This is a genomic window from Microcoleus sp. Pol10D4 (assembly GCF_036701555.1).
GTDB lineage: Bacteria > Cyanobacteriota > Cyanobacteriia > Cyanobacteriales > Microcoleaceae > Microcoleus.
In genome coordinates this window covers 1-57,671 of the sequence record NZ_JAUBRA010000037.1, presented here as the reverse complement: position 1 = coordinate 57,671, position 57,671 = coordinate 1, and the positions used below count along the sequence as shown (strand labels likewise).

General features: G+C 44.4%; 49 protein-coding genes (1 of these 49 running past the window's edge). 19 read left to right on the top strand and 30 right to left on the bottom strand.

From position 1 onward, the window contains the following. The 6 genes from QUA36_RS18600 to QUA36_RS18575 form a co-directional block, all read right to left on the bottom strand. A protein-coding gene (locus QUA36_RS18600) for a phosphomannomutase/phosphoglucomutase (RefSeq protein ID WP_333454178.1) crosses the window boundary here: on the bottom strand, positions 1 to 1,243 show its 5' portion. Its footprint begins 284 nt before the window's first position; only the first 1,243 of its 1,527 coding nucleotides appear in the window; the start codon lies at positions 1,241 to 1,243; its stop codon lies beyond the left edge, outside the window. Between the two features lie 332 nt (positions 1,244 to 1,575). Further along, the gene (locus QUA36_RS18595; RefSeq protein WP_333458680.1) at positions 1,576 to 2,481 is read right to left on the bottom strand and encodes a D-hexose-6-phosphate mutarotase; all 906 of its coding nucleotides are present in this window, start codon (positions 2,479 to 2,481) and stop codon (positions 1,576 to 1,578) included. Between the two features lie 335 nt (positions 2,482 to 2,816). Continuing rightward, positions 2,817 to 3,071 (bottom strand): hypothetical protein, encoded by a 255-nt coding sequence (locus tag QUA36_RS18590; protein WP_333458679.1) that lies wholly within the window; start codon positions 3,069 to 3,071, stop codon positions 2,817 to 2,819. Between the two features lie 288 nt (positions 3,072 to 3,359). Next, positions 3,360 to 4,421 carry an NADH:flavin oxidoreductase/NADH oxidase gene (locus tag QUA36_RS18585; protein ID WP_333458678.1) on the bottom strand — a complete coding sequence of 354 codons (1,062 nt, stop codon included), beginning with the start codon at positions 4,419 to 4,421 and terminating at the stop codon, positions 3,360 to 3,362. 35 nt (positions 4,422 to 4,456) lie between these two features. Continuing rightward, complete coding sequence (locus QUA36_RS18580; RefSeq protein ID WP_333458677.1) at positions 4,457 to 4,807, bottom strand: glutathione S-transferase domain-containing protein; 351 nt, start codon at positions 4,805 to 4,807, stop codon at positions 4,457 to 4,459. Between the two features lie 176 nt (positions 4,808 to 4,983). Further along, positions 4,984 to 6,078 (bottom strand): acyltransferase, encoded by a 1,095-nt coding sequence (locus QUA36_RS18575; RefSeq protein ID WP_333458676.1) that lies wholly within the window; start codon positions 6,076 to 6,078, stop codon positions 4,984 to 4,986. Between the two features lie 118 nt (positions 6,079 to 6,196). On the opposite strand from QUA36_RS18575, the gene QUA36_RS18570 reads away from it, so the two are divergent. Both QUA36_RS18570 and QUA36_RS18565 read left to right on the top strand, forming a co-directional pair. Continuing rightward, positions 6,197 to 8,512 (top strand): cation:proton antiporter domain-containing protein, encoded by a 2,316-nt coding sequence (locus tag QUA36_RS18570; protein ID WP_333458675.1) that lies wholly within the window; start codon positions 6,197 to 6,199, stop codon positions 8,510 to 8,512. Further along, entirely contained in the window at positions 8,490 to 8,813 is a 324-nt protein-coding gene (locus QUA36_RS18565; RefSeq protein ID WP_333458674.1) for a hypothetical protein, read from the top strand. Before QUA36_RS18570 ends, QUA36_RS18565 begins: the two co-directional genes overlap by 23 nt. Here the strand turns inward: QUA36_RS18565 and QUA36_RS18560 are convergent. Then, on the bottom strand, positions 8,754 to 8,966 hold the full coding sequence (locus tag QUA36_RS18560; RefSeq protein WP_333167467.1) for an Hfq-related RNA-binding protein: 213 nt from the start codon (positions 8,964 to 8,966) through the stop codon (positions 8,754 to 8,756). The genes QUA36_RS18565 and QUA36_RS18560 overlap by 60 nt on opposite strands. Before the next feature lie 312 nt (positions 8,967 to 9,278). On the opposite strand from QUA36_RS18560, the gene dapF reads away from it, so the two are divergent. After that, on the top strand, positions 9,279 to 10,121 hold the full coding sequence (gene dapF / locus QUA36_RS18555; RefSeq protein WP_333458673.1) for a diaminopimelate epimerase: 843 nt from the start codon (positions 9,279 to 9,281) through the stop codon (positions 10,119 to 10,121). Positions 10,122 to 10,364: 243 nt separating this feature from the next. Beyond that, on the top strand, positions 10,365 to 11,507 hold the full coding sequence (locus QUA36_RS18550) for a hypothetical protein (protein WP_333458672.1): 1,143 nt from the start codon (positions 10,365 to 10,367) through the stop codon (positions 11,505 to 11,507). A gap of 79 nt (positions 11,508 to 11,586) precedes the next feature. Here QUA36_RS18550 and QUA36_RS18545 read toward each other — a convergent pair whose 3' ends face one another. The 5 genes from QUA36_RS18545 to QUA36_RS18525 all read right to left on the bottom strand — a co-directional run bounded on the left by QUA36_RS18545 (position 11,587) and on the right by QUA36_RS18525 (position 18,588). Next, a complete protein-coding gene (locus QUA36_RS18545) occupies positions 11,587 to 12,867 on the bottom strand; it encodes a hypothetical protein (protein WP_333458671.1) in 1,281 nt (426 codons plus the stop codon). 15 nt (positions 12,868 to 12,882) lie between these two features. Further along, the gene (locus QUA36_RS18540) at positions 12,883 to 13,383 is read right to left on the bottom strand and encodes a hypothetical protein (protein ID WP_333458670.1); all 501 of its coding nucleotides are present in this window, start codon (positions 13,381 to 13,383) and stop codon (positions 12,883 to 12,885) included. 38 nt (positions 13,384 to 13,421) lie between these two features. Continuing rightward, a complete protein-coding gene (locus tag QUA36_RS18535; protein ID WP_333458669.1) occupies positions 13,422 to 15,761 on the bottom strand; it encodes a dynamin family protein in 2,340 nt (779 codons plus the stop codon). Positions 15,762 to 16,158: 397 nt separating this feature from the next. Further along, positions 16,159 to 17,343, bottom strand: coding sequence for an aspartate aminotransferase (locus QUA36_RS18530; RefSeq protein WP_190739684.1), 1,185 nt, complete (start codon positions 17,341 to 17,343; stop codon positions 16,159 to 16,161). A 99-nt stretch (positions 17,344 to 17,442) separates the two neighbouring features. After that, the gene (locus tag QUA36_RS18525; RefSeq protein ID WP_333458668.1) at positions 17,443 to 18,588 is read right to left on the bottom strand and encodes an iron-containing alcohol dehydrogenase family protein; all 1,146 of its coding nucleotides are present in this window, start codon (positions 18,586 to 18,588) and stop codon (positions 17,443 to 17,445) included. Between the two features lie 201 nt (positions 18,589 to 18,789). On the opposite strand from QUA36_RS18525, the gene QUA36_RS18520 reads away from it, so the two are divergent. Continuing rightward, positions 18,790 to 19,233 carry a DUF29 domain-containing protein gene (locus QUA36_RS18520; protein ID WP_333368156.1) on the top strand — a complete coding sequence of 148 codons (444 nt, stop codon included), beginning with the start codon at positions 18,790 to 18,792 and terminating at the stop codon, positions 19,231 to 19,233. Here QUA36_RS18520 and QUA36_RS18515 read toward each other — a convergent pair. Both QUA36_RS18515 and QUA36_RS18510 read right to left on the bottom strand, forming a co-directional pair. Beyond that, complete coding sequence (locus QUA36_RS18515) at positions 19,170 to 19,568, bottom strand: hypothetical protein (protein ID WP_333368153.1); 399 nt, start codon at positions 19,566 to 19,568, stop codon at positions 19,170 to 19,172. The genes QUA36_RS18520 and QUA36_RS18515 overlap by 64 nt on opposite strands. Positions 19,569 to 19,673: 105 nt before the next feature. Continuing rightward, positions 19,674 to 21,740: a WD40 domain-containing protein gene (locus QUA36_RS18510; RefSeq protein ID WP_333458667.1), complete on the bottom strand. Its 2,067-nt coding sequence runs from the start codon at positions 21,738 to 21,740 to the stop codon at positions 19,674 to 19,676. A gap of 309 nt (positions 21,741 to 22,049) precedes the next feature. Between QUA36_RS18510 and QUA36_RS18505 the strand changes: the two genes are divergently transcribed. Then, entirely contained in the window at positions 22,050 to 22,694 is a 645-nt protein-coding gene (locus QUA36_RS18505; RefSeq protein WP_333458666.1) for a peptidase M15, read from the top strand. On the opposite strand, the gene QUA36_RS18500 is transcribed toward QUA36_RS18505, so the two are convergent. Both QUA36_RS18500 and QUA36_RS18495 read right to left on the bottom strand, forming a co-directional pair. Beyond that, positions 22,695 to 24,380 carry a DNA repair helicase XPB gene (locus QUA36_RS18500; protein ID WP_333458665.1) on the bottom strand — a complete coding sequence of 562 codons (1,686 nt, stop codon included), beginning with the start codon at positions 24,378 to 24,380 and terminating at the stop codon, positions 22,695 to 22,697. It lies immediately after the preceding gene. Positions 24,381 to 24,517: 137 nt separating this feature from the next. Further along, positions 24,518 to 26,383: a hypothetical protein gene (locus tag QUA36_RS18495; RefSeq protein ID WP_333458664.1), complete on the bottom strand. Its 1,866-nt coding sequence runs from the start codon at positions 26,381 to 26,383 to the stop codon at positions 24,518 to 24,520. 374 nt (positions 26,384 to 26,757) lie between these two features. Between QUA36_RS18495 and QUA36_RS18490 the strand changes: the two genes are divergently transcribed. The 5 genes from QUA36_RS18490 (at position 26,758) to QUA36_RS18470 (ending at position 33,273) form a co-directional block, all read left to right on the top strand. Then, positions 26,758 to 28,182: an aspartate ammonia-lyase gene (locus tag QUA36_RS18490; protein WP_333458663.1), complete on the top strand. Its 1,425-nt coding sequence runs from the start codon at positions 26,758 to 26,760 to the stop codon at positions 28,180 to 28,182. Positions 28,183 to 28,355: 173 nt separating this feature from the next. Beyond that, positions 28,356 to 28,682: a hypothetical protein gene (locus QUA36_RS18485; protein WP_333167491.1), complete on the top strand. Its 327-nt coding sequence runs from the start codon at positions 28,356 to 28,358 to the stop codon at positions 28,680 to 28,682. 125 nt (positions 28,683 to 28,807) lie between these two features. After that, positions 28,808 to 29,767, top strand: a complete 960-nt coding sequence (locus tag QUA36_RS18480; RefSeq protein WP_333368132.1) for a DUF362 domain-containing protein — start codon at positions 28,808 to 28,810, stop codon at positions 29,765 to 29,767. Between the two features lie 581 nt (positions 29,768 to 30,348). Continuing rightward, entirely contained in the window at positions 30,349 to 31,608 is a 1,260-nt protein-coding gene (locus QUA36_RS18475) for a glycosyltransferase (protein ID WP_333458662.1), read from the top strand. A gap of 669 nt (positions 31,609 to 32,277) precedes the next feature. After that, on the top strand, positions 32,278 to 33,273 hold the full coding sequence (locus QUA36_RS18470) for a class I SAM-dependent methyltransferase (RefSeq protein WP_333458661.1): 996 nt from the start codon (positions 32,278 to 32,280) through the stop codon (positions 33,271 to 33,273). Positions 33,274 to 33,747: 474 nt separating this feature from the next. On the opposite strand, the gene QUA36_RS18465 is transcribed toward QUA36_RS18470, so the two are convergent. From QUA36_RS18465 to QUA36_RS18425, 9 genes are all read right to left on the bottom strand, one after another. Beyond that, a complete protein-coding gene (locus QUA36_RS18465; protein ID WP_333211143.1) occupies positions 33,748 to 34,554 on the bottom strand; it encodes a WecB/TagA/CpsF family glycosyltransferase in 807 nt (268 codons plus the stop codon). Between the two features lie 117 nt (positions 34,555 to 34,671). Beyond that, positions 34,672 to 35,754, bottom strand: a complete 1,083-nt coding sequence (locus QUA36_RS18460; RefSeq protein ID WP_333458660.1) for an NAD-dependent epimerase/dehydratase family protein — start codon at positions 35,752 to 35,754, stop codon at positions 34,672 to 34,674. A 59-nt stretch (positions 35,755 to 35,813) separates the two neighbouring features. After that, entirely contained in the window at positions 35,814 to 37,043 is a 1,230-nt protein-coding gene (locus QUA36_RS18455) for a glycosyltransferase (RefSeq protein WP_333458659.1), read from the bottom strand. A gap of 99 nt (positions 37,044 to 37,142) precedes the next feature. Continuing rightward, complete coding sequence (locus QUA36_RS18450; protein ID WP_333458658.1) at positions 37,143 to 38,303, bottom strand: glycosyltransferase family 4 protein; 1,161 nt, start codon at positions 38,301 to 38,303, stop codon at positions 37,143 to 37,145. A gap of 1 nt (position 38,304) precedes the next feature. After that, positions 38,305 to 39,213 (bottom strand): glycosyltransferase family 2 protein, encoded by a 909-nt coding sequence (locus QUA36_RS18445; protein WP_333458657.1) that lies wholly within the window; start codon positions 39,211 to 39,213, stop codon positions 38,305 to 38,307. A gap of 62 nt (positions 39,214 to 39,275) precedes the next feature. Further along, on the bottom strand, positions 39,276 to 40,529 hold the full coding sequence (locus tag QUA36_RS18440; protein WP_333458656.1) for a glycosyltransferase family 4 protein: 1,254 nt from the start codon (positions 40,527 to 40,529) through the stop codon (positions 39,276 to 39,278). Positions 40,530 to 40,553: 24 nt separating this feature from the next. After that, the gene (locus QUA36_RS18435; protein WP_333458655.1) at positions 40,554 to 41,495 is read right to left on the bottom strand and encodes a glycosyltransferase family 2 protein; all 942 of its coding nucleotides are present in this window, start codon (positions 41,493 to 41,495) and stop codon (positions 40,554 to 40,556) included. 10 nt (positions 41,496 to 41,505) lie between these two features. Next, positions 41,506 to 42,732, bottom strand: coding sequence for a hypothetical protein (locus QUA36_RS18430; protein WP_333458654.1), 1,227 nt, complete (start codon positions 42,730 to 42,732; stop codon positions 41,506 to 41,508). Next, positions 42,729 to 44,066: a flippase gene (locus tag QUA36_RS18425; protein WP_333458653.1), complete on the bottom strand. Its 1,338-nt coding sequence runs from the start codon at positions 44,064 to 44,066 to the stop codon at positions 42,729 to 42,731. Before QUA36_RS18425 ends, QUA36_RS18430 begins: the two co-directional genes overlap by 4 nt. 446 nt (positions 44,067 to 44,512) lie before the next feature. Between QUA36_RS18425 and QUA36_RS18420 the strand changes: the two genes are divergently transcribed. Both QUA36_RS18420 and QUA36_RS18415 read left to right on the top strand, forming a co-directional pair. Next, positions 44,513 to 45,436, top strand: coding sequence for a glycosyltransferase family 2 protein (locus QUA36_RS18420; protein WP_333458652.1), 924 nt, complete (start codon positions 44,513 to 44,515; stop codon positions 45,434 to 45,436). 70 nt (positions 45,437 to 45,506) lie between these two features. Beyond that, on the top strand, positions 45,507 to 46,469 hold the full coding sequence (locus QUA36_RS18415) for a polysaccharide pyruvyl transferase family protein (RefSeq protein ID WP_333458651.1): 963 nt from the start codon (positions 45,507 to 45,509) through the stop codon (positions 46,467 to 46,469). A 468-nt stretch (positions 46,470 to 46,937) separates the two neighbouring features. Here the strand turns inward: QUA36_RS18415 and QUA36_RS18410 are convergent, their stop codons facing one another. From QUA36_RS18410 to plsX, 5 genes are all read right to left on the bottom strand, one after another. Further along, positions 46,938 to 47,444, bottom strand: coding sequence for a substrate-binding domain-containing protein (locus QUA36_RS18410; RefSeq protein WP_333458650.1), 507 nt, complete (start codon positions 47,442 to 47,444; stop codon positions 46,938 to 46,940). 10 nt (positions 47,445 to 47,454) lie between these two features. Then, positions 47,455 to 48,168 (bottom strand): PspA/IM30 family protein, encoded by a 714-nt coding sequence (locus tag QUA36_RS18405; RefSeq protein WP_333166336.1) that lies wholly within the window; start codon positions 48,166 to 48,168, stop codon positions 47,455 to 47,457. Between the two features lie 407 nt (positions 48,169 to 48,575). Next, entirely contained in the window at positions 48,576 to 49,457 is an 882-nt protein-coding gene (gene fabD / locus QUA36_RS18400) for an ACP S-malonyltransferase (RefSeq protein WP_333373147.1), read from the bottom strand. A 402-nt stretch (positions 49,458 to 49,859) separates the two neighbouring features. After that, positions 49,860 to 50,861 (bottom strand): beta-ketoacyl-ACP synthase III, encoded by a 1,002-nt coding sequence (locus tag QUA36_RS18395; protein WP_333458649.1) that lies wholly within the window; start codon positions 50,859 to 50,861, stop codon positions 49,860 to 49,862. Between the two features lie 164 nt (positions 50,862 to 51,025). Further along, a complete protein-coding gene (gene plsX / locus QUA36_RS18390; protein WP_333458684.1) occupies positions 51,026 to 52,075 on the bottom strand; it encodes a phosphate acyltransferase PlsX in 1,050 nt (349 codons plus the stop codon). A gap of 358 nt (positions 52,076 to 52,433) precedes the next feature. Between plsX and QUA36_RS18385 the strand changes: the two genes are divergently transcribed. The 6 genes from QUA36_RS18385 (at position 52,434) to QUA36_RS18360 (ending at position 57,505) form a co-directional block, all read left to right on the top strand. Further along, the gene (locus QUA36_RS18385; RefSeq protein WP_333458648.1) at positions 52,434 to 53,768 is read left to right on the top strand and encodes a D-alanyl-D-alanine carboxypeptidase; all 1,335 of its coding nucleotides are present in this window, start codon (positions 52,434 to 52,436) and stop codon (positions 53,766 to 53,768) included. An 81-nt stretch (positions 53,769 to 53,849) separates the two neighbouring features. Beyond that, on the top strand, positions 53,850 to 54,134 hold the full coding sequence (rpsP, locus tag QUA36_RS18380) for a 30S ribosomal protein S16 (protein WP_333166328.1): 285 nt from the start codon (positions 53,850 to 53,852) through the stop codon (positions 54,132 to 54,134). Then, positions 54,106 to 54,594 (top strand): KH domain-containing protein, encoded by a 489-nt coding sequence (locus QUA36_RS18375; RefSeq protein ID WP_333085049.1) that lies wholly within the window; start codon positions 54,106 to 54,108, stop codon positions 54,592 to 54,594. Before rpsP ends, QUA36_RS18375 begins: the two co-directional genes overlap by 29 nt. Positions 54,595 to 54,964: 370 nt before the next feature. Then, the gene (locus QUA36_RS18370; RefSeq protein ID WP_333455619.1) at positions 54,965 to 55,918 is read left to right on the top strand and encodes a PhoH family protein; all 954 of its coding nucleotides are present in this window, start codon (positions 54,965 to 54,967) and stop codon (positions 55,916 to 55,918) included. A gap of 150 nt (positions 55,919 to 56,068) precedes the next feature. Beyond that, complete coding sequence (locus QUA36_RS18365; RefSeq protein WP_333458647.1) at positions 56,069 to 56,473, top strand: ChuX/HutX family heme-like substrate-binding protein; 405 nt, start codon at positions 56,069 to 56,071, stop codon at positions 56,471 to 56,473. 255 nt (positions 56,474 to 56,728) lie between these two features. Next, positions 56,729 to 57,505, top strand: coding sequence for a DUF6816 family protein (locus tag QUA36_RS18360; protein ID WP_333458646.1), 777 nt, complete (start codon positions 56,729 to 56,731; stop codon positions 57,503 to 57,505). Positions 57,506 to 57,671 lie beyond the last annotated feature (166 nt).

Genomic DNA, 57,671 nt, shown 5'->3' with positions numbered 1-57,671 from the left:
CCACACCCATTTTAATCCGAAACTCGGCACTTTCTTCAGGCTCTTTTAAATTCGCAATTAAATCTGGCAAAGATTGATTTGCTAGCTTTGACTTAGCCAATTCAATCAATAATTTGCTGACCAAATAAGCGCCATCATCCAGAAAATAATTTTCTTTCAAAGCTCCATGTCCAGAGGTTTCAATCGCCAGCCATGATTCCTGTCCGGCTTCATTGAGGCGAATCGACTCGTCAATCACATTTTTGTAGCCGCGTTTAAAGCGATGGTGAATCCCTTTTAAATCTTGTTCGATAAATTGTGTCAAGCCATCGGAGGTGATAGAATCGGTAACAATGGTAGAGCCTGGGTGTTCTTGTAATACGATCGCAGAAATCAAGGCAATTAAGCGATTGCGATTGAGTTCCTTGCCAACTTGATCGACGGCAGCACTGCGATCGACATCGGTATCAAAAATAATCCCAAAATCAGCTTTATGTTCAATTACCGCTTGACAAATTGACTGCATTGCCTGTTTATCTTCGGGATTTGGCACATGATTGGGGAAAGTACCATCTGGTTCTAAAAACTGGCTGCCCGTGGTGTCTGCACCTAAAGGTTTTAAGACTTTATCAACATAAAAACCGCCAGCACCATTGCCCGCATCCACAACAATTTTTAATCCTGTCAGCGGCTTCTCAAAATTATCTGGATGATTGACTGCTTCCCGGATTTTTGTGACAAATTGGTTAGCATAAACAGAGATAAAATCATGCTTTGTAATCTTACCGGGCGAGGCTGCTGGCTGAAAGTTATTGCTTTGAGCTAGTGCTAAGATATCTGTAATATCCTGTTTTTGTAACCCACCTTTGGCGGTGAAAAACTTTAAGCCATTTCGATTAAATGGCAAATGGCTAGCAGTGAGCATAATCGCGCCGTCGCAATCAAAACCAGGGGTAATGGTACTCATAAACATGGCGGGGGTTGATGCCATATCAAAGTCGTACACAGTTGCACCAACTGAGGCGATTCCCTCCATGACTGCTTGCATTAAGGTTGGCCCTGATAGGCGACTGTCACGCCCGATCGCGATCGTTAATTCTGCCGCTGGTTTGTTGACTTTTTGCACCAGCCAACTGACAAATGATTTACCTAAAATTGTCGCAATTTCGGGCGTTAGGTTGACTTTTTCATTGGGAACGCCTTCGAGGGCGATACCGCGAATGTCTGAGCCATTTTGAAGTTTTGTCCAGTTGAAGTTTTGCATAATAATTGATGGTAAGTAAAAAGATCGGAGTCGGCGTTTGAAACCGATCATACAAACTTTGGTCTGCGGCTAGACAGTTCGACTCAGCTTCGCCGAACGTCTTTCGCGGACTAAGAAATAAACAGAGGAGAAATTTTGGATTTGGTATTATTAGTCATTAGGGTGACAGAGTTTTTCAATTCAAGCAGCTAATCGGCATTTAAGTTGTATTTAAAGAAACAATCCCAGTCTTGTGGGTGGGATTTAATCAACGCCCAAAATATCCACTTGAAATGTTGAACCGCTTACTGAGAATTTTTGCCCTATCACCGCTAAAATTAAGCTCTAATTCCTTAGTCGCGTTCAACGCTGTAAATTGCCTGCAAGCGGAACTCACCATGAGCGGGAACTTCCACAATATCTGTAGCTGCATTTGTCGTTTCTACGCAGAGTAAACGCTGATAATCTGCATCATCAAGGTCGGCCATATTTGCAGAAATTGTCACCCAAGGATTCCACACTACGACGGATTTACTACCCGATGATTTAATGCGAATCCGACGATTGAGGGCGCTATCGTCAATGACTAATTCATTGGTGACATCAAGATAAATGCGATCGACTTCACCTGTTACTACCACTGCACCCACTTGAGTTTTTTCGACACCACTATCAGCTTTATCAAGATACTGGCTATTTTCTAAGCCTAAAACCTGCACGCGGTTGATATCGCCCACTTGAAAATAGGTGTGGAAAGCTTGGGTGAGGGGAAATGCTTTGTCGCCTAGATTACGGGTGATTAATTCTACAGTGAGGCTGGTGCCGATCGTAATCTCGATCGCCAGTTCAAAGGCTTGGGGCCAAATTGCTCTAGTTTCATCGGTATCCTTGAGTCCGAGAGTGACTTTGGTGGCGCCGTCTGGAGTTGTAGCGGTTTCTAGCACATTCCAGAGGCGATTCCGCACAAATCCATGACTCGGACGCCCCAAGGCTTCGGGATCTGGGCCAAACCAGGGCCAACAGATTGGTATACCGCCTTTGATGGCTTTCCCTTCGGCGTAGTAGGCTTTTTCGCTGACGAACATCAAGTCTGTGGCTTCGGTGGCTGGTTGAAAGGAGAGCACTTGACCGGAATACACAGAAATTAAGGCTTTGGCTTGACCGTTGTCGATGTGAATCATGGGGAAACCACCGTTTCCGGTGGCGAAGGTGAGGTGTCCGGCTATGCCGTAGTCTGTGTTTAATTGGTCAATACTCATCAGAAATATGGGTTTGAAACCCCGTCCTTTTAGGACGGCTTTACATTGGATGGGGGGGGAGGAATTCTCCCCCGATGAATGCTTGTTACCGCCTTGGATATACTAACGACGTTCGACGTTTTGTATTCGCCTTTAACCCGGACAGTTACGGATCGAGTGCTTTCTACCTGTACGCATAACAAGTGGCGGTAAGCCCGTGTGTGTATATCCCTTCGCCACTGACTATCCGAGAGGTTACAGACTAGGGAGGCATCCAGTAACATCGTTCGGTGTACCACCACCAGATAATTCAGTTTGTCTCAAAGACGCAGGCTAGACACTGTTTTAGTCTCAAATTAAGAAGGTGGTGAGTCTTCCTCTTTCAAGCCCCATGCCTTTAGGCTGGGGTTAGTGACGCTGTTGGCTTGGTGAATTGCTTTACAATTATCCGATATTATGGTGGCTAGATTGATTAGATTGTTGGGTTGGAGGGGGGAAGGTGCGATCGACACAACGATGCCGTCAGAGAAACCGATGGCGAGTCCCAACACATCGCGAGGGGATGTGCGATCGAACCCACCCACGCAACTTGCTGAGTTATTCGTAATCAAGCTAATGCAGCAGTTCATCAAAAGACGGTGCAGGCGCAAAACTCCGCATCTCTTCGAGGGTGATTTCAGGTGACAATTGCCACAAATGCGCCTAAAACAGGGCAAAGAGCACTATCCGACTCACTGCATCCGCTAGCGTTCGCATCGAATCACGTCACGGCGATGGGAACGTGCCTTGTACTTGAGGCCGCATCAAAAAAGCCTTTATTGAGCGACTGGTTTACAGAAACACTAAAAAAGTGATTCCTAGTGGATTTGTGTAAAACCGACGATCGCAAATCCGCTTAATTACCAAGCGCGATCGTATTGAATTGGAGCAGGCACCGATTGACGTAGTTGCTTCGCAGCCCGCATCGGCCAATAAGGATCGCGCAGCAGTTCTCTGGCAAGTAATACCATATCTGCTTGACCTGTACGGATGATGTGGTCAGCCTGGGCGGGTGCAGTAATCATACCAACGGCTCCGGTGGCGATGTTGGCTTCGCGTCGAATGCGATCGGCAAAAATAGTTTGATAACCTGCACCCGTCGGAATCTTTTCACCCGGTACAATTGCGCCTGATGAACAATCGATTAAATCAACCCCCAGTGACTTTAATTTATCGCTGAGTGCAATACTTTGTTCAATGTCCCAACCATTTGGAACCCAATCGGTTGCAGAGATGCGAACCCAAAGCGGTGTTCGATCGGGCAAAACATTTCGCACCGCTTGCACGACTTCACATAAAAACCGGATGCGATGCTCAAAACTGCCACCATAGTCATCTGTGCGTTGATTGCTCAAGGGAGACAGAAATTCATGCAGTAGGTAGCCGTGAGCAGCATGAATTTCTATTAGGTCAAATCCGGCTTCTAGGGCGCGTTGGGCTGCGCTGACAAAGAGTGTCGTCTGCTTCTGAATGTCTTCGATACTCAGAGCGATCGGGGCGGGGCTATCGGGAGCAAATGGAATGGCGCTAGGGGCGATCGAAGTCCATCCTCCTTGAGATTCCGAAAGCACATCGCCGCCCTCCCACGGAAGTGCTGTACTGGCTTTTCGACCTGCATGAGCCAGTTGAATCCCCGCAACCGCACCGTTGCTGTGAATTAACTCGACGATTCGCGCCAGCATTTCAATATGAGCATCTTGCCAGATTCCCAAATCTTGCGGCGAAATTCGTCCTTCAGGCTCGACTGCCGCAGCTTCAGTCATCACCAGCCCTGCCCCTCCTACGGCTCGACTGACGAGATGAACCAAATGCCAATCATTCGCGAATCCATCAACGCTTGAATATTGACACATGGGAGAAACTGCAATGCGATTGCGGAATGTAACCCCACGTTGATCCAATGGCTCAAATAAATGCGACATGGTTGTAAACCCCTGAGTTATAAAATGCACAGATGTCAGGCACAGAATTTATTCACATTGGGAAGTTGACTGACCTCATTACACCAAGTCCGCAGCTTTGAAGTTCGGGCGATCGTTGCTTCGTACTCTGGGGTCTGCGATAGGCAGGTGAAGACCGGAATGAGGTAGAAATTGGCAATGGTCAGTTCGTGACCGAGCAAATACGGGTGTCCTACAGTTAGGGACTCGATCGCCTCTAGGGCAGTGTTTACAGGTGCTACTGCTGCTTTCACCTTGTCCTCGTTAGTTTGACCCCCGTGGCTCGCCACAATCAGACGCTCAATGGCAATTGAATCGATCGCGGGTGCATAGAGATGGCTGTCCACAATGCCAATTATCTGGGGCATCCGAAGGCTTGTCACTATACAGCTCAAATATCTCGACTGAGTGCGTTTTTGAGGAATAAAATCACAGTTTAGGCTTGGGAGTCCGAAAGTAACAATAACCCGTTAGAAGGAGATTAATTTCACAGCAGACAGTCTCAGAATTCTTGGCTTCCAAGGGCGGTCAACCTTCGGCTTTTTTAAATTCCGCCTTGTACTTGGGGACGAAACATTTTCTCAACAATATTTTTCCGCAGAAAAACTGTCAATGGTTTTTCTATCCAAGAGTAGAATATGCAACCGAAAACTACGGTGAACACTGCCAGTAGAGCCGGAGCAAAGAAACCGTCGAAATATTTTCCTAAATTCGCCTTTTGCAGAATTTTTGTACTTGCTGAAATCACCGGTCCGTGGGTCAAAAATATCGAGTATGAGGCATCTCCCAAGAAAATTAAAAAAGCAGGAATTTTCGGGGAATCCTTGAGGTCTATCGAAGTGGCAGCAATGATTAACAGAGCTGCTAGGACTGCAAAAGTAGTGACGCGCTCAAACTCTATGTTTCCCCATGCGACGACCATTCCTAAAATAACATATCCTACATTTGCTATTCCAAATAATATCCACCTGTACTTGCTGATCTTATTATTATATTTAATCACAATATAGGCAGCAAAGCAACCCAAAACAAATTCTAGATTCATATTGCCAAATACTTGATTTAGCAAGAAAAGAGATTTGGGAAAGTTTATAAGTTTACAAGAATTTAAAATTGTTACCAATAACCAAGCCGAAAGTATAGGCGCCGAATGTTTGGGTTTCAGCCAAATAGCTATGCTGAATAATATATAAAAATATATTTCGTAAGTTAAAGTCCAACCTACATCGAGAATGGGCTTGTCCTTTTGAGGAATCAAGAGCAGCGAGACAATTACCTGTCCCCAACCTAAATCTTTATTGTTAGCAAAACCGGGAATTACTAGAAAAAAACACAAAACTGTCAGAGTAATTATCCAGTATATCGGATATATTCGCACGCCGCGTTTGACTAAAAACGATTTTAACTGGTCTTTTTTACCGATCGCCGATCGGTGAACATACACCATGATAAAACCGCTCAATACAAAAAAGTAATCAACACCGCTCCACCCAGCCTGAAATAAATTAAAAAAAGTAACTTGATTTAATCTCTCGGCGCTCATATCGTTGAGGTGAAACATTACCACTAATACAGCAGCAATCCCTCGATAAACTTGCAAGAGGTTAAGCTTTTTGTGAGGAGTTGAACTCTGTGCCATGCAAAAATACCTTAGTCAAGGGTTGCCGTTGTGCTTGTTCCTCAACTATAGTCAACGTGCCAAACATAGTCAACACATTAGATACTATAATATAACTTTATACTTTTTTCATAAACTTGTGCAAGAAGACTTCCGACTGATTGTTGACTTAGTTCTAGTTCTCGCTGCTGCCGCAGCAGGAGGACTCTTTGCATCGCTTTTGCGACAGCCGGTAATTCTCGGCTACCTGCTGGGAGGGATCGTAGTTGGGCCTGCTGGTTTGGGGCTGATTAAAGAATTAATTCAGGTAGACACCCTGGCTGAATTCGGGGTTGCTTTTCTGTTATTTGCCTTGGGAGTGGAATTTTCTTTCGCCGAACTCCAGAAAGTAAAAGCCATTAGTTTGGGCGGGGGGGGCTTGCAAATTGTGCTGACGATCGCCATCACTACTGCAATTTCCTTGGCTGTAGGCTGGGTAGAATCGCCCGCTCAAGGCGTGTTTTTAGGATCGATTCTGTCGCTTTCCTCGACTGCAGTCGTCCTGAAATGCTTGATGGAACGCAATGAATCCGGTACTTCCCACGGCCAAGTCATGCTGGGAATATTAGTAGTTCAAGATTTGGCTTTGGGGCTAATGTTAGCAGTTTTGCCGGCACTCAATCAGCCAGCAGAAGCGATCGGCATGACGGTAGCGTGGGCCCTGCTGCGGATCGGGTTATTTGCTATCGGTGCTGTAGTCGCGGGCATTTGGATGGTACCGCAGTTGCTGCGATACCTCGCGCAAACAGAAAGCCGGGAACTGTTTTTGCTGGGAGTTGTGGTTTTGGCTTTAGGCATTGCGCTACTGACAGAATATTTGGGTTTTTCCATCGAGATGGGCGCATTTGTGGCGGGTTTAATGATTTCGGAGGTGGAATATGCCGACCAAACTCTAACTTACGTCGAGCCTTTGCGAGATATTTTTGCATCCTTATTTTTTGTCACCATCGGAATGTTAATCGACCCGATGTTTCTGTGGAACCATCTAGAAGTAATTCTGGGACTGGTATTGATAGTATTTGTCGGCAAATTCTTGATTATAACGCCGATCGTCCGACTATTTGGCTATCCGCTAAAAACAGCATTGATCGCAGGTTTGGGCTTAGCTCAAATAGGAGAATTCTCCTTTGTACTCGCTAGTGCCGGCCAAGCTATGGGGCTGGTTTCGCGGAACGTTTACCTGTTAATTTTAGGCACGACAGCAGTCACCCTCGTGCTGACTCCGTTTGTGTTGAGAAGCGTACCACAGTTATTGAAATGGGCGGAAAATTTCGGGCCTTTGCAGCGCTATTTCGACGAAACATCTCAACCTGTGGCAATAGCTGAAACTTTGCCGGAACAAAATTATGTTGTGGTTTGTGGCTACGGGCGAGTCGGCAGAATTTTAGTGAAAATGCTGCAAAGCCGCAACTGTTCAGTTGTGGTGATCGACGAGTCAGAAAGTAGTATTCAAGACTGCAGAGAGCAAGGAATTCCTTACATTTACGGGAATGCTGCCAGCTTGCACGTATTGGAAGCCGCGCGGGTGGAACGGGCAAAAGCAATGGCGATCGCCCTTCCCGATCCCATGAGCACTCGCTTGTGCCTGAAGCGGGCTTTAGAATTAGTCCCGGATTTGGATATTGTGGTGCAGGCAAACCAAGATAAAGACATCGAACTGCTTTACCAACTGGGGGCCTGGGAAGTTGTGCAGCCGGAGTTTGAGGCCAGTTTAGAACTGTCTTCCCACTTGCTGGCTGGCATGGGGCTCTCCGCAATGACGATCGCGCGGGATGTGCAGCAAATTCGCAGCAGCCGCTATCTGGAATTGCGGCCAGCGCGCGAACCTTTGGCGGTTTCGCGGGATTTGAAAGTGGCGGTTCGAGATATGAACAGCGAGTGGTACAGCTTGCCGTCGGGTTCTCCGATCGCCAGCATGACTCTGGAAGAAACTAACTTGCGGCAGTTGACAGGGGTCAGCGTAATGGCGATCGTCCGCGAGAATGGCGAGGAGATTGATTATCCCAACGGGAAGACAGCTTTGCAGCCGGGCGATCGACTTTTTGTAGTCGGAGAACCCGAAGAACTTATCAGTTTTGAGTTGCTGGCGAAGGGGGAAGTTGCAGTCCCGCAGGGCGACAGTTCTTGCCAGTGGCTGAGGCTGCCAGCAAACAGCCCTTGGGCGGGCAAAAAACTGTCACAAGTAGATGTGCTGACTCAGTACGGGGTGCAGGTACGGGCGATCCGCCGGGAAGGGAAATTTACTCGCTGGCCCGACGGAAGTAGCAATTTGCAAGAAGGCGATCGTTTGCTGCTGTGTGGTGGCTTCTACGAGCTCGGCTTGATGCAGCGGACGGCCTCACCGCCGGTGCCACAACCTGCTTTAAAACTGCCTTTGGTCAAGGCCCAAGTCAGTGAAAAGCTGTTTAGCGATTAGGGAGGGAAGAGGGAAGAAGGAAGAAGGAAGAAGGAAGAAAGGGAAGAGGGAAGAGGGAAGAAGGAAGAAGGAAGAGGGAAGAAGGAAGAAGGAAGAGGGAAGAGGGAAGAAGGAAGAAGGAAGAGGGAAGAGGGAAGAAGGAAGAAGGAAGAGGGAAGAAAGGGAAGAGGGAAGATTTTTCCCCTCCCCCCCCTCTCCCCCCCCTCTCCCCCTCTCCCCCTCTCCCACTCTCCCCCTCTCCTCAGCCGTTGGGTTTGAGATAAGCAATTGCTGGCCGCGAGATCAGAATTTGTGTTTCTGACGGATCGAGGAGGCAAATGCAGCTATGATCCTGCCAAAAAATTCGGCCAGCTACTAAGTCGCCGGTCAGGAGTTTGATTTCCACCTGTTGTTTGTCTTTGATGTAGCTTTGTATTAAGCGAACGCTGGGCAATCCGGTTTCAAATTCAGACATAGTTCAGAAAAATATAGTCAAATATTACCTTAAACCATATTCTTCTGTTTATACCGTTTAACCCTTACTGCCGCAACTACAAGCGCGTCTCCCCGATGAGGGATAAACCAGTTGGCGGCTAGTTTTCGACCGATATTTATTGAGCCATTGACATCAGCATTAATTAGAGATTACTGTGGAGTTACAAATATTATATTTGTTTATATTTCACTAGAAAGGACTAGAAATTGCATAAAGTTTTATAATACTGGGAAATGGGTAATTTGGTCATCAAATTATCTAATCAGTTTTAACCAAAAGAGGTTTGTTTTTATGCCGATCGAGTTTGCGAAGTATCACGGACTGGGAAATGATTTTATTCTGATTGACAATCGCCACTCGTCAGAACCAGTGATCACGCCAGAACAAGCTGTGGATTTGTGCGATCGACATTTCGGGATTGGCGCAGACGGTGTGATATTTGCTCTTCCGGGTCAAAACGACACTGACTATACGATGCGGATTTTTAACTCCGACGGTTCGGAACCGGAAATGTGCGGCAACGGGATTCGCTGTTTGGCTAAGTTTATCGCCGATTTGGAAGGGTCAGAGGCGAAAACTCAGTACCGCATCCACACTCTGGCTGGTGTGATTAGCCCGGAATTGCGATCGGACGGTCAGGTGAAGGTGGATATGGGGGTTCCCCGGCTGCTGGCTGCGGAAATTCCGACTACTTTGGCTGCAGCGGATGCCAAAGCTATAGATGTGCCGATCGAAGTTGCTGATAAATCTTGGTCTGTTACCTGCGTCAGTATGGGCAATCCTCACTGCATTACTTTTGTAGAGGATGTTGCGGCGATTGCTTTAGAAACTGTCGGGCCTCAATTCGAGAACAACCAAGCCTTCCCGCAGCGTACCAATACGGAATTTATTCAAGTGGTACGTTCGGACTATGTAAAAATGCGGGTGTGGGAAAGAGGCGCGGGTGTTACTCTAGCTTGTGGGACTGGTGCTTGTGCTGCAGTGGTAGCTGGGGTGTTGGTAGGAAAGTGCGATCGGGCAACTGCTGTTGAGCTCCCCGGCGGCGTTTTGGAAATCGAATGGGCAGAAGTTTCAGGGCGAATTTACATGACCGGGCCGGCACAGCGAGTATTTACTGGTTCTATGAGTGATTAGTCATTAGTCATTAGTTATTAGTCATTAGTTATTAGTCATCAGTCATTAGTCAGAAGGGATTTTTTATTAAATTAACAAACAATAAAAATTATTGACTTCAAAATTTTTATTGAATTCTGACCAATGATTTCTGCCTTCACAAATCATTGGCTGCGGACTGAAGACTGAAGACTAATAACTAAGCCTAAAATCTAAAATCTAAAATCTAAAATCTAAAATCTAAAATTAAGTAGGTGGGCTTGCATGGCTGGAGGTATTTATCTGATTCAGGACGACGACAGGCTGGTAGAAATGATGGAACAGCCCTACGACTCGGAAGACCAGTTACAAGATTTGCTAGTAACTTATCCTAATTTGATCGCGGGAGATCAAATCGATCGGGCGACGGCGCGGAGGTGGCTGTTAATTTCGCGGGAAGCTGCACCCAGCGATGAGGAAACAGCGGTGCAGTGGTCGCTGGATCATTTGTTTCTCGACCAAAATGCCGTTCCTACTTTGGTCGATGTCCGGCGAACTCCTAATGCCGAACTGCGGCAAAAAGTTTTGGGTCAGTCGATCGACTATGCTGCTAATGCGTTGGTTTACTGGCCGGTCGATTCAATTATTTCTCTGTTTGAAGCTAATTGTCGCGATCGGGGTCGCGATCCCGAACAGATTTTTGAAGAGTTTCTCGGTGCGGATGCTAATGAAGACAGATTTTGGCAAAAGGTTAAAACTAATTTGCAAGCGGGTAAAGTTCGCTTAGTGTTTGTAGCTGACGAGATTTCCGCTGAAATGCGCCGAGTTGTCGAATTTCTCAACGAACAAATGGACCCCGTTGAAGTTTTGGCCCTGGAAATTAAGCAGTATGTAAGTGAAGATGGTTTGAAAACGCTCGTTCCCAGAGTGATCGGTCAGACAGCGGAAGCACAGCAGAAAAAATCCAGCGCAACGCGCGAAAGAAGGCGCTGGGATGAATCTTCATTTTTTGCGGAAATCAAAGCTAGACGGGGCGCGGACGAGGCGCAAATGGCAAGAGCAATTTACCTTTGGGCCAAAAGTCAAGAACCCGAAGTTCAAATCCAGTGGGGAACGGGGGACGCCTACGGCGGTTTCGCGGCTCAATTACCTCAAAAGGGAAGAAAACCCTATCAGTTATTCACTGTAGATATTGCTGGCAGAATGGAGATTTCTGCTGATAATTACGGTTCCCAGCCGCCGTTTAATGCTGAACACAATTGGCTGGAATTGAGAAGTAAGCTGAGTGCGATCGGTCTGTCGCTACCTATAGAACCGGGTGAGAGAAGGTCGCCGAGTCTGGCTTTGTTTACTTTGCAAGACGAATCTGCCCTCAAGCAAGTTATGGAAACTTTTGATTGGGTGATTGAGCAAATTCAAACGTTATAGTTATTTGTCATTTGTAGGGTGCGTCAGAGTAAGTTATAGATTGATGTAATAAGGGTTTGGGCTTCTGACGCACCCTACGCTATGTGCTGGGTAGTATGTATATGCCAGGTTCAGTGTCTGACCCAGGAAGAATTTCACGGCTGCTTTTAACACCTCTACTTTCGCACAGATTTGCAAACGATTCTAAACCTTCTAATCTGGCTGAAAGTTCACTCAACCCATCCAAATATTCAGCTACAGCAATTTGGCGATGTGTCCATGTTTGATCAAATTTAGCAGAACTATAGGACATTTCAAACTCTACATCAACATAATTTTTTTTGCCTCTGATTTGGTCAGGAGATAAAGTGCGATCGCTTGGTGATATTTCCGTAATTCGTTCTACTCGTTCTGAGGTAATATGGTTTTTAAACCGAGAATTAGTAAAGCGATAAGCAGTAGATAGATAAGTGTTTTCATCATTGATTAGTGCCTTACCCCATCTTTCCGCGACTTGTTTAAATTGGGGGATTTGTAACGCCAGTAATTCTTTAGCTTCTTGATGTTTCCCTATTTCTAAGAGAAGATTGGCTTCTGTTGCTATGGCTACAGCCCAACCTTGAATAGAAACATCAGCATTAAGCATAATTTCAGCATCTAATTCTGGGGTAGCTTGCATCGCTTGATTACTGAGAAATAATCCCACCCTAGAAGCTGTTTTAATGGCCGATCTCGGTGATTCATCAGGAAAACGAGAGCGCTCGTCAAGTTCAGCTTTTAAAGCTGCAATTTCTTTAATTAGCATGGCTTGATGAAGATGGGAAATAGCTTTAGCAAGGCTTTTTTGCTTTTGGCGGCTGTCTTCTACCAATAAATACAGATATGCCAATTGTTGAGAGATAATATCTAAGCGATTATCAATCCGGTTAAAGCCTTCTTCCATTGACTGTTGAATGTGACCTAAAGTTTTTTGTACTTGGTGCAGTTTAGATCCCATATAGGCAAAGCCAGCAATACTGATCCCAAGGTTTAAAACACTTGCGCCGGCAGCAATTTGACTTAGCCTCATCACTGAGGATAAGGTTTTTTCAAAGCCGATTAATTTACTATCGATACCGCTTAATTTATGATCAACACCTATTAATTTATGATAGGTAAGCCCATGACCAATAACATCAATTCCTGCCACAATGGGAGAAAATGGAACAGTCATCAGTTTGCTAGTCAGTCCGGGAGTTTCGGCTAAATGGCGGACAATTTGACCAGCCTTTACAGTTCCCGCAGCCCATCTAATAACGCTTCCATAGCGTTGCATGGAACCATCAAGTAAACCCTTGATAATTTCTGGATTTTTAAGTAAAAGAGTGGCATAAATCAGCATTTTACTTTCTCCTGTTTAGCGATTATAAACTCCAAGGTTTTCATAAGCTTCTATTTTCAATCTATCAGACACTTTAAGATCACCTGCTAAATTAGCTAATTTACGAAAAGCATCATATCTATCGAGTTGATTGACATTACGCTTAAATCCTTCGTCAGATTGCTTGAGTTTAATCTCAACCAAGTAAATGTTATATTCTGATTCGGCTCCTTGGGCGACTGAATACTCATTGATATTAGGTATTTTCTGAGAACGTTCAGTTTCAGATCCTAGCCATAAATATCTCGTAATTTGGTAAAGTTGTTCTCCCTCACTAACATCAATCTGCTTTTTGTCTTTTAGCGATTCAAGAAAATCTGCGTGCGAGGCGGAAATCACTAAAACTAAAGAAGGTGGTTTGGGAGAAATTCTTTTTAATACTTCTTTTACTACTAATACTGCTCCTCCTACTACTGCTCCTGCTAATACTGGTACTCCTAATACTATTAATAAACTTTCCATATCGCTAGATTCCATTTTTTAACTCCTGAATGTCATTAGGTTTAAAACTTGCTTCACTGACGAAAAATCTCTTGTAACTTTTCACAATCTGCTGTTGCATGATCTTTTTTAGCTTCAAACTCACGCCAAAACTGTTTTTTTTGCTCAAAATTGCCCTCAATAATACTTGATTGTTGCTGCAAATCACGTTCAGCTAGATTGGTAATCTCATCAACGGATTCTTTAAAGATATCGCTAACATAATCTAACCGTTGGAGAATCCACTCAAGCAAAATATGCCACAAACTCCCTTTCCCTTTCTCAATTCCACTTGACCATTGTGTTGCCATTAAGGCTGGAGACGGAAGGAAAAGTTCGATGTATTCACCGTCTGTTTTTTTAGAACGGTTTTGCTTAATATTATTTTCTGGAAACTTAAAAAATCTTTCTGGTAAAGTTGGCAAGTTTGGAGCTAACTTTTTGCCTAAATTACTGATGGCTACTTTTTCAAGATTAATCGAAGAAAAATTGCCCTCGGTCAGAAAAACTTTTAGTTGCTTAACTTGTTCATCAACTAATGATTCTAAAGCTTGTTCAAACTGTTGTGCGTTTGATTGTAGAACAAACTCTGCCCTTGCAGATATAGCTTCTCTCATCCTGTGATATAGCAAGCGAACATAGCGTTCATCATCTTCAAGTTCTTTTTTCCCCTTATCATCATCAGCCCGTATACGCTTAACTAAGTATTCTGACTCACCAGAAAATTTACTGAGTCTGCGACTAACATGATCATAGTATTTAGAAAGATCCTCAGCTAATGAAGGTAATGTGACTTCCCCTAGTTTATCTCTTAGCTCAAAAGCTCCTTGATTATTTTTAAAAGCATCGCGAACTGGAACAATTAGAGATGTGGTTAAATCCCCTACTATATCTTTTTTAACCGCATCAAAAATCCGCTGAAAGCCATTACGGCCTTTTTTTACAGCCTCTTGTACGAGTTTATCATTAATTTTAGGATCATCGCTTTTCAAGCCTGCTTTCAGTCCCTCAATTTCTACCTTAAATTCTTTCCCAACTTCTTTAATATTATGAAAATAATGACGGCTTTTATCTATTTTATTTCTTTCTTGCTCAACCTGTTCCTGTTGGGAAATTTTTATGGGGTGAATCCGAATTTCCAGAGATTCTGCTAAAGCATTGTAAGGATCGAATACTTCCAACAATGCAGGAAGTATTACCAATTCAGCAAAGGATTCTTGAACCCGCACACGGAAACGAGCCCAAAGTTCTCTACCTCCACTCCATTCTAAAGAAGAGTGGAGAATTTTTCGCATGGTTTCATCATCAATAGTCTTATTGTCTTCTACCCGATCTTCAATATCGCGAAACCAATTCTTTAAATCGCGGTTCTCCTTAGTATTTAATTTAATAACTCCTGCACAGTCTTGAAACATAGCTTTAATGAGTTTTAACCGTATCTCCTGACTGATCACTGACGGTTCGTTAAAAGCTCCTGAACCCCAAGCACACTGAGCATAATATAAAAGACGAGCATTAAAAGGCAGAACATCAGGAAGTTCTGGAAGCGATAAGACCTCTTTAATTTCTTCTCTTAACTTATCAATCCGCTCTGATAGGGGTAAATCATCTGCTCCTCGGTTATCGACCCGATTTAAGATAAAAATCATCGAATCTGTGCGACATTGTAGATCTTCGACAACAGTCTTTAATTCTTCCAATAGGCGTTTTCTATGGTCATCATCTACCTGCATATAGTCTAAAGCCACTAAACTAAAAGCTTTATTAACTTGCTTTTGGATAGTTGCTAAGTTGGCCCGGTCTTGAACAGATTTCAATCCCGGTAAATCAATCAAACCAACTCCGATTCCGTTGGGTAAATCTAGCAAAGAAGCATCACAAGCAGGTAAAAGAGGAACATGAGCAGTTATTTGTGGCGCAACATACTCACGCTTTTTCCGCGCCGCGTGATAGGAGTGCATCACGGTGCTAATTCGCTGGTATAAATCCTCATCGCTTAAGCCTGTCCATTCACCAGTATCCCAAGCCGCATCTTCCGTTTCTGCAATCATTAATCTCTGTTCTTGAGAATGTTTGATGGTTAATACACCCCCACTCATTTCTCCGGCTTCAATCGGTGCGATTTTTCGACCAATCAGCGCGTTAACAATCGTTGACTTTCCAGAGGAAGTTGTGCCCAGAGTAGCAATCCGAAAACTAGGATTTTCTAGGCGTTGGACGGCTTCTTGATAAACAGTTAAAAAATCCTGTAGGCAAGATTGAATCCCCGGATCAGCAAAAACATCCGGGGACGATTTGACTAAGCTAGAGACTGAGTTGCCTAATTCTTGTAAAAGGTTGCGCGTGTTGTTTAACTTAGATTCAATTACGGGCATAGCAAAAATGCTTTCTTAATGATCTTTGTTAAGTATAACTAAGGAGACACGGCATCGCACCTCGTACATCCACGGATATTTTAAAGTTGCCACAAAATAAAGAGTCACTCTTAAATCAACCTGTAGAGTGCCTCGGAGATTGATTATTTCGATTTTAACAGGTTTATTCGGCTTCGGGGCACCCTACGCACTAAGCTGTCCCGCATCTTGCGTTATATTTTTCGGGCGGGCGGGACACCCCACAATAATTTCATCAAACTTGACTGTACAATTTGTATGCGCCTGAGCTTGTTAATCTCATTATTATGTTTAGGGGATAATGGGTGTCACCATCAACATAATAATGAGTGGATGCAGAGTGAGTGGCCGATCATCGCCAATTACCAATGACCAATGACTATTGATAGCGAATATTAGCTTGTTTCAAGCGCCGCAGGGCTTCTCCCAGTCGATCGCAATCTGCAATTAAACTAATTCTCACATATCCTTCACCGCCCGGCCCAAAAGCATTGCCAGGAGTCACCACAACACCAGTTTGCTGCAAAACATTGAGGGCAAAATCAGTCGAACTCATGCCCGGAGTGCAGGGAACCCAAAGATACATTGCAGCCAGAGGTTTAGGAATATTCCACCCTAATTCTGCCAATCCTTCCACCATGAAATCCCGGCGAGTCCTGTAACGATTCTGCACTTCGTGCAAGTAACTGTCCGGCAATTGCAGTGCTGTTTCTGCTGCTGTTTGCAAAGCGGAAAATATACCGTAATCTAGGTTAGTTTTTAATGTCCGCAAACCTTGAATAATTTTGCTATTTCCTACTACAAAACCGACGCGCCAGCCGGCCATATTGTAGGTTTTGGACATCGTGTGAAATTCGACGCCGATTTCTTTACCGCCGGGAATTTCTAATAAACTTGTCGGTTGATAGCCGTCAAATGCTAATTCCGCATAACACAAGTCGTGAACCAGCAAGATTTGATGCTTGTGTGCGAAAGCAACAATATCTTTGTAAAATTCGCGGGGTGCAGTCGCTCCAGTCGGATTGCTGGGATAATTGAAATAGAGTATTTTGGCTTGTTCGGCTACGCTGTCGGGAATGTCGGCTAAGTCAATTACCCAGTCATTTTCTGGTTTGAGAATGATGTTGTGAACTTTTGCACCGGCGATAATTGGGCCGCGAAATAATACGGGATAAGCGGGACTTGGTACTAATATTAAATCCCCTGGATTGATATAGGCGATCGCAAAATGTGCTAAACCTTCTTTAGAACCCAACAAAGGCAATGCTTCGCTTTCTGGATCGAGTTCAACGTTGTAGCGGCGGCTGTACCATTTAGTAATAGTACGGCGGAAACTGGCAGTTCCTTCAAAGGGTGGATAGCCGTGATTGGCAGAATTTTGGATGGCTGCGACAGCCGCTTCTACTACTGGTTGAGGAGTGGCACCGTCGGGGTTTCCCATTCCTAAGTCTATTAAATCTAGTCCTTGTTCGCGGGCGCGGGCTTTGAGTTCGTCGAGACGGGCAAATACGTAGGGCGGTAGTTTTTGCAACCTGTCAGCAGGGGTAATCCAATCCAAGGTCATTTATTTTTTGTCAGTTGTCAGTTTTCCTGGTTTGTAGTAAGGACTTTCGTCCTTGCTAGCACAGCCTTTTCAGGACTAAAGTCCTTACTACAAACTGTTTTAATTCTTAATCTTTAATTCTCCCACAGGTGCGGTGGTAGAAACCATCGCTGCCATTAATTGTTGGGGAACAACTTTAAAAGGCAGTCGGTGGATGTCGGAATTGGGATTGCAGGCTATGTCAGCGGCGCGCTGCAATTCTGTGAGGGTAATGTCTCCGAGTCCGAGGTTTTCTAAAGTTTGGGGCAATCCAATCTCGGCGTAGAATTTTAGCAGTTGCTGTCTGGCGCTAGCGGCGAGTTGATTGTTTTGCAGCATTTCTTCTAGTCGCAGTTGTACTAAAATGCCGTAGGCGACTTTTTCGCCGTGCAATGTGCCGTGACTTGCTAATAGATGAGTTAGGCCGTTGTGGACGGCGTGGGCGGCGACGGTGCGGCATTGGGCGCCGCCAATTCCACCGATTACTCCTGCTAGCAATACGGCCGCATCTGTGACTTCTTGCCAGGTTTCGCTACCGGGTTCTTTGAGGGCGGCGGCTGATTTTTGGAATAAAATATCGCGCAGTATTCTAGCTTGTTGGACGGCGGAAATTATCAGGGTTTGTTCGGAGTGTCCGCTGCTGACTGAGGCTTCGTACCATTTGGCGATCGCATCTCCAATTCCTGCTACTAATGTCCGCTGTGGTGCGGTTTGAATTAAGCCGTAGTCGAGTATTAATAAATCGGGACATCTGGCTAATGTGACATCGTATTGGAATGCACCTTGTTCTGAATAAATGTTAGAAAGGGCTGTCCAAGCGGCACAGGTGGCTGCTGATGTGGGTATTGTGACGATCGGGATTTTGCACTGATGGGCGACGAGTTTTGCTGCGTCTAAGGCTTTGCCGCCACCGACACCGATGATGAAGTCGGCTTGATGGGTTTGGGCTGCTTCGCGGAGGGTTTCGAGGCTGGTTTCGCTGCAATCCTTGCCGTATGCTGTTTCGGCGGATTTTAACTGCTGCTGTTCGAGGATTGGTTGCAGGTAGGGTTGGGCGGCGGCGAGGGAGTTGCTGCCGCCGACGATTAGCGGCCGCTTTCCGAAACGGGCGATCGCATCTCCGGCTTGTGCTAAGGCCGATCGACCTCGCAATACACAGGCGGGAGCAATTGTCAAAGAATAAATTGCAGTTGGGGTGGCGGTTTTAGTGCTTTGGGTTTGAGTCATCGAACCACTGGATAAGTGACGAGAAGGTTGACGCTTTGCAGGATTGCTGGATTTTCCAGGATAACTCTAATTTATGCGAACATGGTAAGTTTTATAAAGTTTTTATTAAGTATTGTTGGGCTGTTCGGGGATGGGAGGGGGGAGTTGAGGGGCGATCGATATGATAAATTTAGGAATATAAGCAATTTCAAGGATAGGGCAATGCTGACTAAACAAGATTGGGACTGGTTAGCAGTGTGTTCTCATTATCAAACGGCTGTCACAGTCCAGACTCTTCTCAAAGAAGGAAAATCTATGGAAGCAACGGCAGGTTTAGAATCTTTAATTGAAGCAATGGGAAGAACCGAAAAACGAGCATTAAAAAGCCAGTTAATTCGTTTAATGCTTCATATTATTAAATGGAAATCTCAACCTGAAAAACGAACGGCTAGCTGGGCTATTAGTATTCGTTCGGCGCGGCGAGAGATTGAAGAAAGTCAAGAAGAAATGCCGAGTCTAAATCGTGATTTTATTGAGTCTATCTGGGATAAATGTTTTCAAGTGGCGCTGAAAGATGCCGAGGATGAAATGGGTAAAAAATGTCAATTAACCTCACTTGCTTGGTCTGAAGTTTTTGAGGATGAATATAGTTTTGAGACTTTTTGAATTCTGTCATCCTCCCAGTCTTCGCCATCGAGTGCCCAAAACTCGGTTAATTCAGGATCTGCCAAAAAATCTTCGGCTGTAGCAGGTATAAATGGTGCTAGTATTTTATGGCGTTCTGCTATTGGCAAACTAGCAATCTCTCTAATTGATAGCTTGAGAGTAGGTGCGGTTGTTGACGAACTGTTAGACTCAGAACTTTCGGTGGATAACTGCTTTTTATCTTCCGCTTTTTGCACGAGTAATTGTGCAAATTCGAGCACTTCTTGTTGTTTCTCCGTTGGCAACTGTCGCAGTTTCTCTAACACTGCTTGCTCAAAATTAATTGTTTCTGACATTTAAATTACCTTCCCTAAGCGTTTATCGTTTGATTTCTCACGCAGTCAAGTTTTGTAGTTCCATATTGGCAAATCGCGCCATAATTTTGATCTTTCCCTCCTACTTCACCCATCACGCCGCCAAATTTTGATACTCCCATCAGAACTGCCACTAACCAGAGTGTTTCCATCCGGGCTAAAACTGACCGAATTAACCTGGGCTGAATGCCCTGTGAGAGTGAAAATTGTGTGTCCATTTTTTACATTCCACAGTTTGATTGTACTGTCTCCACTACCACTAACAAGAATTTGTCCATCCGGGCTAATGGCGACAGAATTAACATAGTCTGAATGCCCTCTGAGAGTGCGAACTTCCTTGCCAGCTTTCAGGTCGCAAAGCTTGATAGTATGGTCATAACTGCCACTAGCAAGAGTTTGCCCATCCGAGCTAATTGCAACAGAAGAAACCGACTTTGAATGCCCTATGAGAGTGCGAAATGCCTGACCATTTTTCAGATTCCACAGTTTGATAGTATGGTCATAACTGCCACTAGCAAGAGTTTGTCCATCCGGGCTGATAGCGACAGACCAAACCGAGGATGAATGCCCTATGAGAGTGCGAATTTCCTGCCCATTTTTCAGATTCCACAGTTTGATAGTCTGGTCTTGACTGCCACTAGCAAGAGTTTCTCCGTCTGGACTAAAAGCAAGAGACCGAATTAAACTTGAGTGACCCTTTATGGTTCTAAATTCTTGTCCAGTTTCCAGATTCCATAGCTTAATTTGTCTGTCATAACTTCCACTAGCTAAAATTGTTCCATTAGGGTTAATAGCAACACAATAAACCGCGACTGAATGCCCAGAAAAAGTACGAATTAGCTCTCCTGTATGGAGATTCCAAAGTTTGCTGCTATTACTAGCAAAAGTCTTGCCATCTGGACTAATAACTACGCAATCAACAGATGACATACCTACGCCATTAAGAGTTTTTACACATTTGAAGGAGTGAGCTTTTCTAATGATTTTTTCTTCTATTTGTTGTTTGCGTTGGGCTTCAGCTTTGGGTGCTTCTTGAGATTGACGTTCAGCCTCTACTTGCTGAATCAGCTTTTTCAACTCTTCTTCATACTGTTTTCCCTGTCGCCGCTGAATATCCTGAAGAATATCAAAATAAGGTTTCACCCATTCTTCTGCCAACCCATATTCAGCCAATTCATCCTTTAAATTAAACAACTGAGGTTCATAGCCAGGGTCAATATTGAGATAATACAAATCCGCTAAAAATCCCGCCAGCAACTTGTGAATCGCTACAATCAACTGCCGAATGATGCGGAGGGCTTTTTTCTCACTTACCCCAGATGCTAAAAGTGCATCTTTTGCCTCTTCCCAGTCAAAAACTTTGGTAGAAAACAGGGAGACTTCCTGATTATTCAGGAATCCCCAAAAGCCGACGCGAAAAGTTACGGCATAGTCGCTGATATCGCTATATAAAATTGTAGTCGGAACCGGAGATAAAATTCGCTGCAAGCGTTCCACATCAATATCACCAATAGACTCAGTCAAATAGTCGCTATAAAACTTAACTGGGCGTAAGACATCCTGTTGAGGATAATGCTGTCTGAGAAAATCTCCGACACTTCTCATCTCAATTGGCAAATCTTCACAGAAGGTTTCCGGGCATTGCTTGCTAATTTTGGGTGGTGATAGTAAGATTAAGAGGCGATGTTGCTGCTGAAGTAAAATCTGCTTAGTTTCCTCTCGATTTAACTTAGAAAACCAAGTATCTTTATCCCAAATAGTTTGAATTTCAGCCAGCTTGACCTGAATATCCTTTGCTTGCAATTCCCGCATCAAATCCCGCTGCAAGGCTGCCAACTTCACTCTATCCTGCTGTTCCTGTTCCTGCAACTCAATGCGGCGTGCTGTTTGTGCTACTGTTAGCTTTAACAATTCCCGGTCTCTGGTATCTTTCGCTTTCGCGTATTCCAGCATTTCCTGGGAATAACGCTGTTTTGCTTGCTCTATCTCAGTCGAATCAGATGAATTATTGGGATAGGGAATCAGGATATCTCGGTACTTTTGAGAGTTATTGCCGAAGGCTTCTCCTAGTTTGTGACCGATATTCCTGGCGATGGGTGACAGCACTCCCGATATGTAGGGAGCAATAGCGGCGATGATTGCAACTGGAAACATAATTGTGGGTGAGGATGCGGTTATTAATAGTGTAGCAGGATGTTAGGAGGTATAATTCGGATGGTTGCCAGATATTCTGCACTTGTTGCTTTTTAGATTTAATTTCATCATTGATACTCCTGGACGCAGAACCCAGGTTTTTTACGGACATACTGCATAACAAAATTTTTAGACTTTATCCTGTAAAGTACCGAATCTGCGGTACAATTATCAGTTAGCTGGCTTCGCTTTTGGCTGAAATAATGCTTCTAAATTATCTGTCAGTGTTTAACATTAAGCTATTCACCTCTAATTGCTGGAGTTCAATCTATGAGAAAGCCACAAACTGTTAAAGCTTTGGAAGAGCTAGGACGGGTTCAACTCTCTAAGAGTTTTTTCATGCGTGAGTTTCTTTATTCAGAAATCTCTCAAATAGAAGGTATCCCTAATATTCCTAGCGATCCTGACTTGGCGATCGCAGCCGGAAAGAATTTGTGTGAGAGGGTGCTTGAACCAATTCAAGATGCGCTTGGTCGGATTAGTATCCGCTCAGCCTATCGTTCTTGTGCGGTGAACGCCAAAGGAGCAGAGAATAAAAATCAGTACAACTGTGCCAGTAATGAGGCCAACTATGCAGAACATATCTGGGACGTAAAAGATTCAGAGGGGTATATGGGAGCAACAGTATGTATTATTGTTACATCATTCATCCCTTACTACGATCGCACTCAAGATTGGACAGCATTGGCATGGTGGATACATGACCACATTGATGCTTATGCAGAAATGACCTTTTTCCCAAAGTATGCAGCGTTCAACATTAGGTGGAGCGAGAATCCTAATGTTTCAAAAGTAATTTATAGCTACGTAGAAAACCCGCACACTGGTAAGAAAAGCGGGTATCTGACAAAGGAGGGGATGGATAATTTCTTAGGTTTGCACGAGCAGTTTTACCAAGAATTTATCGATCGCTGACTAACCATCGCCTTGAACTTCTATGCGATAGTTGTAGCCCTGTTCAGTCAGAAACAGTTGCCGGTGTCGGGCAAAATCTTCCTCGCAAGTTTGTAGGGATACTAATGTATAAAAGCTGGCATTGTGTCCGTCGGCTTTGGGGCGGAGAATTCGTCCGAGGCGCTGCGCTTCTTCTTGGCGAGAACCATACTTTCCCGATACTTGAATCAACACATCGGCATCGGGTAAATCGACGGCAAAATTGCCCACGCGAGATAGAATTAATCCGGGAATCTCTTTGTGACGGAATGCTTCGTATAACCGATCGCGCTCTGCCTGTTTTGTCTTCCCCGTAATCAGAGGCAATTCGGTAATTTTGGCGATCGCATCCAACTGTTCGAGATACTCACCAATAATTAAAATACGGTGTCCCGCCTCTTTTTGCAATAAACTTTGTACCATATCCAACTTACCCGGATTTTCAGCAGCAATGCGAAACTGTTGGCGGCGCGGCGCTAGGGCATATTCCATTTTTTCCGCCTCATTTTGGGCGACGCGGATTTCCGTACAATTGGCAGTGGCAATAAATCCCTGTCCTTCCAATTCGCGCCAAGGTACGTCATAGCGCTTGGGTCCAATCAACGTGAATACATCCCCTTCTTTCCCGTCTTCGCGAATCAATGTCGCAGTTAAACCTAACCTGCGTCGTGCTTGTAGTTCAGCGGTGATCCGAAATATCGGTGCAGGTAATAGATGGACTTCATCATAAATAATCAGTCCCCACGATTCGGCGTTAAACAACTCGAAATGCTGGAATTCATCATCTTTATTCGATCGATAACTTAGCATTTGGTAAGTCGATAGGGTGACAGCAGCCGTCTGTTTGGTGACACTGCTGTACTCAGCGATCGCATCCTCAGTTAAACTCGTTTTGTCTAATATTTCCCTGCGCCACTGGTGCACTGAAGTCAAACTGCTGGTGAGGATGAGTGTCTTTTGCTTTACCAAACTCATCGCTAACATCCCGACTATGGTTTTACCAGCCCCGCACGGTAGGACGATCGTCCCACTTCCACCTTTTACCTCCCCGTCCTGATAGAATGCCTCTGCTGCTTCTTGTTGATAAGCACGCAAGTTAAAGGGCAAGTCCGCTAAAGTACGATCGCGCAAAGAAATCCCTAATTCGGCACCCTCGACATATCCAGCCAAATCTTCTGCCGGATAGCCCACCGCTAGTAAAGCTTGCTTGAGTACGCCGCGATTCCCGGCATCGACTTGAAAGCAAAGATCGGAGATGCGCTTGCCCAACATTGGTTTGACGCGATCGTCCCGTACCAGCAATTCCGCTAGGGGCAAATCGGCAATTCGCAGTTGTAAATCGGGGCTAGCCGCATCGATTCTTTCAATTACAGTTAATCCATACCGCGCCCCCAACAGTTCAATTTCCTGCGCTACCGACTCAGGAATGGGATACTTGGCATACTTTCGCAAAGCTGCGATCGCCTCTTCAACAGGCATTCCCGCCGCCCGCGCATTCCACACGCTGAGGGGCGTGATGCGATAGGTGTGGATGTGTTCGGGACTTTTGATTAATTCGGCAAAGGGAGCGATCGCTTCTCGCGCCTGTTGTGCTGTGGGAGCGTGAACTTCTAGTAAGATAGATCGATCGCTTTGCACGATCAAAGCATTTTCGGGAACATAATTCATAGGTTGTTGCGATCGCAGATAATATCAATTCCGGTTGCACCGTCAGGTGATTATTGACTGTTGACTGTTGACTGTTGACTCATGACAATCTAAAATCTAAAATCTAAAATCGCTCGATACCACCGGACACGATCTTACTATTTATCCCGCTGGGGTAAGACGTAGCCGATCTGGCGCAGGGCGTTGCGAAACTTAGTTTCCTGGGATAATGGAACTGCTAAAGTGCGATCGCCCGCTAGCTGACAGAATTTTTTGGTACGGGAATCATTGGCAATCAACACTGCTAAATGGGCGTTAGTACATTCGATTAACTTGACAGTTCCTACATCTTGCAAACTATTCGATCGTTCTGTAACATCCGTCAGAAATTGCTGTACAGTTTCGGGTAGCGGTTCGATACTTCTTGTCTCTAAAACTTCTTTAAATTCTGCTAGCGGGTATCCGGCTTCAATGGCGGTAAATAGCTTTTGTCGATCGACTTGCCAGACGACATCTGAAACTTTTTTAGCATAGAGATCGAGGACGATCGCATCTGATGTCGCAATGCCTTCTCCTGCTACAACAATATCTAAATTGGGCAGTACGCGGAGTGTTTGACGGAACTCAATTGCTGGCGGGGTGTAATTCTGAGTCAATCCCAAACAGTAAGCCCCCAAAGCTGTCAGGCGAAAAGAGATTAAGCCGTCGTAGCGGCTGAGAAATCTCAAATCGTCGGTTCCCCAAAGATCGTCAAAATCGCTGGGTACGAGGGACGGATCGGCATAGGCAACATCAATTATTCCCAGGGTAGCAACATACTCAAACAACAGGCAGCGCATATATCTTTCTTGCAGAATATGCCAATCGTGACTGCCCGAATATCCTAAGTTACCATACCCAAATTCAGAAATATAGAGAGTGTCGGGATCGCGCGTTACTTCAAACCGATTGCCCGTTGCCAACATATACCTGCTAAATTCGCTAAACAGAATCCATTTACCGACAGGACATTCTGCTAGCCTTGAGGCGATCGCCTCTCTCCGCCCCGCCACCGCTGTCATGCCGCGCGCCCCCTTGCCAGTTTGTCCTTTAATCGCATCAATGCGGCGAAATTCATCAAAAGTGTTTGTTTTTAACCAGCGCTTCCATGCTGTCTGTAATCCTTTGGCAGGTGATTCTTGCAAGGCTTTCTGTCCCGCTTTGGTCAAAACAAGCTTTTTGCCCGATAGTTCGGCGAATTTGCTCGCTTGGGCGATCGGGGCCCAAGCAAATGATTTGATATTACCAACCTCGTAGAATATATCGCCCTTTTCCACGGTAGCTTGGCGCTGTTCGTCGTTATAAAAATCACCCCCTTGCAATACGGCGGCGATCGCTTTCAGAGTTGCGGCACCAGGTAATGCGGTTTTCTCACTAACGGCAACTTTGCCCGACTGAATCAGACGCAAAACAGCTTCCAAATCCTTTGGGGCTGCCCGTTCCATTTCACAAGTTGTCAAAGGAACTTCGTACTCGGATACCTCTCTTTGAGATGTACGAAAGTTCTGTTTTTCTACACGAACAATAAAATTATCTGGCAGTACATCCCCAACCAGATTTAAGGGAGTTGCTTGAGGTTTTGGCACAAACTTCAGCAATTTTTGTTCAAGATCGTAGGGTATCGCAGTGCCGTAGAAGAACAAGCATAGTAGGGATGGTTCTCGGTTGTATCCATAGCGATCGCTTGTTCCCCAGTTTGGTTGTTGTCTGTATTTCGCCACAAATACATCGCCATCATAGCCACCACCTGACCCATGTATAACTTCCGCTACGGCCGCTTTTTGCAAATCGTCTAATTGCGCCCAAACTTGCTTAAGTTTTTCTCCCTGCATTTGCTGTTTAATCCCAGCAACCAGGTCAGCTTTGCGGGTTAATTTGCGATCGCCCGACAACAGTGCATTGAGCTTTTTTAAATCTTCAACAATTATTCCTTCGAGTGCCTCTTGGAGAGTAGGAACATCATCTATGGTTTGGTAACGCGGCATAATTTTTGGCAATTCGCCTGCTGCAAAATTGTTTGTGCTACCAAATATAACAACTTTCGGAAAATTTTAACTTGAATTTTTGTAACAAAATCCCCAAGTATGGTTTAATATTTATTGTTAAACACGAAAATTTTATCTAATAAAGTACAGAAGAATGCAAGCTAAAAAACTCGGAATTACACTACTATTATTGCACAATCTTAGGTAAATAATTTTAATTTAAAATTTGAGTTTTGAGATTTAACTCGGAGTGTGAGATAATTATTTACAATCGTGACTTGTGTTTTACTGAACCCGCCGGTGCGGTAAAAAAGGAGTCGCAGTCAGCATTCTTAAAAAAATTCTCAATTCCCAATCATCACAAACAAGGCGATATGAGCGAACACCCAACCATCAGCTACCGCACCGAAAGCGACTCGATGGGAGACAAACAAATCCCATCTAATGTCTACTACGGCATCCAAACTCTGCGCGCCGTTGAAAATTTCCCGATTAGCGGTATTAAGCCTTTATCAACATACGTTGATGCTTGTGTTTTAATTAAAAAAGCAACAGCGATCGCCAATGGCGAACTCGGCTGCATTGCCCAAGACATCAGTCAAGCAATTGTCCAAGCAGCAGATGAAATTCTAGCGGGAAAATTGCGCGATCAATTTGTAGTTGATGTCTACCAAGCCGGCGCCGGAACTTCTCACCACATGAATGTTAATGAAGTTCTTTCAAATCGCGCTTTGGAAATTATGGGCGAGGAAAAAGGCAATTACAAGCGCATCAGTCCTAACGATCATGTAAACTACGGTCAATCGACAAATGATGTGATTCCGACGGCGATTCGGATCGGCGGATTGTTGGCGTTAGAAAAAACTCTTTTTCCAGCATTATCGGATGCCGTAGTCGCCCTAGAAAACAAAGCCGAAGAATTCAAAGATATTGTTAAATCCGGCCGCACTCATATGCAAGATGCCGTACCGGTTCGACTCGGCGATACCTTCGGCGCTTGGGCGCAAATTCTCAGAGAACATACATTGAGAATTGACAGGGCATCCGATGATTTGACATCTCTGGGATTGGGGGGAAGTGCGGCCGGAACAGGGTTAAATACTCACCCTGAATATTGTCAAAAAGTTGCTGAAATTCTCTCCGAATTAATTGACCACCCCCTGAAACCAGCAAAGCATTTAATGGCTGCTATGCAGAGTATGGCACCGTTTGTAAATGTGTCTGGTGCACTGCGAAATCTCGCTCAGGATTGCGTTAAAATCTCCCATGACTTGCGTTTGATGGACTCCGGGCCGAAAACGGGTTTGAAAGAAATTCAACTGCCTCCTGTGCAACCTGGTTCGTCTATTATGCCGGGAAAATACAATCCTGTGATGGCAGAAATGACATCGATGGTGTGTTTTCAAGTTATGGGTTACGATAGCGCGATCGCCCTGGCAGCCCAAGCGGGACAATTAGAATTGAACGTGATGATGCCCCTGATTGCCTACAATCTCATTCACAGCATCGAAATTTTAGGCAATACCATCAGCGCGCTGACTACACAATGCCTCGCCAAAATTGAAGCTAAGGGCGATCGGTGTCTCGCTTATGCTGAAGGTAGTCTCGCCCTCGTTACCGCCCTCAACACTCACATTGGCTATCTCAACGCCGCCGCCGTCGCCAAAGAATCCTTAGAAACGGGCAAATCTTTGCGACAAATTGTGCTAGAACGGGGTTTAATGAGTGCAGAAGACTTGGCAAAAGTTCTAGATTTAGAGAAAATGAGTGCGATGCCGGGATCTTCTGCTAACGTTTAGGATCTCAGAGGTATCAGCTAGAAACTAGAAGGCTGAAATTGATTGAATTCTGCATTCTGCCTTCCGAGTTCTCCCTAAATGCTGTCACAGGTTAAAGTTAAAGAATTCAGAATTCAATCTTTTTCATTTAATTCTGAATTTTTTTTATAGTCTAAAGTTTTGGAGCAAGATTTATGCGCGCAGGTTCTTTTGCAAAATTAACTCAAGATAAAGAGAACACAACTCAAGTGACATTTCATTATGTGGAAGGTCACGCAGAAACGTTTACTATTCCGATGCCGGCACAAGAATTCCAAGACGAAGTGCTGACTTTGTTAAGTCAACCTTGGTTGACTTTCCATTTAGCCGATCAAACGGTTTTTATCTGTACTGCCCGGTTGGTGAAAGTAGAAGTTAAACCTGCTATCCCTGAACTGCAAGGTCAAGGAGTATTCTCTAACTCGCTGCGAGTTAGTACCATGCAGCGGGCTGCTGCTGGTAGATTGCCGATGGATACTTAGGACTCATTTGTATTGAGATTATTCTTGGTAACGCACGCGCGAAACACCCTAAGCAGGGTGTTCCGCGCGTGCGTTATATTGAGATTATTCCCGATCGATAACCAATTACCAATCAATTCATAATTATGTCTGCTGTTAGTTTAATTCAGGCCAATTCATACGATCGGCAAATCTTGCAAGCATCTTTAGAAAGTTTGCTGGCACCCTTGGGCGGAATCTCGGCTTTTGTCAAAGCGGGCGATCGGGTTTTACTCAAACCCAATCTCCTCACAGGTTCTCGCCCTACAAAAGAATGCGTCACCCGCCCAGAATTGGTTTACTGCGTCGCTAAAATGGTCATGGAAGCGGGAGGAAAACCCTTTTTAGGTGATAGTCCGGCTTTTGGCAGCGCTATGGGTGTAGCCAAAGCCAATGGTTATTTGCCGCTGTTGGAAGAACTGAATTTGCCAGTAGTTGAGTTTCAAGGAAAACGCTACGAAACTCTCAGCGAAGATTTCAATCATCTGCGAATTTGCAAAGAAGCAATGGAAGCGGATGTAGTGATTAATTTGCCCAAACTCAAATCTCACGTTCAATTAACGGTGACAATGGGCGTGAAAAATTTATTCGGCTGCGTCCCCGGCAAAATGAAGGCTTGGTGGCACATGGAAGCTGGCAAAGATAGCGCCAGATTCGGTGAAATGCTGGTAGAAACTGCCCGGGCAATTAACCCAAATTTGACGATTTTGGATGGCATTATCGGTCACGAAGGTAACGGGCCAAGCGGCGGCGAACCTAAGTTTTTGGGAATTTTGGCCGCCTCTGATGATGTCTTTGCTTTGGACAGAACTTTAGTTGAAATCATTAACGCTGATCCGGCGGCGGTTCCCACTGTAGCTGCGGCGATGAGATTGGGGCTTTGCTCGAATTTAGAGGCGATTGATTTTCCGCTTTTGCAGCCGGAAAATCTCAAGGTTTTGGATTGGAAGTTGCCCGAAAGCATGATGGCGATCGACTTTGGTATGCCCCGCGTGGTGAAGTCGGCTTTCAAGCACCTTTATATCCGGTTTATAAAAGAAAAGTTCAGCATCAAGGCTTCGCATTAGCGAAGAGAGAAGGGGTAAAATTTCTTTTTTTTATTCCTTCTCCTTTGCCTTGCTAATTGTAAAGAAATATAATTTGTATGTTACAAAGTATGTATTTATGTAAGCTTTCAATAACTTTGTTATAACTCTATGGTTTAAAGCATTGGTTTCGCCGTATTCGGGACTCGCGCTCATTCTTGCTACCTAAAAACAGTTGCATAATTGTAGTTAGGTAAAAATACTTAAAACAGCCGTCATTTTAACCAAATTAACCCTAAAATTTGCCTCTTCTTTATAATTAACAATAATTTATAAAGATTCAGTAAAGCTCGGAAAAGGCTATTGACACTTCTACGTAGATCGCAGATGATTGCTACATATCAAACAGACCTAAGATTCAATCATAAAGGTCTAATCCAGTTGCTGAATCTATCTTAAGTATTAGATATCTCCGACACAGAGCCTGAAATTCTGCTCGTATCAGGCTGCAAAATTTAAATTCGGTAGATGTCTGTTATATCGATCAATCAACAGCCCTTCCCAAGTACAGCAAAGATTCACTACCGCATCAGTAAAAACTTAAAACCAGGGACTACCTAACAATGCTTACTAACAACAATCTGACAATAGTACAGCCACTAAAAGCCAAGTTTTTGCCAAACAGTGAAGTTTTATTGACCCGCAAGTTGATAGAAGCAGTTAGTGAGTTAGCCAAGTATTGGTCTGGTTCAATTACTGTCATGATGGAAGAAACGAAAGAAGACAACGACCAGATGGATGCAAAAATATTCAAACTTGATCAATTGCCATTCAAACTGGAAATAATTTCTTTTGATAAAATCACCCCAGCTTTACTACATCATCATCAGAGTGCGCTGGTATTGGCAGCCCCGGAATACAGACAGAACCATATCAGTAAAGTGTGTAAAATAGCGGGAGTACCGTGTATTTACGTTTCCGAATACAGTCTGAAAACTCGCAAACAGATCGTGAATGTGAGTACGCGCAATCCCCTGATCCGCTTGCGGAGAATGATCTGGACTTACAGTCAGGAAAATAAGCAGCGCAAGGCGATCGCAATGGCAGAGGGATTGCAGTGCAACGGCACCCCTACCTACCAAGAATACAAGCATCTCAATCGCAACGCACAGTTGTTCTTGGACACGCGGATTAGAGAAGATATGTTAGCAACAGAAGCTGACATTGAACGGCGCACTGAAAACCGCTCTCAAGATATGCCTCTGCGGCTAGTATTCTCAGGTCGCCTAATTAAGATGAAAGGGGCCGATCATTTACTTGAGGTAGCTAAAGAACTCAAACAACTGAAGGTGAAATTTGAAATGTTCATCAGTGGTATTGGTGAATTAGAAGAGATGATGCACCAGCAAATAGCTGCCAATCAACTTAATGATTGTGTGAAAATGCTCGGAGTGCCTGACTTTCAAACAGATTTTTTCCCCTTTGTGAAAAACAATATTGATTTGTTTGTTTGCTGTCACCGGCAGGGCGATCCTTCTTGTACTTACATAGAAACTATGGCTGGTGGCGTGCCGATTGTAGGGTATGATAACGAAGCATTTCAGGGAATTGCAGAAATGTCGGAGACAGGATGGCTTGTGCCAATGAATCAGCCTAAACAGATGGCGAAGAAAATTGCAGAACTCAGCCACAACCGGGAAGAAATTAAATCGATGTCGTTCAAATCGCTGCAGTTTGCTCAACAGCATACATTTGAGAAGACTTTTCAAGCTCGCATGAAACATATGCAGGCTATTGCCTACTCAACGCGGCCTAATCCAGTCACCGAAAGTCAAATAGGTGATGCTCCCGATATGGTTTTGGCGTACAGTCAAGTGCCTTAAGAATCATTCTGACTATGATTGAGATAGGTTTCATTAAGTTAGCCACGGAAATCTGAGGTCTTGTAAAAGCAATGGTTGAGGTGAGCGATCGTCATTAGATTTAGATGTTTTTTTCCAACTTAAGAGCATCCAACTCTACTGGCGATCGCACTTTTTCCATAGGTTCTCAATTATCCTTTAACGGGCTACATTTTCTTGGCAACTACCACAACCCACAGCACCTCTAAACCATCGAGCGACTAACTCATTTTCCTTACCATCGGAACTGGCAAAACTAACAGGGGTTTTAGTTTAAATCTTGTTAAATCAACTGCTTCATTATTTAGGTAGATGCACAAATGCTTTTAGGAGTATCATACCCTAGAGGCATATTCATGTTTCTTACTTAATGTATACTTAAATTATTAACAAGAGAGAAACTTACTCACCGCCCGCTCGCGGAAGGTGTAGCTTTTTATCAAAAGTGACAAAGCCAGCTAAATGCGTTAACTTAAATTCGATGTTACCTGAAAACCACGCCTCAGTAATTGTATTCCCAAAACTTCATAAGTTTTAGGCATTCAACTCCTGTATTGAGGAGCACACAATTATCACTGGCACATAACGTATCGGAGTAATCCAAAATGAGTGGTTATTAGTACATCAAGTTCCTAAGTAAGGAAAATTAAAATGCAAAGTCAAACGTGCTTAAGCCCTACCGTCGTCTGCCCGATATCGGGACAGAGTATGAAACCGTGGCTATTCATACCCGGTGATTGGCGCAGACCTCGAAACCAAGAGTCATTTCAATTGTACTGGTGCGAAAAGTCACAACTTGGACGCATTCATCCTCTACCCGAACTCAACAAAATCGCCAGCTTCTACGAAATTGATGAGTATTATACTCATCATATAGACTTTACAAGCTTCATATCTGCCTCTTCTATTTCCTTCTTCGATAAATTGCGTACCCATCTAGCTTGGCGTTTCGATCGCGGAGTAGATGTCACAAGTAAATGGTGGAAGCAACAGTTCGGGACTGCTTCCTCCTCGATCTTAGAAATTGGTTGCGCCAATGGGCACCTGCTGCAAGAACTGCAAGCAGAGGGTCACAAAGTCTGGGGCGTAGAACCAGATCGACAAGCTTTAGTTTTGGCCCAGCAGCGAGGCCTTAATGTATTTTATGGTACTGCTGAATCTTTACCCCCGGAAGTCCAGTCTAGACAGTACGACATAATTGTGATGAACCACGTACTCGAACATACCAGAGATCCTTTACTTGCACTCCGCAATGCCATGCAGTTGCTCGTGGATGGCGGCAAGTTGGTGATGGAAGTACCAAATAACTCTTGTATTGGGCTGAAGTTATCAGGGATTGCATGGATGCACCTAGATGTACCAAGGCATTTGTATTTCTTCACACCGCAGAGCTTTCGCGCTATCTGTGAAAAAGTAGGATTTGAGATAATTGCTACCCAGTTTAATGGCTACTATCGCCAATTTGACAACCCTTGGATCAATGATGAAATAAAAATTTTCAGTGTGTTCGATTCAATGGCATCTCATCAGATAGTCAAGCCCAAGGAAAACAGTAAAGTCCAAGCTTGGAAGCTACTGCTGAAAACCATTTTTGCTGGTGATGAAAACAAGTACGATTCGATCCGGATTGTGGCACAAAAGCCATAGCAATATCGAGGTAATGGCAATAAACTTTTGGTTTGATTATCAAGTTTGGTTACACACTCACCATACTTTTGCGCTCCCCTGCGATTATCGCCCCTGCCAAGATTACAGTCAAACCAAATGCGACTATTGACCCAGCCATGCACCTGACTAGATCAAGACTGACGCACAAACTTTGTATGTAAGGTGTGCAGTCCCCAGCTTACCACATAGATAATGTAAAAATTGTTTTCTGCCGTAATATCGTTTCCGATGGCATCGGCATAATATATTCGGATCGTCTCAGTGGGAGCTTAAGAACTCGCTACCCAAATCGCGAGCTCTTAGGCTCCCACTATAATTCCGATGTCACGGGATTTAATAGAAGTTTTCTTGAATATACGATCGCAGTTGCACCTCAAAACGATTAGTTACGATGTGTTTGCTTTTTTACTTTTTACTTGTGAGCACCCATAATTCACAAGAAACTTTTAAATTTCAACCATATAATACTTCTTCTACAGGCGGCGTGGCGTCTGTGGGGTCGAACTGTTTGATTTTCAAAGCTTGTAGCAAAAACAGCCAGATATAAAGCGGATTCAAAAAAACATACCGCTGCCAAAGGCGCCGAGGTTCCTTAATCATCCGAAACAGCCATTCCAAACCTATTTTAGATAAAAAGTCAGGAGATTTAGCCAAATTACCCGCATGAAAATCGTAAGCAGCACCTACAGCAATCAACGGCATTGATAAGTCATCCCGGTATTCGTAAGCCCAGACTTCTTGTCGCGGACACCCTAAACCGACAAAAGTAATTGCTGCACCGCTGTTGCGAATTTGCTGTGCAATTTCTTCTTTCTCTTGGGGGGAAACCTGCCTAAATTTAGAAGGCTGAGTTCCAGCAATAATTAACTTGGGAAAACGCTGGCAGAGATTGCGAGATAAAGCTTCCAGTACAGAAGCTTGAGAGCCGTACAAATAGATAGGTAATCCTTCTTCTGCCGCACGTTCGCAGATTTGTAACATCGCATTCGGCCCGCAAACTCGATCGGGCAATTCCGTATGGTATAGCCAATTTAATGCCCACCTGACGGGCTGTCCGTCTGGCAATACTAAGTCAATGTGATTAATCCGATAACGATGAGTGCTGTCGAGAACCCCAGTCATTACCCCGTGAACCGCTAGGGCAGAAACTGACATTGGTTTTCCGGCGCTGGCTGCCGCAATAATTTTGCTAACCGCCGCTTCATAATTAACGGCATTTACTAATATGCCCAGTACATTCTTTTTCCCTTTATCAATCATGGAGCACCTCTTTAAGTCAACGCTCGCAGTTACACTCATAAATCTCCCCTAAGATTTGTTTAACTTTGTATTCTTCACTCGTTTACCGAAATTCCCAGCACATTCTTTTTGCCCCACTCAATCATTGGAATCCTCTTTCAGCCAACGCTCGCGGTTACATTCATAAATCTCCTGTAGGATTTGTTTAACGTTATATTTCATTTTCCAGTTGGGATAGTGACTGGAAAATTTTGAATTGTCGCTAATCCACCAAATGTGATCGCCAATGCGATTCCCTTCAGCATAAGTCCAATTAAATTTGCGTTCCGCAATTGCCTCGCACATCTGGATCGCTTCTAACATCGAACAATTGCTGTACCTGCCTCCTCCTGTATTATAAACTTGGGCGCTTCGGGGAGCTTTATAAAATTCATAAAATGCCGAAATTAAATCTGCGCTATGAATGTTATCGCGAACTTGCTTGCCTTTGTAGCCAAACACGGTGTAAGGAGTTCCCGTGACAGCACACTTCATCAAGTAGGCTAGGAAGCCGTGCAATTGAGCTCCTGAGTGATTTGGACCTGTCAAACAGCCGCCGCGAAAACAAGCGGTGTTCATATTAAAATATCGACCGTATTCTTGAACTAAAATGTCAGCAGCTACCTTAGAAGCACCAAACAAACTGTGCAGGCACTGATCGATTGACATATCTTCCCGAATGCCACCTTCGTAAGTATGCCCGGGTTCAATTTCCCACCTGTGTTCTAATTCAATTAAAGGCAAACTGTTAGGCGTATCGCCGTATACTTTATTGGTAGAAGTGAAAATGAAAACTGCTTTAGGACAGTAAAGACGAGTTACTTCCAGAAGATTGAGAGTGCCGTTGGCATTGACGGTAAAGTCTATTTTCGGAGCACGGGAAGCCCAATCATGGCTGGGCTGGGCTGCTGTGTGAATTACTAATTCGATCGACTCGCCGTACCGCTGAAAGATATTGGTAATCGCTTCATAGTCGCGAATGTCCACATCTAAGTGATAATACTTGGTACCCAAAGACTTTTCGAGCAGTTGGCGGTTCCAGTTTGTGGAACCATCAGCACCAAAAAAGAACTGGCGCATATTATTGTCGATCCCAACTATATCTAAGCCTTGTTTGGCAAAGAACTGACACGCCTCAGAGCCAATTAAACCCGCCGAGCCAGTAATGATTGCAACGCCCACGTTTCACCGCCTGAAAAAATATAGTTTTCTTTGTTTTGCCCGATCAAACAAATCAGAAGTTATCCTGATTTTCCATCGAATACATCTTCGCACAATTGGGCAAAGAATAGACCTTTAACATCCCAATCATAGATTTCCCTGACGCGCGTTTGACCCGATCGACCCAAGCGATCTCGCAATTCACGATCTTGGGCTAAACACACTATAGCTTCTGCTAGACCTTGCACAGTGCGATCGGGGTCCGTAGCCGCCACTTTAATCCCCGTTTGCTCCGTCACTTGAGTAGCCGGTCCCCCCAAATCCAAACAAATCGTGGGACGACCAACCCCCATCATTTCCGTGCACACAAAACCACCAGAGTCATGCAAACTCGGATGGAGGAGAACGTGAGACTCCCCCATTTTAGAAAGAGTTTCAGTGCGAGATAAAGTTCCCCAAAAAAATACTTTATTTGCCAGTCCCAATTCTGTTGCCAAAGCTTCCAAACGCTTCCTTTCAGGGCCGTCTCCGACAATCCAGTATTCGGATTGTTCCAGCTTCGCCTCCGCAAATGCACGGAGTCCTAAGTGCACCCCTTTCCAATGTAAGAGACGACCAACACTGATGAATCTAATTGGTTGCTCCGGCGGGGTAGGAAATTGCTTTAGTTCTTGAATTTCCTGCTGCGATAAACCGACTTGCGAGAAAATCTTCACGTTTTTTGCTTTGAGAAATCGCAGTCTGGCAGCAGTTTCTTCCGTAGTTGCCAGCGCAACGGCACTGCGGCGCGCCGTCAGCCCCACAAACGGATCGCGTTCTCCTACGCTTTGAGCCAATGCCCGCAGCGTTTCGTAAATTTTTCCCCGGCGGCTAAAATCTTGCCAAAAAGCCTTTGGTGCTGCTTCTGCGCCCCCCACAGGCCCCCAAATAAAAGGATGCGGCAACAGCGCCAAGAAACTTGGAGACCAATGTTTGACATAAGTTACGTGATGTACTATGTCAAAACCGATTTCGCGATCGAGCTTCCGAGCGATAAAATAAGCCCAGATTTGCCACAGATAGTAGTGAAGTTGCAGCAATCCTTGTTTCCCCTTCCAATCTTCGCTCCACCCAAACGGATCAAAATAAACAAAGTGCAGGTTGGGCACTGGGTTCCGCTCTAGTTCTGCTTCAATGTACGATCGACAAAACGTGCGAGTAAATACCCAGCTTTCGTGATGTTTAGCAGATTGGATAACAGTATTCCATCCTACTCCCTCTTCGGAACCCAGATTCGGTTCGCAAGCAAACGCAGATAATAAAACTTTCATGGCTAAGTGGTAATTGCTAAGTGGTAATTGCTAATTTTTCCCTCTACCCTCTTCCATCCCTCCGTTAAATCATTTAAAAAATCCGTTGCCGAACTTGCTTCACCTATTCTCCATCAAAAAAGATGTAACTTCGACGTAAGCTTTAGCTGCTGTTTCGGGAGTTTTTTGAGAAATTATCTGTCGTGACTGCTCTCCCATCGACTCAATCAAATCAGGATTATCTAGAAAAATTTGCATTTTATCCGCTAACTCTTTAGCACTGCTAGGATCGAAAATATAACCGTTCTCACCTGATATAATTAGCTCACAGGAAGCTGCACCATTTGAACACAAGACTGGTTTCCCGAACACCATCGCTTCGGGTACAACCATTCCCCAGACATCCTCAAAAGTAGGGAAAACAAAAATATCAGCTTGCTGAAAATAAGCACCTAAATTTCCATATTCTACCCATCCCGCCCACGTTACTTGCTCTTCAAAATCGCACTCTTTAATAAATGCTTCCAGTTCTTCGCGCTGATCTCCCTTCCCAATAATCAACAGCGAATAATCAACATAACCTTGATTTTTAAGAATAGCGCAAGCTTCTAAGAGCGTTTTAATTCCCTTTCTTGATGTGATCCGCCCTACATACAGAAAAATCGGGCGCTTTAACGGCAAGTTGGGCGGCTGAGTTTGATCTAATAGTTTAATCAAAGCTCCCGCATCAGGTACTAGATAGGTTCTGGTAAAAATTTTATCCTCCGGTACGTTGAGAACTTCTATCAGATATTTTTTACCCGCATTGCTATTGGCAACAAAAGCATCGGCAAACCGCACAAGGATGCGGCGCACAAATGTCCTAAAACTGGAATCTCGAAAGTCTGTATTGGGGGAACTACCATCGTAAATAATGGCAATTTTCCACCTCAGTAGCGGTTTTAAAAACGCAACAATTACAGTCCACAAAGAGAAAGCTTGGGGAAAGACCACATGAGGTCTAAATTTTAGCAAATAGCCGATAATACTAGGCGATACTACAATGAATCCGCGATCGTATCCTGTTTCTATCTTTTCCGTCTCGACAAATTTAGTTTCCCCTACCAACTGAATTGCCGATGCTCCCGGCAGTGTAGGATCGAACCCAGACCAAACACGACCAGTATAAAATACAGTATTCTTAAAAATTTTTGTAAATTCCCTCAAAACAGGCGGCCAGTAAGCTCCCAGTTCCACTTCCGGGACAAGCCAAGCAATGCGGAGTTCATTTCTATCAACCATCCTATTCACCTTGAGTTTTGTTTTTAGTCAATCCCAGTTTGCTCAACACTGAAAGCCAAACTAACCTGCGATAAGGTAGCAGCCAATAAATTGGCCACAACCAGCCACCATGCCGCTGAGTAAATACTTTCCACTCTTGAGCCGGTTGCAAGGTAGTATCTTTGAATGATAAACCTTTCGGTTTGCTCATTTTATCCAATCCTTCACTTAAATTATCAGCAGCCGTTTTGGTCACCTGGGGGTTGAGAGAACAAGTTCCTAAATAGCCAGGAGCAATCCAAACTGTACATCCTTTCTGTCTGGCTCGTAAACCATAATCCCAATCGCCAATATAATGGACAAAAGCTGGATCGAGGTTGCCGATATTTTGCACAACGCTGCGGGGAATTAATACGCAGTTGCCGTGCATAGTATCGCACATCTGAGGCTCTTTTGTTGGTTCGAGGATAGCATATCGGAATGGGTGCAAAGGGTTATTTCGTACCATACCGCCATATGTTGTTTGACCCGTTTCAGGGTCGCAGGTAGAACCGCCAATGATGGCTTTTGTTTCTCCTTTTTCTGATAACTTTTGAGTGGTTTCTAGCAAGACACTTACGGTTTCTGGATAAATAAGAGTGTCATCATTTAACCAGAGGTAGTAGTCGGGATTATCTTTCATTGCTTCGGTGAAAGCCCCACGCATTCCCCCGTTCCAAAATAAGTTCCCATCGCCGGAAAAAATATTGACTTGAGGATAGATTTGACGAACTGCCTCGCTGGTGCCATCGGTACTGGCGTCATCGACTAAATAGGCTAAAATATCAACATCGGCTGGAAGTGCCTGCTTAAAAAGAGCCTCTAAGCAAGCTAATGTTTTCTCTTTACGGTTGAAGCAAGTTAAAAGGGCCGCGATTTTAGTACGGTTCATTATTCGCAATTTGGTGGCTTTTAGCGATAGCTAAGTAAAATTTACTACGTAAAATCTGATGTTTACTTTGGAATGGACACAAGATCGTTAAAAACAGACAAATAGCGATTTGCTTGTATGTCTAAAGTAAATTCTTGTTCCACTTTCTGGCGGGCGCGAATACAAAGTTTTTGATGCCGATTGGGATCTTCTAAAACCCAAGCAATTCCTCGCGCTAAGTCTTCTGTTTCATAAGGTTTAGCTAAATAGCCATTTGAGCAGTGTTCGATCATATCGGGCAGTCCCCCAATATTAAATGCGGCGCTGGGGATGCCACAAGCAAGGGCTTCCATGACTGTATTTGGCAAGTTATCTATCACGGAAGGGGCGACAAAAATATCTGCTGCTGCATAAACCGTTGCTAGGGAAATATCATCTGCGAGTCTCCCCAAATAGTTAGTTTTAAAACCAAGTTCAATGGGATTTTCTGGTTCAGAAGAGCCAAAAACCAGCAACTCTATCCGATCTTTCCAGCCTGATTTACTGAGGCTTTGTAAAGCTGGTACGAGCAAGTTAAATCCTTTCCAGCGATCGCCTGTTCCACTTGCACCTCCAAAGAGTACAATTTGTTTATCTTGAGGCAAATTCAAGATTTCTCGCGCCCACTGACGATTTATGGGTTTGTACTTTTGAGTATTGATGCCATTAGGAATTATTTCAACTCGAAAATTTTTGAATAAAGAACTAGAATGAGCGCATTTCGCTAACCAAACACTAGGGCTAACCAAAGTTAGGTTAAGCTTATCCCAAGCTTTAGCTTTCCTCTGCCACACCCACCGCGACAGATCCGAATCTTTATTACTGTGGAGTTGCGGACAACTACCACAAGATTGAGTATAGCGATCGCAATCTTCACTATAATGACAGCCACCTGTAAAAGGCCACATATCATGCAGCGTCCAAACTAAGGGCTGCTTAAACTTGGGAATACTTTCAACTTGTAAATAACCCCCACAAACCCAGTGTAAATTAATAATATCAGGAGCGAGTATATCCAGTTGATTCGATAGAGCATCTGGCAGCACTTCTGTAGAAAATATAACTGGGTTTCTCTTAGGGTAGAGCCGCAATGGTGCGTTAGATAAAGTTGAAATAATCTTATCAAACTTATTTGCAATACTATGTGGTGACGAAATTACATTGCGATCGCCACTACTCTTATTTTTTACCAGCATTTGCGAAGACACACCAATCCCCTGGAAACCTTGGTGCAGTCGATAAGCGGCGCGGGCAGCCCCCCCTTCACTATCAGAACTATTGAGAAGTACAACCTTCATTTCCCATGCCTCTCCTCTAAATTTCTAGCTGACTTTGCCTGATTTTTTCAAAATTTTATTAACCTTTTTTTGCACCTTTCTTAGCAAGGGGGGATCGTAATCAAATAAAGTTTTTTTTGTAAAATTATCTGCTTGCGTATCCCTCATTGCAAAAGGCGGGTGTTTCATCGGAAATGTTATAGCTTCTACAGGCATATTACTGTAAGGACTGTTGACATCCTCCGTATTAGTTCCCCCTACACCATGTCCGATATTAGAAACTAAATTGACATTGGCAAGAATATTCGTACCCTTTTGAATAAAACTAGCAAAAGTCCACTGACAAGCCCAACTCTGTAATTTTCTTTCATAACAAAGCTGAAAAATATTTTTCCAAACTTTTGCAGTATGGGAGTCTCCCAGTACATCTATCAAAAAATTACCATCGCGAATTTCTGGCCACAGGTTCATATCTAAATCATACTGCTGCCAAGCTCGCCTCCAACTCGCCCAGCTCCAGCAGTGATTATAGCGAGAAAAGTAGTAACTATAATCAGTTCTTTTTCGCCCAAACTGAACATTTTGACCAGAGATTGACAGCATCCGCCGATCGTCTCGGTAACGATCCAGCAATTCTTCAGCAAAGCGGAAAAAAGTAGGATCAGGGAGACAGTCATCCTCAAGAAGAATTGCCTCTTCAACTTTATCAAACACCCAATTCATACCACTAGAAACCCGCAGGCGACAACCGAGATTTACGTCTGCGTAATTCTTCAAAACTTCGCAGTCCCAATCTACTTGGTCAATAATAGCTCTAGCGGCAGCACATTCTTGATCTTCTCCAGGCCTATCTGGACGTGCCCCGTCAGCAATTACTAGCAATTTGGGAGGTTTGGCCTGACGAATTGCCTCAAATACTCTAGCCGTTGTACCTGGGCGTTTGAAAATGATAAAAGCGACGGCTGTTTGGATTTGGTAATTGAACATTTCTGCAACTCTAATTTTTATAGTAGTGTTCAACATCTGAATTAACAATATCAGCAGTCATATCCGATTTAAAATTAAACCACTTGTGAAGCATCACAGCCGCTATGTATGCCAGTGTATCATTGCTCGTCTGATAGGGCAAAAATCTATAGCGAAAACTAGCCATTCTCGGGTCACGTTCTTGGTATAAAATATCTTGGGCAAAGTTACCCCAACGCTCATCTATCAAATCAATTGTCATACCAGCATGAGCCGAAGGTAGCAACATATTAGAGCCGTGAAGACCAATTACTAAGCGGCTTTGTGAATAAACACGGCATATTTCCCTTTCAACTTTTTCATTAAAACTATCCACTCTGTAATCTTCAATCCATTCTGGAAACTTAGTTTTTGTCCCCAAACCAGCGACGGCAAATTTTGCTTCTGGTACTTGCAACCTGATTTTCTCAAATAAGTGCTGAATTTTTAAATTTTGCAATGGCAATGCCCTTTCTCGTTGATTTAGCTTTTTCAGAACTCGGAACAGCCCACTGTTAACTAATAAACGATCTTCCCGCCAAATAAAAGTAATTCTTGTTTCTGGTTCATCAAATTTGTGTTTGGGAACTCTAGTAAACCGCGTGATGTCAAACTGACTAGGGTGAGAATGGGCTTCGCTGACATAAATTTCCTCAAAGCGTTTAGTTTCTTCATCCACAAACTCGGCGAAGCTGGGATAGTAAGTTTGACCATTTTTTAAAGAAATAGGTACTGTCCAGACTTCTGCAACTTCATCAGGAACCATCCACCTTAGAAACTTAGGAACTATCACAACTAACCCGTAGTCAGAGTTGCATTCTAAGTGCCTTTGTGCATTTAGCAACTTCAGCAGGGAATGACCATAAAGATGATCGATACAGTTTAAGATAATTACCCGCTTGCAGGGTTTAAAAATCTCTTTTACAATCTCAAGTTTTTCTGGTTGAGGATTTTGGAGTGAATTGAGTAATGGTTTGCCTAGCCATTCTTTTATGTTAGCAATTTTTGCAAAAACTTCACCTTTGGCTGTATCAACTTGGACGGAGTTTCTGACTCCATGACCTACTCTCAACTCGTCGATTATTTCGCTACCACATCCCACGCACTTACAATCCAGAACAATATGTATCCCTTGCCACAAAATTTTTTGGGCCTTGAGTTCCGTGTCGCAATAGGGGCAATTCGATCGCTGTTCGATTTTAGGTTTAATTTGAATCACTTTACTACTCCTCTGATTCTACAAGCTGCCTTGTATAAGTTAAGCGAGCGCCAGATGAAATTTGCGAATGGGCGCAATTCCTTAATCAAGAAGTTGACTAATATAATTACGTAAAAATAAGTTATCAGAGTAGCTGTGGTTGCTCCAAAAGCTCCATACTTAGGAATCAGCAAAAAGTTCAACCCTACATTTAAAGTAGATCCGACTACAGTCAAATAAAGACCGTAGCGCAACTGACCTTCTATGTTTAAATATGTACTCCGTGCTACTCCAAAGTTACTGCCAAATTGCGCCCAAACATAGATTCCAAGCACCGCTGCTGACTGTGCATATTTGTCACCGTAAAGTAGATGCACTATCCAGGGAGAAAGTAATGATATCGGTATGGCAACTCCCAACCATAAAAATATCATAATATCAGAATAAATTTGAAATTTATTTAGATATTCCTCATAATTGGTCTTTCTCAAATTCGCTAATTTGGGAAAAATAGAGCTGGATATGATCATCGGCAAAAAATCGCAGATTTCAGAAATTTTTACAGCTGCAGCATAATAGCCCAGTTGAGCATTTTGATTCATCGCACCGAGCATTATCTGATCGGTTTTTGAGTACACATAAACTGCAAATCCCGACAAAATTATCGGCCAACTCTCCGATAGCAGCTCCTTACACTTTTCCCAACTGAAGTGCCAATCCTTAATTTTATTCCCCGTAAGCTTATAAAAATATACATAAGCGATTCCTACCAATGCGACCTCTGTCAATCTAACCCAGGCGAATGCAAGCAGGGGGGCTTTAATTGTTACTAACCCAATTCTGACAGCAGCAACTAAAAAACATACCGAATTTTTAGCCAACACTGTATATTTTGACTGGATTTGGGACTGGAACCAAAAATTGATAGCCTCAAAAGCATTAAAGATAGTTCCTGCAGCGATGATACCTACCAGCCACCGAGTCAGAGTGTCGTTGGGCTTGACTAGCGCAATCACGGTGACAGTTAACAACAAAGTGATGCAGCCACCAGTAAATTGCAGTCCGAAGGCAGTTCCCAGGGTCTCATTTTTGCATTCTGGGTCGCGAGCGATGTTCCTCACTACCAGAGTACCCAACCCCATCGTTGCCACCGAACTAAACAGCGACACAAAAGCGATCGCGTAGTTGAGCAATCCAAATTGTGTCGGACCAAGATAGCGAGCCACCCAAAGGCCTACAAACAGACCTAGACCCATCTGCAAGATTTGGTCAGTGAACAGCCAAGCTATGTTGCTTAGTACCTGGCGCAGACCCGGACCAAGCTTTTGACCTATACCAGCCAACTTGTCTAACATCGGAAACTTTAAATTATTACCAAATAAAAATGCACTTTTTGAACTTTTTGCAATCTAGCCAGAGTAGTAATGCTTTATAGTCTATCATAAGACTAGCACTTATGCAGGATTTACACCAATCACCCTAACTACAACTTTTCCCACTATGTATTCTAAAATTTCAAATACCATACGATTCGTTTAACCTAAATGAGTAATATTACTCATTTAGGTTAGTTTAGCTTATTTGCAATAACTGATGAGATTTGTAGGTGGGGTTTAACCCAACTCCTATCACTACAAATGCAAAGGTGAAAGCATAATCTCTAGTTTACTGGGTATGATCCACTATGCTAAAGCAGGATTAAAAGGCAGAACTGAACTACTCAGAGCCAAACTTGGTAAATGTTGAGCAAGCAGTCTAGACGTAGGGAAACCAAAAAGGATGATAAGTTGGAGTTTAATATATGAAAACACCTGTGGCTTTTTTTGGATTTAATCGCCCTCATACAACAGAGAGGGTATTTGCAGCGATTCGGGAAGTTAAACCGCCTAAACTTCTACTCGTGGTTGATGGACCACGCTCTGACAAGCCAGAGGAATCTGAAAAATGTGCTGAGGTAAGGGCCATAATTGAAAAAGTGGACTGGGATTGTCAAGTTTATAAAAATTATGCTGAGGCTAATATGGGCTGTAAGCACAGGGTAGCTAGTGGGTTAGATTGGGTATTTAATACAGTAGAAGAAGCAATTATTGTCGAAGATGATTGCTTGCCAAATCCATCTTTTTTTCAATTTTGTGAAGAAATGCTGGATTTATATAGACATGAACCTAGGGTAATGATGATTAGTGGGACTAATTATTTGGAGGAATGGAAATCCGATCGGCAAAATTATCATTTTTCTTATTATGGAGGTATTTGGGGCTGGGCTTCTTGGCAGAGGGCCTGGCAATTTTATGATATTAATATGCAGGCTTGGATCAATCCTGACGTGAAAGCAAAAATTAAAGCTATACTGGCTGATGAGGCTCAGTATAAAATTAGAGCGCGGGATTTAGAAAATACTTTTCAGGGTAAGGTAGATACGTGGGATTTTCAATGGAGTTTTGCTCGCTTGGCTCAAGGGGGCTTGTCGATTGTGCCTTGTGTCAATTTGGTGGCTAATTTAGGTTTTGGGTTAGCGGCTACTCATACTGGAACTATCAATAAGGAAATAGCAGAAATGAAACAATTAGATTTAAGGTTTCCTCTTGAAATCAATGATAATCTGATGGTTGATCGAGAGTACGATCGATTAATGTTTGAAAAACTCTTTATCAACCATGAGAGTTTGATTAATAAGGTGAGCAGACACTTAAAAAAAATCCCCAATAAACTCGGGTTAAAATAATTTTTGCCAATACTAATGAAATGATACGAAATGTCACTGTCAACTTACTCAACTTAATGAAAAATAGGCTATGAAAACTATCTCAGTCTTGGATACCTCAATCTGTAGCTCTAATTTAGGAGACCAGATCATTATGGATGCAGTGAATAGCATTTTATATGAGATGTTTCCCGATCGACTATTTATTAATTTTCCTACCCATGATGTCATATCGAGCGATTCTTACCGCTTAATGAGTAAAAGCAGTTTAATTTTTGTCGGTGGAACTAATTTATTGTCCTCTAACATGAACTCCTATAATCAATGGAAGGTCAGTTTAATGGACTCTCTATTTATTACAGATATTACGCTAATGGGTGTGGGATGGTGGCAATACCAAAATCAGCCTAATTTATATACCAAAATTTTGTATAAACGGCTATTAAGTCAAAAATATCTGCACTCAGTGAGAGACAGTTACACAAAAAAACAGCTAAAATTGATCGGGATTAATAATGTAATTAATACTGCTTGTCCTACTATGTGGAAATTAACAGAGGAACATTGTGTCCAAATTCCTCAAGGTAAAGCAGAGTCAGTATTAGTTACTTTTACTGAGTATAATCAAAATCCTAGTTTTGATAAGCAGTTAGTGGAATTACTGAAACAGGAATATAAGTTAATTTATTACTGGACGCAACAGCCCAAAGATTATCAGTACATGAAAGATCTATGTGGCGAGCGAGCGATTTATCTTAATCCTAGCTTATCAGCTTTAGATATGGCTTTATCTCAGTATCCGGTTGATTATGTAGGGACACGATTACACGCTGGGATTAGAGCTTTACAATATAAAAGGAGAACTTTAATTCTGTCAGTTGATAATCGGGCTACAGAAATTTCTAAAGATACTAATTTGCCAGTCGTACAAAGAGATGATTTAAACAGTGTGGCTAATTGGATTAATGCTAAAGAAGAAACTTTAGTAAAAATCCCTTTAACAGCCATTAATGAGTGGAAAAAGCAATTTTTAGCGACTGTCAATAATGATTAGCTAACCTCTTACGCATTTAAACTGTATATTCTAGCAAGCGAGGACGCTTACAGTGCAAAGATTTCACGGTTACCCAATAACCTATTTAGATGCTTTCATAATTAATTACAGCACTTTGCGTGACTAAGAGGTACAGTAACAGCAGTGAGCAAAATAATTTTCGATTTGCTTACTTGAACATAATTTCACTCCCAATTCCAAGAGTTTTTCCACAATCTGTACACTTCGAGGTACAAATCTCCTGAGCCATGCCTTTAATTCCCACCATAAATGTTCGATGGGGTTAAACTCAGGTGAGTTGGCGTGATAAATAGGGCTTGCTGGATAAGTGCATAAAGGTTACACGGCGCGGTTATACGATCGCGGTATCGAGAGTAAAGTCGCCGTGATAAACAGGTAAAATAGGTCAAAACCCGTGCATCACCACCTGCGATCGTGTACAGAAAAGCTGAGCTTGCCCCAAACCCCTCATCCTCCTTTGAAGGGGTTGTTAATGCCAACTACAAGGGCGATCGTATCTAGGGCAACAGGCACCGCTGCCACACCCTGACCTTGTTCTTGAGCCGTCAAAGGTTGCGATACCGCAGCAATATCTGCTGTTCCTGCGACCAAATCTTGAATTCCCTTTGCAGAACCGTTAGCTTTGGAATCAACTCTAGTGCCAGGAAACTTGGCTTGAAAGCCATTCTTAAGGTTGAGGTTGATTGTCACCATACTGGTAGAACCTTGAATCCTGACAGTCGTACCCGCAGGAACAGAAGCTGGAAGCGCAAAGGAACTAGCTGCCACAGGCGAAGCACGGCCGACTACTGGCGCGACGGGAAGTGGGACGACATCGCCTGCGGGTGTGGGAGTGGGGGGATTGTTACTAACATCTTGCGACGCTGGTTTGTTGAGAAAAAAGAACCAGCCACCACCGGCTAGGAAGAGAAATAACAGGATAAAAACTATGGGGGGAGGCCCGCTCTTAGCCATAAAATTGTTCTTAGCTGGGAAGTTCTTTGTTGTTGGAGTCGTCTAACATTTCCAGCCTGCGATTAACTTCATCGTCTAAGGTCATATTTTCTAATTCTGCCTGAAGTCTTTCTTGGGGATTCTCAGATATTTCTGCTAAAGCTTGCTGTTTGAGGTTGCGGCCGTGGACGGCGTTTTTGGCTTGCTCAAATTGCGATCGAGCTGAATCGATACTGAGGTCGTTGTTGACTTTGGATATGGCTCCGAGGGCTTCGTTAATCTCGGCCATATCTTTCATATTTTGCATATCAGTTTTGTAGGCTTCCAGCTTCATCCGCTCTCGATTTAGCTTGTCCTTGGAAGCGTTGACGTATTGTTCGGCTTGTTTTACTTGGGATTCTAATTGCGGCAGGATTTGTTCTGTCTGAATTACCTTCGCCATTGCCAAGCGGGCTGCTTCTTCGTTGCCGTTGCGCTTGGCTGTGATGGCTTGGCGCTCTACGGTTTGCATTTCCCTAACTTTTTCTTCATATTTAGTTTTGGCGCGCTGGTAGGCTGCCACTTGGGTGGAGACTGCTGCTGCTAGCTTTTGCACTGATTCTTGCATAGATCGCAGCGACTCTTCGGCTACCGCCACCGACACCTGCCCGCCGGATTCCACGGGCAGTCCCCACATCCAATTCCAGGCACCTACTATGGTTCTGCCTGCCTTGTCGCCCATCAACCAGTAAAGGACTTTTTTCATATAAGTACCAGATAAGCTTGGTTTTTATGCCTAGTTTACATCACGATTTCTTGATCGCCCCGTCAATCGATTTTAGATTTTAGATTTTAGATTTTAGATTTTAGAATTGAAGCATTGACCCCACGGATCAATTCGGGATCTCGTTTATCGGATACAGGTTTTTTATTTCTGGGTCCTGAGTCTCCGAAGGAATGAATCCGGGGGCTTGTATGCTGGATGCTTTCGGTCAGGTCGATCGATATCTAGATTTTTGATTAATATTTTCTAAATGTCTGGATCGTATATGGCCAAGTTGCACAACAGGCAATATTCGGATTTGCCTGTTGTGCTATTTGTTTTTCGGCAATCTTCAGGCCCATTAAGTCTAAATTTTATAACCTGCCGTTGAATAACAGGTTAAAAACAGATTAAGCGGGCAAATCTGCAAAACTGCTCACATTTACCAGCGCTAAATCGGGACAAGTCCGTTTGATCAAACCTGTGAGAACTTTGCCGGGACCAATTTCCACTACGCGATCAATTCCTTGTTGCGGCAATTGCAGGGAAATTTCTCGCCACCGCACGCCTTTGGTCATCTGCTGAGTCAACCGCTGCTTTAAAGTGGCTGCGCTGGTAGTGGCTGAGGGTTCTGCGTTTGAGAGCACCAGCATTTTAGCATCGGAAAACCTTGCAGACTTTAATGCTAGTTGAAACTCTGCCGCCACCCCGGCCATCAGTGGAGAGTGAAACGCACCAGAAACATTCAATTTAACGGCCCGTTTGACTTTGATTTTGGCAAGTAAATCTTCTACTGCTGCGGGCGTTCCAGAAATCACGACTTGTGCTTCGCTGTTGTCGTTTGCCAGCACCACGTCTCGGCTGTATTGAATTTGCAATTCTAGTTCCTGCCTGTCGAACCCAATCAAAGCCACCATTTGACCGCCAGAGGCAGTTTCCATGAGTTCGGCGCGACGTTTGACTAAGCGCAATCCGGTTTCAAAATCAAAGACGCCTGCTGCGTAGAGGGCAACGTATTCTCCTAAACTGTGACCGGCAACTACCGCTGGTCGATCGCTTTTTTCTCGCACTAAGTCGGCCAAAATACTTTCTACTACGAACAAGCAAGGCTGAGTGTAGAGAGTCCGAGATAGTTTTGCTTCTTCTTTTTGGCAAACTTCCGGGACAGACCAGCCTAAAATTTCTTTAGCGATCTCAAATTTGGCTTTGGCTGTTGGCAAGTTTAATAAGTCTGCACCCATCCCGATCGCCTGGGAACCTTGTCCGGGAAATACCCATGCTGTTTTAGTCATTTTTCCGGTAATCTGCTAATTGGTGGTTGCTAATTGGTGATTGCAAAAATTCTTTCTTTCCCGCTTCTAAGTTCGCTCGCTGGTATCCGCTATCTTTCGGTTAACGAACTATCTACTCGCGACTCATAATTATAACATCTAACTGCGATTTTTACCAGGTTTATTTTTTTTGCTACTTGAATCTGATTAATAGCCGTAGCACACTTTTTCAAGCTTCAAGCCGGGGAAAGTCGATCGAAGAATAGAGGATTTTCCGTTTGAGCACGCGCTTGTCAATAAGTGTTGTCCGGGTGGTGCACCGCTGCGAACCTTGCCCAATGTATGGCGTGTTAAAGGATTTGTATTTTACTCGATCGAACTCCCGACAATAACCGGAGCAAGTTTACAGCCGGCCGCCAAATATTACCTTCCCCATTGAAAAATCGCCGCCCCCCAAGTCAAACCTGCACCGAAACCAGCAGCAGCAATAGTATCGCCCGCTTTAACTTTACCCAGGCGCACGGCTTCGTCTAAGGCAAGGGGAATTGAAGCCGCTGAGGTATTGCCGTAATTTGCTAAATTGCTGATTACTTTTTCGGGGGGAATCTTTAGCCTTTGGGCAACTGCATCGAGAATCCGCTGATTAGCTTGGTGCAACAGCAGCCAGTCAATTTCGGCGACGCTGATATTTGCCCGAAACATAGCTTTTTCTATGACTTCCGGCACTTTTTTTACGGCAAAGCGATAGATTTCTTGACCGTTCATTGTGATGGGATGAAATCCGCCAACTCCGACGCTGACGCCCTCAATTAATTCTTTTGACTCGGCTTTGTAAGCCAAATTTAGAGACGAATTTTGTGTGCCGTCGCTGCGAATTTCAAATCCCAAAAAGGAATCGACTTCTGAAGCTTGCAATACCACCGCACCTGCACCGTCTCCAAATAGAATGCAAGTACCCCGATCCGACCAATTCACCCAGCGAGACAAAATATCTGCTCCGATCAGCAAAACATTTTGATAAACCCCTGTCCGAATGAACTGCGAGGCTGTAACTAAACCAAAAACAAAGCCCGAACAAGCTGCTGTCAAATCAAAAGCCACAGCTTTTGTGGCGCCCAACTGATACTGAATTTTACTGGCAGTGCCAAACAAATCGTCGGGACTTGAAGTCGCCAAAATAATCAAATCAATGTCAGTCGGCGAAATTCCTGCCATCGCGATCGCCCTTCGCGATGCTTCCGACGCTAAATCGCACAAAGAAGTGCGATCGTCCGCCAGCCTGCGGGAGCGAATGCCCGTTCGCGCCCCAATCCACTCGTCAGAAGTTTCTACTATCTGACTCAAACCGTTATTATCCAGCGAAACCTGTGGTGTACAAGAACCGCTACCCGTGACGGCAATTCCGAACCCTGATTGCTGCAACATTCCTCTCCATTTACTCGCTGTTCGATCGAGAAATTAAAAATTAAAAACTACCAATTAAAATTATTTTTTAAACTTCTGAAATTACTTTGTTTTAAGCAAAACAGTTGGTTTAAGCTGACATTTTTAATTTTACATTTTTAATTTTTAATTCCTACTTACTGCCTCTAATTCACAGCTTCTTGTTCCAGAGCGCTTTGGTTATTGGACGATCGAATTCGCTCCAGCACTTGGTTGTCAATAGCCTCCTTCGCCAAACGAATGGCATTAAAAATCGAGCCAGCTTGAGACGAACCGTGGCTGATAATGCAAACTCCAGCAACGCCCAATAGCAAACCGCCGCCGTGTTCAACGTGGTCTACCCGCTGCTTAAATCCTTGCAAGCTTTTTTGCAGCATAGGGTCGTTAATTTGATGTTGGAGTCCTTTGACCAACTCTTCCTTAAGCACTTGCACCACGACTTCGCCCACCGCTTCGGCAAACTTCAACAACACGTTGCCGACAAACCCGTCGCAGACAATCACGTCGAATTTCCCCGACAGCACGTCGCGGCCTTCGGCATTGCCCACAAAAGGAATGTTCGGATTGTCCACCAATAACTGGTGAGTCCGCACTGCCGCGTCGTTGCCTTTAGAAGGTTCTTCGCCAATGTTGAGCAGGCCGATTTTAGGTTCGGCGACGCCCAGCACGCACTGGCTGTAAATAGTTCCCATAAGAGCGAACTGCTCCAAAAATTTGGGGCGGCAGTCCACATTAGCGCCAACATCGAGAATAAGTACAGCGCTGCCCGGTACCATTGTCGGCAAAACCGCACCGATCGCAGGGCGATCGATTCCGGGGAGCCGGCCCAACCTGAGCAGGGCAGCAGCCATTGCCGCGCCGGAGTGACCGGCGGACACCACAGCATCAGCTTGCTGCTGCTTTACCAAGTTCATCGCTACGTTAATCGAAGCGTTGGGCTTGCGTTTGAGGGCACTCAAAGGTTCTTCGTGCATTTCCACCGCTCCTTCAGAAGGAACGATTTCTAGCTGACCTTTAGAGACGCGGCCGATCGCGTCTTGTTGCCGGAGCGAGTCTTCTATTTGCTGCGGGTCGCCCACCAGCAAAATCTCTACGCCTAATTCTTCTTGTGCCTTAAGCGCTCCAGCTACAACTTCGGCGGGGGCATGATCCCCACCCATAGCGTCTATTGCAATTCTTGCGCGTGTCGATCCCATTGACCAATGTTTGAGAAACACTAAAAATTCTACCAGGAAGTCAGGAGCGTGAATCCAGAAGTCTGAATAAAGAACTAAAATCCGCTCGCTAGGGCGATCGGACAATTCTCATTTCCGACTACTCTGATAGAACTTGTTTTGTCACTACTTTACTATTTTTGACTGCCAATTGAAAAAATCAATGGAATAGTTTACATGACCGCAAGCACTTTAGTCCGGGAACCCCGGATTCATCCGTGGAGCGAGAAAAAAGCTCCCCATCCTGATCACTTGCCCCCGGATTTATCAGTGGGAGCGCTTTCTTCAATCTGAAATCTAAAATCTAAAATCTAAAATCGATTGACTTTAGGAGTAAAAAATGCTGGATTTATTTAGCTCAGGGATGATGTCTCTGTGGCTGGACATGGCTGGGGTAGGCACTGCCGCCCCTAATGCTGCGTCAGTGCTGGCTTGGCGGGGAGGGATACCCGGGTTAGTGGTGGCCGAAGATTTGGCTTTTGGGCGAATAAATGCGGCCAATCCAGACTTGCCCGCAGAAGCGACGGTGCAGGAATATTTAAAAGACTTAAAAGACAAAAACCTGATTGATGGAAATCAGGGAATTTGGGTGCAAGCGGGAATGGTGCCACTGATAAGTCAGCAGGGGAAGACGCTGATGCCTGGGGCTTCGCTGACTAAGATTGCGACTTCTCTGGCGTCGCTGGAGACTTGGGGCGCGGATTATCAGTTTGAAACGCGCTTCCTAGCAACGGGGCCGATTAGCAATGGTGTATTGCAGGGAGATTTGGTGGTCAGCGGTGGGGGCGATCCGCTGTTTGTGTGGGAGGAGGCGATCGCCGTTGGCAATGCTCTCAATCAAATGGGTATCGAGCGCGTGGCGGGAAATTTGGTGGTGACAGGCAATTTTCGCATGAATTATGAGTTCGATCCTTTGGTCGCGGGGGAGATACTGCGGCAAGCTCTTGAGGGTAGCAATTGGCCTGCGGACGTGGTGGCAATGTATTCTAAGATGGCTCCAGGAACTAGAAAGCCCCAAGTAACGGTGGCTGGCAGCGTCATTGCTGAGAAATTTGTGACTTCGGGGCGTTTGCTGCTGAAGCGCCGATCGCTTCCTTTAGCCGAAATTCTCAAGCAGATGAACGTCCACAGCGACAATGAAATGGCTCAGATGCTGGCCGACGATTTGGGCGGGGCAAAAATAGTGCAGCAGCAAGCTACTTGGGCTGCGGGGGTGCCGGAGGACGAACTCCAATTAGTTAACGGTTCGGGATTGGGAGTGGAAAATCAGATGTCTCCGAGGGCAGCTTGTGGGATGATGCAGGCGATCGCCCGCAACCTTCAGACTACTGGGCTGACGATTGCTGACTTGTTTCCGGTGTCCGGGCGCGATCAAGGCACTGTGGCACATCGGCACATTCCGCGATCGGCTGTGGTGAAAACTGGTACTTTGGACACCGTGATTGCTTTGGCTGGAGCGATACCGACGCGCGATCGGGGTTTAGTTTGGTTTGCAATTATTAATCGCGGCACCGATTGGGACTCTTTGAGAGCGCAGCAAGATATATTTTTGCAAAAATTGGTGCAGCAGTGGGGAACTGCATCGATTTTGCCACTAGCAATTACACCGCACATTGACGGCGCCAGACCTGCCTTGGGGGCAGCAAATCGTAGCGATATTTTGGTTGGAGGTTAAGAAATACGGGTTGAGTTGGGGTTCGGGGAAAGAGCACTGACAAAATAGCTTAGAATTGGAACAAGACTATTGTGCAAGAAGATGATCAAACTGCGATTAAAGAGATACGGGAAAAAACGCGAGACAAGCTACCGGATTGTAGCGATGAACAGTTCTACCCGCCGCGACGGCCGTCCCCTAGAAGAGCTCGGCTATTACAACCCCAGAAATAATGAAACCAGGCTGGATGTTCCAGCGATTGTCAAGCGCCTACAAGAAGGCGCTCAGCCAACTGACACCGTGCGTGACATCCTGAGAAAAGCCCATGTATTTGAACAAGTCGGAGCCGGAGCCAACGTTGAATCCAGCACAACAACAGTCAGCTAGTCCCAACTACGCTGGACTGGTTAAGTTTTTAATTGGGCCTTTTTTAGAGACCCCAGGCTCTTTGCGGGTTGATTGCGAACTGCACCCGCGCCAATCGCGGGTCTGGGTTAGGCTCGCTTTTGAAGATCCCGACAAAGGCAGGGTTTACGGTAGGGGCGGACGCAATATTCAGGCAATTAGAACTACGCTCGAAGCGGTGGCGCAGACGGCGGGTCAGTCCCTCTACTTAGATATATACGATGGCGAAGCAGGCGATCGTGGATCGGGGCCGCCCAGGGGCGATCGCGATCGTCCGGATCGCGACCGCCCAGATCGTGGCTCGCGGGAGCCGCGAGGCGACTTCCGACCCCGGACGCCACCTCCGTCGCCGAGTCCCTTGGCTAGCAGAACTCCGAGAGAACAACCTCGCCGTACTAACACACCTACGTTTAGAACGAGCAGAAATACTCCCGGTTATTAACTGCAGAGCCAAAAAACAATTTTAGATTTTAGATTGCCTGTTGTAAACTTTGTATTACAAGCCCCGCTGGATTTGAGATTGCCGATTTTGCGATCGGAAACAAATGTAAAATTTTAAATTTCAAATGTCAGTGGCATCAGGTTAATCTAAAATCTAAAATTTCACATCTAAAATCTAAAATTGCCTGACTTAATAGAAGGGAGATTTGATTTGTGCCTCAAGCACCAAACTCATTTGGGAGCTAAATCTAAAAGACGCCTTAGATACTAGGTAAAACCTAGTAACGGGCGTCTTTTTGTTCGCAAATAGTGACTGGTTGAACGTGTAGTTGTTAACTTTTAATTGCTTATTTGGAGGAGCTTATGTTGGCATGAGTGAAAAACTAACAATAGAGTTACCGAGCGCTCAAAGCGCAATGTCGCTGGCCGGTAATCAAGAAGAAAACCTGAAAATGATCTCTAAGCAAACCGGTGCTACCCTGGTAATGCGAGGGCAAGAACTGCTGATTTCGGGCACAAAAAGTCAAGTAGAATTGTGTCATAAATTAGTGCGATCGCTCTCCGACTATTGGAAATCCGGCAAAAATATTACCGGAGTTGAAATCCAGACGGCGCGCCAAGCTTTGGATAGCAACCGCCAAGGCGATTTACAAGACTTGCAGCGAGACGTTCTCGCCAGAACCCGCCGCGGCGAAGAAATTAGAGCCAAAACCTTTAAGCAGCGGCAATACGTCCAAGCAGTACGCACGCACGACCTGACATTTTGCATTGGCCCCGCTGGTACTGGCAAAACATTTCTAGCAGCTATTTTCGCCGTGCAGGCGCTGTTAAGCAAGCAGTACGAACGGCTGATTTTAACAAGGCCAGCCGTGGAAGCTGGCGAAAAATTAGGGTTTTTGCCGGGAGATTTACAACAAAAAGTCGATCCATATTTGCGCCCGCTTTACGACGCCCTGCAAGAAATGATCGACCCTGAAAAAATGGCCGATTTAATGGAAAGAGGCTTGATCGAAGTAGCTCCTTTAGCTTATATGCGGGGGCGCACTCTCAGCAATGCTTTCGTAATTTTGGACGAAGCTCAAAATACGACGCCGGCTCAGATGAAAATGGTGTTGACTCGTCTGGGCTTTCGATCGAGAATGGTAGTAACGGGCGATATCACTCAAACAGATTTGCCGCCAAACCAACAGTCTGGATTGTCAGTCGCCCAAAACATTCTCCGCAACGTTGAGGGCATTGCTTTTTGCGAATTCTCTCAGGCGGATGTGGTGCGACATCCTCTAGTGCAGCGGATTGTCGCTGCTTACGAACTGCACGAAACATAGTCATTAGTCATTAGTCAGTAGTCATTGGTTGTTAGTTATTGTTGTTTTTAATTACCAATGCCCAATGCCCAATGCCCAATTCCCAATTCCCAATGCCCCATGCCCAATGCCCAATTCCAAATACCCAATACCCAATTCCCAAATTAAATTATGCATAACCTGAAAGAATTCTTGGAAGCGTGCGAAAGATTGGGAACGTTGCGTTTAATCGTGACTAGCAGCGCGGCTGTGCTGGAAGTGCGCGGTTCAATTCACAAACTGTTTTATGCGGAGTTGCCGAAGGGAAAGTATGCCAATATGCACGCCGAAATATTTGAGTTTCACCTAAATATGGACAAAATAAAACAGGTGAAGTTTGAAACGGGTGAGGCGAAAAGAGGCAATTTCACTACTTATGCAATTCGTTTTCTCGATGAGCAAAATGAGGCTGCTTTGAGCGCGTTTTTGCAATGGGGAAAGCCAGGGGAATACGAACCAGGACAGGTGGAAAATTGGCACGAATTGAAGGAAAAATACGGCGAAGTGTGGGAACCTACATCTGTTGAGGCGCTTTAAAAAATAGGTGTTTCTACCTTTAAATCGCATATTGGGGGCGGGCTCTCCTGTCCAACCCCTACTCCCCACAAGCAGAACATTTATTTTTGTGCAACAGGCATCTTGCCTGTTTATGAAAATGGTATAAAATATGATGTTTAACTGATTTTTTGTCTAATTTTTGAATTAATGAACCGCAGAGGGCGCAGAGAACGCCCAGAAGAGATAAAGAAGAGAAAGAGAAATATCAGGTTAATTGTTTGAATTTAATTGCGTATGAAGGTAATTTGGGGTTTTTGTCTGGTTTTGGCGGTACTTCTGTGGGGTGACGTTGCGAGAGCGGGGGTTTTGGGCGATCGCATATCAAGTTTTCCCAATTGGGAAAGCAAGCCTCCTATCGCTGTAGCTAAGGGAGATTTGGTATATCCAGACTGGATGGCGGGGAATTGGAATGTTTCTAGCACTTTGGTAGATTTAGCCGCTCCTTTAGCGCCAAATATTGTCACGCCAGGATTTGAAAGCAACCGCCAGTATTTGCAGCAGCCGATATTATTTAAAGTGCGATTTCAACCTGAAAAAAATCTTGGGTTAATTTCTAATTACACATTTAAAAATACTCAAAAAATTGTAGCCGATCGCACTTTTAACGGTTTGAACATTGCCAAGGCTTATTTAGGCGATCGTGGCGTACTTTCGGTGAAAGTCGATCCGACCAATCCCAACCGCCAAATTACTGTTTTGAAAGGGGAACGCCAATTAATTTCGATTGTTACCAGTCGGGGAACTGAGACGCCGAATCCTCGGGAGTTTGTGTCTACAGAGATTTCTCAGCAGATTTTTCGGGGAGAGTCTGATATTTATTTAAATGAGGTGGAGACAACAACGGCTTATCGAGTTGTTGGAGGCGGGAAAAATGGCGATTCTGCGGATAAAAGAATTGAGGCTGATCAGGTGACAGCGATTTATTTGTCGCCGCAAGACCCGGATTATTTTGCTGCTGGCGGGCATCCTGTGGCTTTGTACCGATATCGGTTGGAGTTGGTGCGGACATAATTACATTGTCATCTCGATCGGTCTAGCGCTCGGCTTTTTTTGCCCCTCTCTCTCCTTTCATCAGCTTTCCTAATCACAGTCATCAGTTAAACTGTCGCTACACCCCTTTACAAACGTTAACAACACCGTTAATAATAGAAACATCATCCGAACATTGACAACCAAA

Bases quoted from the DNA above. Each gene is read 5' to 3' on its own strand.
- QUA36_RS18455 (WP_333458659.1), bottom strand. From the start codon at position 37,043: ATGAAAGTTTTATTATCTGCGTTTGCTTGCGAACCGAATCTGGGTTCC.
- QUA36_RS18560 (WP_333167467.1), bottom strand. From the start codon at position 8,966: ATGTCTGAATTTGAAACCGGATTGCCCAGCGTTCGCTTAATACAAAGC.
- QUA36_RS18480 (WP_333368132.1), top strand. From the start codon at position 28,808: ATGTCTGCTGTTAGTTTAATTCAGGCCAATTCATACGATCGGCAAATC.
- QUA36_RS18495 (WP_333458664.1), bottom strand. From the start codon at position 26,383: ATGCCGCGTTACCAAACCATAGATGATGTTCCTACTCTCCAAGAGGCA.
- QUA36_RS18585 (WP_333458678.1), bottom strand. From the start codon at position 4,421: ATGTCGCATTTATTTGAGCCATTGGATCAACGTGGGGTTACATTCCGC.
- QUA36_RS18450 (WP_333458658.1), bottom strand. From the start codon at position 38,303: ATGGTTGATAGAAATGAACTCCGCATTGCTTGGCTTGTCCCGGAAGTG.
- QUA36_RS18470 (WP_333458661.1), top strand. From the start codon at position 32,278: ATGCAAAGTCAAACGTGCTTAAGCCCTACCGTCGTCTGCCCGATATCG.
- QUA36_RS18510 (WP_333458667.1), bottom strand. From the start codon at position 21,740: ATGTTTCCAGTTGCAATCATCGCCGCTATTGCTCCCTACATATCGGGA.
- QUA36_RS18540 (WP_333458670.1), bottom strand. From the start codon at position 13,383: ATGGAATCTAGCGATATGGAAAGTTTATTAATAGTATTAGGAGTACCA.
- QUA36_RS18505 (WP_333458666.1), top strand. From the start codon at position 22,050: ATGAGAAAGCCACAAACTGTTAAAGCTTTGGAAGAGCTAGGACGGGTT.
- QUA36_RS18435 (WP_333458655.1), bottom strand. From the start codon at position 41,495: ATGTTCAATTACCAAATCCAAACAGCCGTCGCTTTTATCATTTTCAAA.
- QUA36_RS18595 (WP_333458680.1), bottom strand. From the start codon at position 2,481: ATGAGTATTGACCAATTAAACACAGACTACGGCATAGCCGGACACCTC.
- QUA36_RS18420 (WP_333458652.1), top strand. From the start codon at position 44,513: ATGAAAACACCTGTGGCTTTTTTTGGATTTAATCGCCCTCATACAACA.
- plsX (WP_333458684.1), bottom strand. From the start codon at position 52,075: ATGGGATCGACACGCGCAAGAATTGCAATAGACGCTATGGGTGGGGAT.
- QUA36_RS18440 (WP_333458656.1), bottom strand. From the start codon at position 40,529: ATGAAGGTTGTACTTCTCAATAGTTCTGATAGTGAAGGGGGGGCTGCC.
- QUA36_RS18535 (WP_333458669.1), bottom strand. From the start codon at position 15,761: ATGCCCGTAATTGAATCTAAGTTAAACAACACGCGCAACCTTTTACAA.
- QUA36_RS18365 (WP_333458647.1), top strand. From the start codon at position 56,069: ATGCATAACCTGAAAGAATTCTTGGAAGCGTGCGAAAGATTGGGAACG.
- QUA36_RS18575 (WP_333458676.1), bottom strand. From the start codon at position 6,078: ATGGCACAGAGTTCAACTCCTCACAAAAAGCTTAACCTCTTGCAAGTT.
- QUA36_RS18515 (WP_333368153.1), bottom strand. From the start codon at position 19,568: ATGTCAGAAACAATTAATTTTGAGCAAGCAGTGTTAGAGAAACTGCGA.
- QUA36_RS18445 (WP_333458657.1), bottom strand. From the start codon at position 39,213: ATGAACCGTACTAAAATCGCGGCCCTTTTAACTTGCTTCAACCGTAAA.
- QUA36_RS18360 (WP_333458646.1), top strand. From the start codon at position 56,729: ATGAAGGTAATTTGGGGTTTTTGTCTGGTTTTGGCGGTACTTCTGTGG.
- QUA36_RS18385 (WP_333458648.1), top strand. From the start codon at position 52,434: ATGCTGGATTTATTTAGCTCAGGGATGATGTCTCTGTGGCTGGACATG.
- QUA36_RS18490 (WP_333458663.1), top strand. From the start codon at position 26,758: ATGAGCGAACACCCAACCATCAGCTACCGCACCGAAAGCGACTCGATG.
- QUA36_RS18475 (WP_333458662.1), top strand. From the start codon at position 30,349: ATGCTTACTAACAACAATCTGACAATAGTACAGCCACTAAAAGCCAAG.
- dapF (WP_333458673.1), top strand. From the start codon at position 9,279: ATGCCGATCGAGTTTGCGAAGTATCACGGACTGGGAAATGATTTTATT.
- QUA36_RS18425 (WP_333458653.1), bottom strand. From the start codon at position 44,066: ATGTTAGACAAGTTGGCTGGTATAGGTCAAAAGCTTGGTCCGGGTCTG.
- QUA36_RS18580 (WP_333458677.1), bottom strand. From the start codon at position 4,807: ATGCCCCAGATAATTGGCATTGTGGACAGCCATCTCTATGCACCCGCG.
- QUA36_RS18500 (WP_333458665.1), bottom strand. From the start codon at position 24,380: ATGAATTATGTTCCCGAAAATGCTTTGATCGTGCAAAGCGATCGATCT.
- QUA36_RS18465 (WP_333211143.1), bottom strand. From the start codon at position 34,554: ATGATTGATAAAGGGAAAAAGAATGTACTGGGCATATTAGTAAATGCC.
- QUA36_RS18530 (WP_190739684.1), bottom strand. From the start codon at position 17,343: ATGACCTTGGATTGGATTACCCCTGCTGACAGGTTGCAAAAACTACCG.
- QUA36_RS18550 (WP_333458672.1), top strand. From the start codon at position 10,365: ATGGCTGGAGGTATTTATCTGATTCAGGACGACGACAGGCTGGTAGAA.
- QUA36_RS18485 (WP_333167491.1), top strand. From the start codon at position 28,356: ATGCGCGCAGGTTCTTTTGCAAAATTAACTCAAGATAAAGAGAACACA.
- QUA36_RS18545 (WP_333458671.1), bottom strand. From the start codon at position 12,867: ATGCTGATTTATGCCACTCTTTTACTTAAAAATCCAGAAATTATCAAG.
- QUA36_RS18395 (WP_333458649.1), bottom strand. From the start codon at position 50,861: ATGTTGCAGCAATCAGGGTTCGGAATTGCCGTCACGGGTAGCGGTTCT.
- QUA36_RS18520 (WP_333368156.1), top strand. From the start codon at position 18,790: ATGCTGACTAAACAAGATTGGGACTGGTTAGCAGTGTGTTCTCATTAT.
- QUA36_RS18525 (WP_333458668.1), bottom strand. From the start codon at position 18,588: ATGACTCAAACCCAAAGCACTAAAACCGCCACCCCAACTGCAATTTAT.
- QUA36_RS18405 (WP_333166336.1), bottom strand. From the start codon at position 48,168: ATGAAAAAAGTCCTTTACTGGTTGATGGGCGACAAGGCAGGCAGAACC.
- QUA36_RS18410 (WP_333458650.1), bottom strand. From the start codon at position 47,444: ATGGCTAAGAGCGGGCCTCCCCCCATAGTTTTTATCCTGTTATTTCTC.
- rpsP (WP_333166328.1), top strand. From the start codon at position 53,850: ATGATCAAACTGCGATTAAAGAGATACGGGAAAAAACGCGAGACAAGC.
- QUA36_RS18415 (WP_333458651.1), top strand. From the start codon at position 45,507: ATGAAAACTATCTCAGTCTTGGATACCTCAATCTGTAGCTCTAATTTA.
- fabD (WP_333373147.1), bottom strand. From the start codon at position 49,457: ATGACTAAAACAGCATGGGTATTTCCCGGACAAGGTTCCCAGGCGATC.
- QUA36_RS18370 (WP_333455619.1), top strand. From the start codon at position 54,965: ATGAGTGAAAAACTAACAATAGAGTTACCGAGCGCTCAAAGCGCAATG.